Source organism: Haloferax sp. S2CR25, assembly GCF_031624535.1.
GTDB classification, from domain to species: Archaea; Halobacteriota; Halobacteria; order Halobacteriales; family Haloferacaceae; genus Haloferax; species Haloferax massiliensis.
On sequence record NZ_JAMQOO010000005.1, the window covers coordinates 1 to 57,671 of the forward strand.

At 66.5% G+C, this 57,671-nt stretch carries 47 protein-coding genes and 1 pseudogene (1 of these 48 running past the window's edge); 23 read left to right on the forward strand and 25 right to left on the reverse strand.

Annotated elements, in window-relative coordinates; all coding sequences use genetic code 11:
* Positions 1 to 406: pseudogene (locus tag NDI65_RS12935) on the forward strand (thioredoxin); the annotation flags it as partial.
* Positions 407 to 506: 100 nt separating this feature from the next.
* Complete coding sequence (glmU, locus tag NDI65_RS12940; protein WP_089780940.1) at positions 507 to 1,688, forward strand: bifunctional sugar-1-phosphate nucleotidylyltransferase/acetyltransferase; 1,182 nt, start codon at positions 507 to 509, stop codon at positions 1,686 to 1,688.
* Between the two features lie 208 nt (positions 1,689 to 1,896).
* On the opposite strand, the gene NDI65_RS12945 is transcribed toward glmU, so the two are convergent.
* On the reverse strand, positions 1,897 to 3,606 hold the full coding sequence (locus NDI65_RS12945; protein WP_042666559.1) for an asparagine synthase-related protein: 1,710 nt from the start codon (positions 3,604 to 3,606) through the stop codon (positions 1,897 to 1,899).
* Between the two features lie 24 nt (positions 3,607 to 3,630).
* The gene (gene glmS, locus NDI65_RS12950) at positions 3,631 to 5,439 is read right to left on the reverse strand and encodes a glutamine--fructose-6-phosphate transaminase (isomerizing) (RefSeq protein ID WP_089780942.1); all 1,809 of its coding nucleotides are present in this window, start codon (positions 5,437 to 5,439) and stop codon (positions 3,631 to 3,633) included.
* Positions 5,440 to 5,809: 370 nt separating this feature from the next.
* Here glmS and NDI65_RS12955 point away from each other — a divergent pair, with 370 nt between their 5' ends.
* The 3 genes from NDI65_RS12955 to NDI65_RS12965 all read left to right on the forward strand — a co-directional run bounded on the left by NDI65_RS12955 (position 5,810) and on the right by NDI65_RS12965 (position 8,154).
* On the forward strand, positions 5,810 to 6,841 hold the full coding sequence (locus NDI65_RS12955; RefSeq protein WP_089780944.1) for a thioredoxin domain-containing protein: 1,032 nt from the start codon (positions 5,810 to 5,812) through the stop codon (positions 6,839 to 6,841).
* Between the two features lie 137 nt (positions 6,842 to 6,978).
* Positions 6,979 to 7,356, forward strand: coding sequence for a hypothetical protein (locus NDI65_RS12960; RefSeq protein ID WP_310893720.1), 378 nt, complete (start codon positions 6,979 to 6,981; stop codon positions 7,354 to 7,356).
* Positions 7,357 to 7,380: 24 nt separating this feature from the next.
* The gene (locus NDI65_RS12965; RefSeq protein WP_089780948.1) at positions 7,381 to 8,154 is read left to right on the forward strand and encodes a methyltransferase domain-containing protein; all 774 of its coding nucleotides are present in this window, start codon (positions 7,381 to 7,383) and stop codon (positions 8,152 to 8,154) included.
* 75 nt (positions 8,155 to 8,229) lie between these two features.
* Here NDI65_RS12965 and NDI65_RS12970 read toward each other — a convergent pair whose 3' ends face one another.
* The 7 genes from NDI65_RS12970 to NDI65_RS13000 form a co-directional block, all read right to left on the reverse strand.
* Positions 8,230 to 10,167 carry a glycosyltransferase family 39 protein gene (locus tag NDI65_RS12970; protein WP_226908786.1) on the reverse strand — a complete coding sequence of 646 codons (1,938 nt, stop codon included), beginning with the start codon at positions 10,165 to 10,167 and terminating at the stop codon, positions 8,230 to 8,232.
* Positions 10,168 to 10,230: 63 nt separating this feature from the next.
* A complete protein-coding gene (locus NDI65_RS12975) occupies positions 10,231 to 11,277 on the reverse strand; it encodes an ATP-grasp domain-containing protein (RefSeq protein WP_226908787.1) in 1,047 nt (348 codons plus the stop codon).
* A gap of 183 nt (positions 11,278 to 11,460) precedes the next feature.
* Positions 11,461 to 12,486, reverse strand: coding sequence for a DUF354 domain-containing protein (locus NDI65_RS12980; protein WP_089780954.1), 1,026 nt, complete (start codon positions 12,484 to 12,486; stop codon positions 11,461 to 11,463).
* 10 nt (positions 12,487 to 12,496) lie between these two features.
* Positions 12,497 to 13,783, reverse strand: coding sequence for a nucleotide sugar dehydrogenase (locus tag NDI65_RS12985; protein WP_310893721.1), 1,287 nt, complete (start codon positions 13,781 to 13,783; stop codon positions 12,497 to 12,499).
* Positions 13,776 to 15,164 carry a nucleotide sugar dehydrogenase gene (locus NDI65_RS12990; protein WP_089780958.1) on the reverse strand — a complete coding sequence of 463 codons (1,389 nt, stop codon included), beginning with the start codon at positions 15,162 to 15,164 and terminating at the stop codon, positions 13,776 to 13,778. Before NDI65_RS12990 ends, NDI65_RS12985 begins: the two co-directional genes overlap by 8 nt.
* A complete protein-coding gene (locus NDI65_RS12995; protein WP_167344162.1) occupies positions 15,161 to 15,742 on the reverse strand; it encodes an acyltransferase in 582 nt (193 codons plus the stop codon). The genes NDI65_RS12990 and NDI65_RS12995 overlap by 4 nt, the downstream gene beginning before the upstream one ends.
* A complete protein-coding gene (locus NDI65_RS13000) occupies positions 15,739 to 15,867 on the reverse strand; it encodes a hypothetical protein (protein WP_264371817.1) in 129 nt (42 codons plus the stop codon). The genes NDI65_RS12995 and NDI65_RS13000 overlap by 4 nt, the downstream gene beginning before the upstream one ends.
* 304 nt (positions 15,868 to 16,171) lie before the next feature.
* Here NDI65_RS13000 and NDI65_RS13005 point away from each other — a divergent pair, with 304 nt between their 5' ends.
* The 3 genes from NDI65_RS13005 (at position 16,172) to NDI65_RS13015 (ending at position 19,497) form a co-directional block, all read left to right on the forward strand.
* Complete coding sequence (locus NDI65_RS13005; RefSeq protein WP_089780961.1) at positions 16,172 to 17,257, forward strand: DUF1616 domain-containing protein; 1,086 nt, start codon at positions 16,172 to 16,174, stop codon at positions 17,255 to 17,257.
* Positions 17,257 to 17,826 carry a metal-dependent hydrolase gene (locus NDI65_RS13010; RefSeq protein WP_042666542.1) on the forward strand — a complete coding sequence of 190 codons (570 nt, stop codon included), beginning with the start codon at positions 17,257 to 17,259 and terminating at the stop codon, positions 17,824 to 17,826. Before NDI65_RS13005 ends, NDI65_RS13010 begins: the two co-directional genes overlap by 1 nt.
* A gap of 213 nt (positions 17,827 to 18,039) precedes the next feature.
* Positions 18,040 to 19,497, forward strand: coding sequence for a hypothetical protein (locus tag NDI65_RS13015; RefSeq protein ID WP_226908788.1), 1,458 nt, complete (start codon positions 18,040 to 18,042; stop codon positions 19,495 to 19,497).
* Between the two features lie 54 nt (positions 19,498 to 19,551).
* On the opposite strand, the gene NDI65_RS13020 is transcribed toward NDI65_RS13015, so the two are convergent.
* Positions 19,552 to 20,223: a helix-turn-helix domain-containing protein gene (locus tag NDI65_RS13020; RefSeq protein WP_089780964.1), complete on the reverse strand. Its 672-nt coding sequence runs from the start codon at positions 20,221 to 20,223 to the stop codon at positions 19,552 to 19,554.
* Between the two features lie 157 nt (positions 20,224 to 20,380).
* On the opposite strand from NDI65_RS13020, the gene NDI65_RS13025 reads away from it, so the two are divergent.
* The 3 genes from NDI65_RS13025 (at position 20,381) to NDI65_RS13035 (ending at position 24,442) form a co-directional block, all read left to right on the forward strand.
* On the forward strand, positions 20,381 to 21,421 hold the full coding sequence (locus NDI65_RS13025; RefSeq protein ID WP_042666538.1) for a glycosyltransferase family 2 protein: 1,041 nt from the start codon (positions 20,381 to 20,383) through the stop codon (positions 21,419 to 21,421).
* Between the two features lie 105 nt (positions 21,422 to 21,526).
* Positions 21,527 to 23,155 carry a right-handed parallel beta-helix repeat-containing protein gene (locus NDI65_RS13030; RefSeq protein WP_089780966.1) on the forward strand — a complete coding sequence of 543 codons (1,629 nt, stop codon included), beginning with the start codon at positions 21,527 to 21,529 and terminating at the stop codon, positions 23,153 to 23,155.
* 60 nt (positions 23,156 to 23,215) lie between these two features.
* Positions 23,216 to 24,442 carry a glycosyltransferase gene (locus NDI65_RS13035; protein ID WP_089780968.1) on the forward strand — a complete coding sequence of 409 codons (1,227 nt, stop codon included), beginning with the start codon at positions 23,216 to 23,218 and terminating at the stop codon, positions 24,440 to 24,442.
* A gap of 108 nt (positions 24,443 to 24,550) precedes the next feature.
* Here the strand turns inward: NDI65_RS13035 and NDI65_RS13040 are convergent, their stop codons facing one another.
* Together NDI65_RS13040 and NDI65_RS13045 are read right to left on the reverse strand one after the other, a co-directional pair.
* On the reverse strand, positions 24,551 to 27,103 hold the full coding sequence (locus NDI65_RS13040; RefSeq protein ID WP_193310971.1) for a polysaccharide biosynthesis C-terminal domain-containing protein: 2,553 nt from the start codon (positions 27,101 to 27,103) through the stop codon (positions 24,551 to 24,553).
* A 130-nt stretch (positions 27,104 to 27,233) separates the two neighbouring features.
* On the reverse strand, positions 27,234 to 28,262 hold the full coding sequence (locus NDI65_RS13045; protein WP_089781276.1) for a hypothetical protein: 1,029 nt from the start codon (positions 28,260 to 28,262) through the stop codon (positions 27,234 to 27,236).
* Between the two features lie 141 nt (positions 28,263 to 28,403).
* Between NDI65_RS13045 and NDI65_RS13050 the strand changes: the two genes are divergently transcribed.
* From NDI65_RS13050 to NDI65_RS13065, 4 genes are read left to right on the forward strand one after another with little or no spacing between them, the layout of a single operon-like run.
* Entirely contained in the window at positions 28,404 to 29,228 is an 825-nt protein-coding gene (locus NDI65_RS13050) for a DUF4129 domain-containing protein (protein ID WP_089780970.1), read from the forward strand.
* Complete coding sequence (locus NDI65_RS13055; RefSeq protein WP_042666532.1) at positions 29,225 to 29,806, forward strand: hypothetical protein; 582 nt, start codon at positions 29,225 to 29,227, stop codon at positions 29,804 to 29,806. Before NDI65_RS13050 ends, NDI65_RS13055 begins: the two co-directional genes overlap by 4 nt.
* Positions 29,803 to 31,065, forward strand: a complete 1,263-nt coding sequence (locus tag NDI65_RS13060) for a DUF58 domain-containing protein (RefSeq protein WP_310893722.1) — start codon at positions 29,803 to 29,805, stop codon at positions 31,063 to 31,065. The genes NDI65_RS13055 and NDI65_RS13060 overlap by 4 nt, the downstream gene beginning before the upstream one ends.
* On the forward strand, positions 31,062 to 31,751 hold the full coding sequence (locus NDI65_RS13065; RefSeq protein ID WP_089780974.1) for a hypothetical protein: 690 nt from the start codon (positions 31,062 to 31,064) through the stop codon (positions 31,749 to 31,751). Before NDI65_RS13060 ends, NDI65_RS13065 begins: the two co-directional genes overlap by 4 nt.
* Here the strand turns inward: NDI65_RS13065 and NDI65_RS13070 are convergent.
* Positions 31,729 to 32,697 carry a MoxR family ATPase gene (locus tag NDI65_RS13070; RefSeq protein WP_089780976.1) on the reverse strand — a complete coding sequence of 323 codons (969 nt, stop codon included), beginning with the start codon at positions 32,695 to 32,697 and terminating at the stop codon, positions 31,729 to 31,731. The genes NDI65_RS13065 and NDI65_RS13070 overlap by 23 nt on opposite strands.
* A gap of 115 nt (positions 32,698 to 32,812) precedes the next feature.
* Here NDI65_RS13070 and NDI65_RS13075 point away from each other — a divergent pair, with 115 nt between their 5' ends.
* Positions 32,813 to 33,727 carry a glycosyltransferase family 2 protein gene (locus NDI65_RS13075; protein WP_089780977.1) on the forward strand — a complete coding sequence of 305 codons (915 nt, stop codon included), beginning with the start codon at positions 32,813 to 32,815 and terminating at the stop codon, positions 33,725 to 33,727.
* 42 nt (positions 33,728 to 33,769) lie between these two features.
* Here the strand turns inward: NDI65_RS13075 and NDI65_RS13080 are convergent, their stop codons facing one another.
* The 4 genes from NDI65_RS13080 to NDI65_RS13095 all read right to left on the reverse strand — a co-directional run bounded on the left by NDI65_RS13080 (position 33,770) and on the right by NDI65_RS13095 (position 38,389).
* On the reverse strand, positions 33,770 to 35,074 hold the full coding sequence (locus NDI65_RS13080) for a MarR family transcriptional regulator (protein ID WP_089780978.1): 1,305 nt from the start codon (positions 35,072 to 35,074) through the stop codon (positions 33,770 to 33,772).
* Positions 35,075 to 35,397: 323 nt separating this feature from the next.
* The gene (locus NDI65_RS13085; RefSeq protein WP_089780980.1) at positions 35,398 to 36,003 is read right to left on the reverse strand and encodes a hypothetical protein; all 606 of its coding nucleotides are present in this window, start codon (positions 36,001 to 36,003) and stop codon (positions 35,398 to 35,400) included.
* A gap of 261 nt (positions 36,004 to 36,264) precedes the next feature.
* The gene (locus NDI65_RS13090; protein WP_089780982.1) at positions 36,265 to 37,254 is read right to left on the reverse strand and encodes a Gfo/Idh/MocA family oxidoreductase; all 990 of its coding nucleotides are present in this window, start codon (positions 37,252 to 37,254) and stop codon (positions 36,265 to 36,267) included.
* Positions 37,247 to 38,389: a DegT/DnrJ/EryC1/StrS family aminotransferase gene (locus NDI65_RS13095; RefSeq protein ID WP_089780984.1), complete on the reverse strand. Its 1,143-nt coding sequence runs from the start codon at positions 38,387 to 38,389 to the stop codon at positions 37,247 to 37,249. The genes NDI65_RS13090 and NDI65_RS13095 overlap by 8 nt, the downstream gene beginning before the upstream one ends.
* Before the next feature lie 249 nt (positions 38,390 to 38,638).
* Here NDI65_RS13095 and NDI65_RS13100 point away from each other — a divergent pair, with 249 nt between their 5' ends.
* A complete protein-coding gene (locus tag NDI65_RS13100) occupies positions 38,639 to 39,247 on the forward strand; it encodes a hypothetical protein (protein WP_167344163.1) in 609 nt (202 codons plus the stop codon).
* 265 nt (positions 39,248 to 39,512) lie between these two features.
* Positions 39,513 to 39,674 carry a hypothetical protein gene (locus tag NDI65_RS13105; protein ID WP_167344164.1) on the forward strand — a complete coding sequence of 54 codons (162 nt, stop codon included), beginning with the start codon at positions 39,513 to 39,515 and terminating at the stop codon, positions 39,672 to 39,674.
* A 17-nt stretch (positions 39,675 to 39,691) separates the two neighbouring features.
* Here the strand turns inward: NDI65_RS13105 and NDI65_RS13110 are convergent, their stop codons facing one another.
* From NDI65_RS13110 to NDI65_RS13135, 6 genes are all read right to left on the reverse strand, one after another.
* Complete coding sequence (locus tag NDI65_RS13110; protein ID WP_310893723.1) at positions 39,692 to 42,913, reverse strand: PAS domain S-box protein; 3,222 nt, start codon at positions 42,911 to 42,913, stop codon at positions 39,692 to 39,694.
* Positions 42,914 to 43,116: 203 nt separating this feature from the next.
* On the reverse strand, positions 43,117 to 43,647 hold the full coding sequence (locus NDI65_RS13115) for a hypothetical protein (protein ID WP_226908789.1): 531 nt from the start codon (positions 43,645 to 43,647) through the stop codon (positions 43,117 to 43,119).
* A gap of 388 nt (positions 43,648 to 44,035) precedes the next feature.
* Positions 44,036 to 44,704, reverse strand: coding sequence for a helix-turn-helix domain-containing protein (locus NDI65_RS13120; protein WP_167344165.1), 669 nt, complete (start codon positions 44,702 to 44,704; stop codon positions 44,036 to 44,038).
* A gap of 51 nt (positions 44,705 to 44,755) precedes the next feature.
* Positions 44,756 to 45,589, reverse strand: coding sequence for a phosphatase PAP2 family protein (locus NDI65_RS13125; RefSeq protein WP_310893724.1), 834 nt, complete (start codon positions 45,587 to 45,589; stop codon positions 44,756 to 44,758).
* Complete coding sequence (locus NDI65_RS13130) at positions 45,586 to 47,418, reverse strand: ABC transporter substrate-binding protein (RefSeq protein WP_089780993.1); 1,833 nt, start codon at positions 47,416 to 47,418, stop codon at positions 45,586 to 45,588. The genes NDI65_RS13125 and NDI65_RS13130 overlap by 4 nt, the downstream gene beginning before the upstream one ends.
* Before the next feature lie 94 nt (positions 47,419 to 47,512).
* The gene (locus tag NDI65_RS13135; RefSeq protein ID WP_089780995.1) at positions 47,513 to 48,985 is read right to left on the reverse strand and encodes a hypothetical protein; all 1,473 of its coding nucleotides are present in this window, start codon (positions 48,983 to 48,985) and stop codon (positions 47,513 to 47,515) included.
* A 139-nt stretch (positions 48,986 to 49,124) separates the two neighbouring features.
* Between NDI65_RS13135 and NDI65_RS13140 the strand changes: the two genes are divergently transcribed.
* The 4 genes from NDI65_RS13140 to NDI65_RS13155 are packed head-to-tail and all read left to right on the forward strand — an operon-like array spanning position 49,125 to position 54,231.
* Entirely contained in the window at positions 49,125 to 50,474 is a 1,350-nt protein-coding gene (locus tag NDI65_RS13140) for an aryl-sulfate sulfotransferase (protein ID WP_089780996.1), read from the forward strand.
* 11 nt (positions 50,475 to 50,485) lie between these two features.
* Entirely contained in the window at positions 50,486 to 52,189 is a 1,704-nt protein-coding gene (locus NDI65_RS13145; protein WP_089780998.1) for a hypothetical protein, read from the forward strand.
* A gap of 28 nt (positions 52,190 to 52,217) precedes the next feature.
* Positions 52,218 to 53,552 (forward strand): phosphoglucosamine mutase, encoded by a 1,335-nt coding sequence (locus NDI65_RS13150; RefSeq protein WP_089781000.1) that lies wholly within the window; start codon positions 52,218 to 52,220, stop codon positions 53,550 to 53,552.
* A 49-nt stretch (positions 53,553 to 53,601) separates the two neighbouring features.
* Positions 53,602 to 54,231, forward strand: a complete 630-nt coding sequence (locus NDI65_RS13155) for a SprT-like domain-containing protein (RefSeq protein ID WP_089781001.1) — start codon at positions 53,602 to 53,604, stop codon at positions 54,229 to 54,231.
* A gap of 33 nt (positions 54,232 to 54,264) precedes the next feature.
* On the opposite strand, the gene NDI65_RS13160 is transcribed toward NDI65_RS13155, so the two are convergent.
* Positions 54,265 to 54,459, reverse strand: a complete 195-nt coding sequence (locus tag NDI65_RS13160) for a hypothetical protein (RefSeq protein WP_089781004.1) — start codon at positions 54,457 to 54,459, stop codon at positions 54,265 to 54,267.
* Between the two features lie 373 nt (positions 54,460 to 54,832).
* On the opposite strand from NDI65_RS13160, the gene NDI65_RS13165 reads away from it, so the two are divergent.
* Complete coding sequence (locus tag NDI65_RS13165) at positions 54,833 to 55,522, forward strand: DUF1028 domain-containing protein (RefSeq protein ID WP_089781005.1); 690 nt, start codon at positions 54,833 to 54,835, stop codon at positions 55,520 to 55,522.
* 44 nt (positions 55,523 to 55,566) lie between these two features.
* On the opposite strand, the gene NDI65_RS13170 is transcribed toward NDI65_RS13165, so the two are convergent.
* Positions 55,567 to 57,671, reverse strand: the 3' portion of a protein-coding gene (locus NDI65_RS13170) for an ABC transporter ATP-binding protein (protein ID WP_089781007.1). It continues 49 nt past the right edge of the window; the window shows 2,105 of its 2,154 coding nt (coding positions 50-2,154); the start codon falls outside the window, past its right edge; it ends in the stop codon at positions 55,567 to 55,569.

The window sequence follows — 57,671 nt, forward strand, 5'->3', positions numbered from 1 at the left end:
CCCCACGTCCCGGCTCGCGCGGGCGCTCTGGGACGAACTCCAGTCGCACGACCCCGACGTGGTCGTCGACCTCCACAGCTCCAGCGGCATCTACAAGTACGACGGGAAAGTCGGGCAGGCCGTCTTCCCGACCCGCGCGACCCCGATGAACGCGGTGAACGCCTGCGACTACGTCAACGAGCAGTACATCGACCTCTCGGAGTACCCGTCGCACTACGACTTCGACTGCGGCAACTCCCTCGACGGGTCTCGGCCGCTCTTTATCCACAAGGCGTACGGCGACCTGCACCTCCCCGGCTACCTCGTCGAGACGACCCGTAAGGGGACGACCCTCGAAGACGCCGTGACATGGGAAGTCGCCGTCGCCCGCGACCTGCTGTGGCAACACGGCGTCTATCACGGGTGAGCACTACGCCGCACCTAATCGCGTTGAACTCGCCGAAAAACGCCGACAACGACCCCTTATCTCGCGTATAATAAGGCCCGTCGTTCGACTACGGCGGGGTATGCAAGCTATCCTACTCGCGGCCGGGCGAGGCACACGCATGCGACCGCTGTCGAACGAAGTTCCCAAACCGATGCTGACCGTGGCCGGACAGCCGATCGTCGGTCACACCGCGGAGGCGGCGGTGGAGGCCGGTGCCGACGAACTCGTCATGGTCGTCGGCTACGGCCAAGAGACGGTGCGCGAGCACTTCGGCTCGTCGTACCGCGGCGTCCCGGTCTCCTACGTCGAACAGGACGAACAGCAGGGGACCGCGGACGCGGTCCGCGCCGCCGAAGAATACATCGACGGCGCGTTCGCCGTCCTCTACGGCGACAACCTCTACGACCCCGACGGCATCGACAGCCTGTTCGACGCGGCCCCGAGCATCGCGTCGATTCGCGTTCCGAACCCCGGCAACTACGGCGTGTTGAACGTCGCAGACGGCGCGGTGGCGGAAATCGTCGAGAAGCCCGATGCCCCCCGAAACGACCTCGTCAACGCCGGTGCGTACGTGTTCCCCGCGGAGGCCCGCGACATGTTGGACGTGCCGCTGAGCGAGCGCGGCGAGCGCGAACTCACCGACGTCCTCGACCGAGTCATCGACGAGTTCAACGTCTCGCCGGTGACGCTCGACCGCTGGATGGACGTGGGCCGGCCGTGGGAACTCCTCGAAGCGAACGAGTGGAAACTCAAGACGTTCGACCGCCGCATCGACGGCGACGTGAGCGACGACGCCACGGTGCAGGGCGACGTGGTCGTCGAAGCGGGCGCGACCGTCAGAGACGGCTCCGTCGTCGAGGGGCCCGCCTACGTCTCGAAGGGAGCGACGGTCGGGCCGAACGCGTACGTCCGCGGTTGCACGTTCGTCGGCCCCGGCGTTCACGTCGGCCACGCCGTCGAGATCAAAAACAGCGTGCTCCTCGCGGAGACGAACGTCGGCCACCTGTCGTACGTCGGCGACAGCGTCGTCGGCCGCCGCGTCAACTTCGGCGCGGGGACGAACGTCGCCAACCTCCGGCACGACGACGAAGACGTCTCCGTGACGGTCAAGGGCGACCGCGTCTCGACCGGCCGCCGAAAGTTCGGCGTGGTCGTCGGCGACGACGTGAAGACCGGGATCAACACGGCGCTCAACGCCGGTGTGACGCTCTCTGAAGGCGCTCAGACGGCTCCCGGAGAGACCGTGACGACCGACCGATAACGCGGCGACAGCGACGAGGCGACCTCCTTTTCGCACCTGTTGCGGCGTCTCGGTACAGTCCGAATCTCCCCGCACCGTCGCACGCTCTTGTCAGTCGTCGTCGGTGTCGAGGTGAGTCAGTACCGACAGCAGTCCGTGGCGGCGGAGAACGAGCGAGACGACATCGCGAGCACGAGCCGTCGGTCAGTCGGGGAGAAGAAGCGGAGACTCAGGAGTCGGTCAGCATCCGAACCGGCGGACACAACACGTCGTTGGGGGTGAGGATGCTGTCGTCGTCCGCGGCGTTCATCCACGTCGTGATGTCGTTGATTCGCAGCTTGACTCTGACCGGAAGCTCGTGGATGCTCGGGTAGCCGGGGAAGAGCTTGCGGTCGAGTTCGTTCCGGTCGTACTGCGCCTCCATGTCGGGCCACGGCGAACTGAACGGGGAGACGCCCGGCACTTTCCGCCGGAGGAACTTCTCGATTTGGTTCTTCCGGAACGAGTCGTGCGGTCTGTCCGGCGGGCGGTGGCGGAAGATGTCGGGGTTGAGTTTCCGCATCGCCGCCATCATCGTGTTCGTGTTGCGCTTTTCCGGCGGCGTCTTCAGGTGCCAGTCGATGAGTTCGGCGTCGGCGGCGACGAACGACTCGATGTAGTTGTCGGACAGCTCGAAGTGGAACGGGACCGACGGCTGGTTTTGGATGCCGATGAGTTCGATACTGTCGTAGACGTTGTCGTAGCGGTCCGACCACTTGTCGAGCTGCTCGTCGACGACGTCGTCGATGAACTCCATGCTCGTGTCGAACTCGTCGTAACACTCGGGGAAGACGTGATCGCACGCCGGGTGGTAGCCGAACTTCGACGACAGCACCTCGGCGGGGTCCGGGTCGGGGTCCAGCCCCTGCAACGGGAACCGATTACCGAACACGTCGACGACGTTCTGGGGGAGGAAGTGTCCGCGGAGGAACGTGTCGAAGAGCAGTCCGTGAAAGACGGTGTCGACGTCCATCTTTTCGTCACAGCCCGCGTGGTGGATGTGGACGGATTCGCGCGTTCCGAGGGAGTACTCGATGACGTCCTCGTCGACGTTGATGTAGTCGTCGTCGGGGACGAGGGTTTCGTGGTCAGCGCCGTACTGGTGGGCGATGTCTCGGGCGACTTCGACCTCCGGGTGGTCGGGCTCACCGAGCGTGTAACAGACGTCGATATCCGGATGCTGGGCCACGATCGCCCGCGAGTCGTAGCCGCCGCTCAAGAGGACCCCCTGCCTGCCCGGGAAGTTCGTCCGGCGGGCTATCGCCCGTTCGAGGCGCGCCGCGAGTTCGTCGACGTAGTCGAACTCGTCGGGGTCGGCGGGGTCGTAGACGAACCGAGAGAGCGACCCCGACTCGTCGGCGGTGAAGTAGCCGTCGAACGGGATGCAACTGAGTCGGCTGTACACCGTCCGGTCGTCGACGACGACGCCCATGTGGATGTATTCGAGGAGACCGCGGGTGTCGACTTCCAGATCGCGGGCCGCCGAGAGGACGCGTTGCGGGTTCGTACCGAACACCCGCCCGTCGGGCGTGTCGGTGTAGAAGCACTGCCACGTTCGGGCGGGGTCCGAGGCGACGATCGCGTCGCCGTCGAGTTCGACGAACACGAGGAACGACCCGTTGAGTTCGCCGAACGCGTCGGGCCCGACCTCGGCGTACCGCTCGAAGGCGTGCTCGGCCGCCGGGGCCGAAACGTCATCGGGCGAAAACGCCTCGCCCCAGACGATACAGCTCCCTCGTTCGTCTCGATACGTCGACGAGCGTCCCGGAAAGCCGAGCGCGGGGTCGCGGATGGCGACGGTTGCGCGCTCACCGTCGGCGACCCAGTCGAAGCTCGAACGAGACGCGAGCTCGTCGAAGGCTCCGTCGTCGTCGAGGACGCCAAACAGTTCTTTGTTCATTGTGGGTGGCTGGTTTCCGTGGGATTACTCGACCGTGACACTCTTGGCGAGGTTTCGAGGCTTGTCTATCTCGCGGTCCAACTCGGTCGCACAGTAGTACGAGAGGAGCTGTAACTGGACGTTCGCGAGGAGATTCGTACAGACGGGGTGCCTGTCGGGGACGTAGAGGTGCTCGTCCGCGGCGTCCATTATCTGGTGGTCCGACGGGCAGATGGCGACGATGGGCGCACCGCGGGTCTTCGCCTCCTTAGCGTTTGTCACCGTCTTGTCGCTGCCGTCGGTACAGACCGCGAAGACGGGAGTTCGGTCGGTGACGAGCGCCAGCGGGCCGTGTTTGAGTTCGCCGGAGGCGAACCCCTCAGCGTGCTCGTAGGTGATCTCCTTGAACTTGAGCGCGCCCTCCTTGGCAACCGAACAGCCGAGTCCGCGGCCGATGAAGAAGTACGCGTTCATGTCGAGGTACTCGCGGGCGAGTCGCTTGGCGTCGCTCGTCTGGAGCACCCGTTCGACGGCGTCGGGGAGGTCGGCCATGTCGGAGACGAGTCGGTCGAGGTTGTCCGCGGGGACGCCGGAATCGACGATATCCGAGAGGTGCTGGCTGAGGAGCGTGAGGACCGCGGCCTGCGACGAGAACGTCTTCGTGGCCGCGACGCCGATTTCGGGGCCGGCGCGGATGTAGACCGGTTCGTCCGCCTCGCGGGCGGCGGTCGACTGCACGACGTTCGTCACCGCGAGCGTCTCGACGCCCTCCTCGTTGACCTGTCGGAGCGCGCTGAGCGTGTCCGCCGTCTCGCCGCTCTGAGTGACCGCGATGAACAGCGTGTTGTCAGTCAGCGACCCCGTGGTCAGGTCGTACTCGCTCGCGCGAATCGCGCGCGCCGGAACGTCACAGCGGTTCAGGAGGCTCGCACCGAACAGCGCGGCGTGGTACGAGGTGCCGCATCCGACGAGTTGGACGGAGTCGACCTCCGAGAGGTCGGTCTCGATGTCGAGTTCGATTTCGCCCGACGCCGGGTCGAGACGCCCTTCGAGCGTCTTCTGGAGCGAGGTCGGCTGCGTGTGAATCTCCTTGAGCATGAAGTGGTCGAACTGCCCCTTGCCGGTCTCGTCGGGGTTCCAGTCGACCGTCTCGACTTCGCGCCGCACCGTCACGTCGTCCTCGTCGGTGATGTCGACGCCGTCGGCGCGGACCTCGACCGTGTCGCCGTCTTCGAGGTAGACGACGTTCTTCGTGTGGTCGAGGAACGCGGGCACGTCGCTCGCGAGGAAGTAGCTGTCCTCGTCGACGCCGAGGACGAGCGGCGACCCCTGTCGCGCGGCGTAGATGGAGTCGTTGCCGTCGATGACGACCGCGATGGCGTAGCTCCCTTCGAGCGTGTCGACCGCGTGCTGGAACGCCGCAAGCGGCTCGTTTCCGCGGTCGAGGTAGTAGCTGACGAGGTTCGGAATGACCTCGGTGTCGGTGTCGCTCGTGAACTCGTAGCCCTTCTCTTCGAGGGTGTCCTTGAGCGCCGCGTAGTTCTCGATGATGCCGTTGTGGACCGCGGCGACCTGGTTCGTCCGGTTCGTGTGCGGGTGCGCGTTCTCGTCGGTCGGCGGCCCGTGGGTGCTCCATCGCGTGTGTCCGATACCGAGCGTCGCGCTCGACTCGACCCCGTCGATGGTCTCTTTGAGGTCCGAAACCTGACCCGAGCACTTCCACACGTCCAGTCCCGAGCCGTTTTTCACCGCGATACCGGCGGAGTCGTAGCCGCGGTACTCCAGTTTTTCGAGCCCGGTGACGAGCGGGCTGATGGCCCGCCGTTCACCGACGTGAGCGATGATTCCGCACATGTTAGCGGTCCTCCGCGTGTCGGAAAACACGCGCCGTGCCGGTCGTCGTTGGCTGCGGACGGTTCAGAGCGGACGAGGTGGCGGCGTTCGGCTCCACCCGGTGTTGTTTGCTGTGTGTCATGGGTTGCGAGGTCGACAGCGAGTTGAGCTGCCCCTGGAACCATGATACGAAGAAGCGGCCATTACTATAGACGCGCTAAGGGACGGCTCCGATTTCGAAACCGACACAAACGCACCGTTGTCGTTCGGTTTTTCCGAAACGATGCGTTGACGGGCGAACGGCGGATTAGGCACCGAACAGTCCGCGGGACGGGCGGTGGCACGCTTTACACGGCCGATAATAATGCCGGTCACGTCCCGGGTGTACTGTATGGTTGACCGAGAGACAGACAGGCGAAGCATTCTCAAACTATCCGGCGTCGCGGCCATCGCCTCGCTGAGCGGTTGTGCGAGTTTCGCTCGGCAGGCGAACACCGGCGGGGAAACCACGACGGCGAGCCAATCGGGGGGACAGACGACCACGGCGCGGCCCGAGACGCAGACGGCGGAGGGCAACGAAACCGACGCGGACTCGTCCGACGAGATGAGTCCCTTGACGGTCTCCGACCCGTCGTTCGACCTTCCGACCGAGTCCCTCCCGTCGTTGCAGACCGACAACCGGTACCCGACTGTCGGGACGGCCGACACGACGGTGACGGTGTACGGGAACTGGAAGTGTCCGTACACCCAGGAGTTCGTCCAACAGCAGTTCGGCACGCTCATCGAAGACTACGTCGCGACCGGTGACCTCTCCGTCGAGTTCCGGAACGTGGCGTACATGGACGGCGAACCGTACCTCGGGCCGGACGCACCGCGCGCGAGCGAGGCCGGACTCGCCGTCTGGAACATCGACCCCGAGTCGTTCTGGACGTACTTCGCGTACGTCTTCGCCAACCAGCCGCAGGAGCGCTACGACTGGGCGACCACCGACAACCTCGTCCGAATCGCCGAGGAGGCGGACGTGAACGGCATCGACCAGATTCAGCGGGCGATTCGGTCGCGCGCGTACGCCCAGAGCGTCCAACTGTCCGCCGACAGCGCGGCCGAACTCGACATCACGACCGTGCCCCGAGTCGTCTCCGACGACGAGGTGACCGCGCCGACGGTCGACTTCGAAGCCACGAGAGAACAGCTGGAACGGGCCGCCGGCGGTTCGACGTTCGGTGAAACGACGACCGAGAGCGACGATTCGTTCGGCGGGAACTCGACGGAAAACGACACGTCGTTCGGAGAATCCACGACCGAAAGCGACACCGCCTTCGGGTCGTCGTCCGGCGGAAACGAGAGTGGCACGGCGAACAACAGTTCGACGACGTTCGGAAGCGACGAGACGACAGAATCGGACAGCGACGACGCGTTCTAGTTCTCCGCGACGCTGTCTGAGTGGTACTCTTCAGTTGTGGGCCGTCTGCACCGGCCGACTGCGGTGAGAGGTGCTGCTCACACCGCCACACGAGTCATTCGTCCAACATTTATTGTCCGTGCGACAATAGCATCGCTGTGGCCGAATTCAAACACGTCTCAATCGGTGTTCTCGTCGGTATACTCGCAGGCGGCAGTTACTACGCGGACGGTCAGTGGGACCCGCAACTGCTGTTCTGCCTTATCCTCACGTGGGGAGTCGCCGGTTGGCTACTGGTGCGAAATCGCCGTGCGCTCAGTAATATGCCAGCCCTCCACCAGATTCTGTTTGTCGGGTTGGTGTCTTTCGTACCCCTGTACAGCATTCACCCCGAACTACCGCTGGGAAGCCTTCGGACCGTTCTCGTACTCCACGCGACGGGGCTCATCGCTGCCGGCATCGGATTCGGCGCCGAGATAGGCGCGTCGTCTCGCAGAGAACAGCGTACGACGGCGACCAGCCCACTCGACGAGTAGGCATCACGGCCCGTCACGGAACCCATGACTAACCTCAACTACGACGAAGCGGCGGTCGCTCGTGAAGAGGCAAACTACCAGACGGGGACTGCTCGGGCACGTCGGGCGTTTGTCCACGAGCAGTTGAACCTGAAGTCCGGAGAATCGGTCCTCTCTATCGGCTGCGGCCCCGGGTTCGAACCGTCGGAACTTGCATCACAGACGAACGCATCCCGCGTTCTCGGAGTCGACTCCAACCCGACGATGCTCGCTGTTTCCCGGGATCGGTGTCCAGACGCTGTCTCACTCCTGCGCGGTGACGCGACGTCCATTCCGGTCGCAGACGGGTCCGTCGAGACGGCCGTGTCGGTACAGGTCTACGAGTACATCGACGATATCGATGCCGCCCTCTCCGAACTCCATCGCGTTCTCGATTCCGATGGGAGAGCGGTGATTTATGCAACCGACTGGGAATCGCTCGTCTGGCGCGTCCGGAACAGCGCGCGTTCGAACCGTGTCCTCTCCGCGTGGAACGAACACTGCTCACACCCACACTTGGGGTCGACCCTCGAACCGAAACTCCGAGCCGCCTCGTTCGACGTGACGGATATCGTTCCCTATACGCTCCTGCTTACGGAACTCGGACAGGATTCGTTTGCATACTATCTGCTGGCGTCTATCCGAGAGTTTGTCACACCTCGGCTCGGAGCGGAAGTCGCGCGTCAGTGGGCCGAAGACGTCCGAACTCGTGACCGGAGGAGTGAGTCGTTTTTCTCTCTCACGCAGTTCTGTTATCTCGTCGAGCCGGTGGACGAGTGACGCAACAGACGGGTCGGTCCGTAAGTCGCCTGCATCGACCACACAACGCAAAAAACAACGACCGCGGCAGAGCGGTCAGTTAGCGCCCGGGAGCGAACAGATGGTGACTTCGCCGTTCGCGTAGACGTAGTTGGTCGTCGGCGGACAGACCTCGGTCTTCGACGGGTCGAGGTTCGTGGCCGTGTCCTGTTCGTTCGGGAAGTACGAGGCGCTCTGTGACTGGTACTCCCGGTAGGCCGTTATCCCCTGTGGCACCGGTCTGCCGTCTTCCACCGGTAAGGGCTCGGCCGGATACGCGTCCGTTCGCTCCCACACCGTCCCGTACGGCAGGTCGGTGTAGAGTTCACCGCCCTGTTGGGACGAGCGGGCCGAGCCGTACGTGTCGATGGCGGCGAGTTCCTGTTCGGTGTACGAGAGCCGCTCGTGTTGGTTCGGGAACACCGGGCTGTCCATCGCGCCGTCGTTCGACATTATCATCACGTTCGGGTAGACGAGCACGAACAAAAGCAGGATGACGCCGACCACCTTGAAGGTGGTCCGGTTGGCGAGGTGTCGGAACCCGAGGACGCCGATGATGGCGAGGAGGGCGTAGAGGTACGCGAACCAGCGACCGGGGACGAAGCTCTCGATGCCGACGAGCGGCAGTCCGAGCACGACGAACAGCATCGCCACGATAGCGCCGACGAACGTGTACGTCGTCTGCGTCGCCCGCGAGCGGTTGAGCACGGTGAGACAGCCGATGAGACCCGCGAAGACGAGCAGGAGGAACCCGGCTTCGGTGACGTACGTCGAGAGTTGCGAGAGGAACGTCTGTCCGGCCGAACCGGCCGCACCGGACGCGCCGGCCGACCCGCCGCTTCCACCCACGCCTTGGAGGAAGCCGGCGTTGAACAGGTTCACGATGAGGTAGTTGATGACCGTTTCGAGGAAGGTGTCGCCCTGGTACGGCGTCAGCGACCAGGTGAACACGATGAGCCCGAGGTTGAACCCGACGAGCCCCGCGAGGTTCACGGGGTTGGACCCGCCGCTGGAAAACGAAAGCGGGTCCGGGTCCTCGGTGAAGAAGTCGAACCGGAGCAGCACCTGCGCGGCGAACCCCGCGAAGAGGACCACCAACATGATGAACGACGACACTTGGTGGGTGAGGATGACGGCGGTGCTGAACAGGACGAGGAGGCCGAAGTCGCGCCACCGCTCGCTCGCGTGCGTGATCCGCACGAGGCAGTACAGACACGCGAGGAAAAACAGCAGCCCGAGGCTCGTCGGGATGAGGTGGATGCCCCAGCGGATGACCTGGTCGCCCATCGCGTACAGCGCGCCGGCAGTGAGCGCCCAGCGAAGCGGCACGAGGAGTCGAGCCGTCCCGTAGACCAAAAGCGGCACGAGCGGCATCACGACGCCGACCGAGAGGTACAGCGCGTTCCGAAGCGACAGGCCGAGGAGGTGCGTCGACGCCGCCGTGAGGAGGTGGAAAAGCGGCGACGCGTAGTACTTGACCTCGCTGATTGCCGACAGCGAATCGGCCTGCAGGATCATCTGGACGAACGTCGTGTGCGACCAGATGTCGATGCCGATGTACCCCGGCGCAGTGTAGAGCGCGGCGAACCGAACGACAAACGAGTACACGATAATCTCCGCGAGGAAGACGCTCGGACGCAGTTCGCTGTCCGGCGCGAGCAGTATCTGCCCGAGCAGTAGCGTGCCGACGACGCCGCCGAGGTCCATGAAGAGGACGCTCCGTTCGCCCTGAATGACCGCGAGCACGACCATCCCCGCGAGGCCGAGGAAGACGCCGGCCGAGATGAGCCGAACGAGCGACGGCGCGAGCGTCGGGAGCCCCTCCGTGGTTCCCCTCCCGCGGGCGGCCGCGAGATAGAGGAGGCAACCGACGCCGAGGATAATCGGGAGCGTCACGATGAAGATCTGCGACGAGAGGAATCGCAGCGGGAACAACGCGAGCGCGAGCACGACTCCGAGACCCGCTGCGAGCACGTCGAGTTCGGCTCGTCGCAATCGGCCGTATATTGATGAGAGCATCGTTATGTATGGTGAGAGTTGAGTTTCGAACTGGGTCCGTCAGATCGTGGTCGGGTCTTTATCGGGGCCGTAAAACACGTCTTGCCAGTCGCGGGTCACGTGCGTTCCCCACTCGATGTCGAGTTCGGGGAGCTCCTGTCCCATCGCGTACTGCACGCTGAGCGCGGGGATGTTGGCACCCGCACCGACCGAAGCGGTGACGGACGGGGAGAGTCGCGGATGGATATCGACGAGTTTCGGCCTGCCGGCGGCGGTGTATTTGAACCGGAACGTGACGTTGTACTCCAACCCGAAGACCGAACAGAGCTCGCGGGTGTCTTGCAGGAGTTCCGGGTTCTCTTCGACGGTTCCGACGAACGAGGCGTCGTCGCAGGCCTCGTTGTGAGACCGGGAGACGAGAATCGGCGTCTCGTCGTCGCGGACGAGCGCGTCCACGGTGTACTCCTCGCCGGGTAGGAACTCCATCACGACGAGTTCGGGGAACTGGACCGTCTCTTGGAGGACGGGCAGCACGTCGCCCAACGTCGTGACGGTGCTGTTCGGTTTCTGGTTCAACAGCGCGTTGAACCGGTCCATGTCCGGGTCGAGGACGCGAAAGCAGCGCATGTCGGTGCTCACGGGGGGTTTGAAACAGACGCGGCGGTTGGGGTAGCCGAGCGCGTGCACCGCGTCGAGGAACTCGTCGTACGTGGAGACGCGGTAGAACTCGGGTGCCACCGGGTGGGCCTGCTTGACGAGTTCGTCGTACAGTCGCCCTTTGTCTCTGGCAACCGACAGCGCCTGCGGCGAGAGGGCCATCACTTCGATACCCTCGCTCTCGAAGACGGGCTTCGCTTCGGAGAGGGGGCCGACCTCCGCCGCGTTGAGTGGGAGGATTACGTCGGCGTCTTCGCGGCGAGCGACCGCCAGCAGGTCGGAGACGAACGCGTCGGTGTCGGCAGCGGGAACCGTCTCCGCCGTGTCGACGAGGGTGAAGCCGTAGGCGTCCGGGTCCGTGTCGACGCCGACGATGTGCGCGTCGAACGCGTCGGCCCGGCGAATCGCCTTGATGATACCCGAAGCGCCGACGGCACCGGCGCCGGTCACCAGCACGGTCACATCACCGTCTCGGCTTGACGGTCGGACTGTATCCAGCAGTGTCATCGAGACGAGACAGACACCAAGGGCCCCTTATTATATAGCAGATAAAAGGCGTGAAGCGCCGAAAATCGACGTGTCGCTCGGAGTCGACTCGGCCGGCGAACGGGCGTGAAACGCGCGTTCGAAAAACTATTTCTCGGTCGCCAGCACCCGCTCGACGATGACGTCCGTCGCGTCGACGTTCTCTTCGAGAAGTCGCCGTCGGCGCGCCTCCCAATCGGCGTCGGTCGACCGGAGGATGTCGACCGCCTGATTCGCGGCGCGTTCGTTCCGCCGCTCGCCGTGGTAGCCGAACAGCAGGTCGAAGGAGGCGAGGTCGCGCATGAGTCCGGGATTCGCGCTGTGGACGTAGACGGTCGGCGTCCCGAGCACGGCGCTTTCCGAGGCCATCGTCCCGCTCTCGCCGACGAAGAGGTCGGCGTACGCGAGCACGTGGTGGATGAGATGCGGGTCGATGGTGATGGCGTAGTCCGCCAACGCGGGCGGAAGGGAATCGCCCTCCGCGGAGATGAGGACGGTCGCGCCCGCGTCTTCGAGGCGACTGACGAGGCCGGTGAGTCCGTCGAGACCCTCGTCGCCGACGTCGTGTGCCGCGCCCCAACTGACCAGACGGACGACCGCGTACGTGTCGTCGGCGTCGACCGGGAGGCCGTCGAGCGCCGCCGGGTCGGGGTCGAACCGGTCGGGATGGAGGTACGCCAGTTCGTGGTAACTCGGGTATCGGTAGTGGTTCGACCCGGCGTCGTCGCGGTAGCATTTCGGCGTCGCCACCTCGTCGGCGAAGGGGAACGTCAGCGCGTTCGAGAGCGTCGCGTGCTCCGTGTCGGTGAAGACGACGCAGTCGGCACCGACGAGCTTCGCGACGTGTGCGGCCTCGAACCCCCCGATGGAGGCGACGACGTCCGGGTCGATGTCCCTCGCGGCGCGGAAGAGCCGATACTCGATGCCGAGCGTCGACAGCGCGACGCCGACCAGCGAGTCGCCGCGGGAGCCAACCACCTCGTAGTCGATTTCGTACTCGTCGAGGAGGTCCAAGGCGACGTCCTTGTCGAGGGCGCGGACGTACACCTCGTGGCCGCGAGCCTCGAACTCGTCGATGGCGTGTTTGAAGAAGTGGACGTGCGCGGGGTGCTGAATCGTGATGAGGATGTCCATCGTCGGTGTCTCAGAGCTGCGCGTAGTGGAAGCCGCGCTCGTCGGCCTCGTCGGCGTCGAACACGTCGGCCACGTCTATCATGACCGGGTCGGACCCGAGTTCGGCGGCCATCTCGCCGAGGTCGTAGTCGGTGAACTCCTCGTGGCCGGTCGCCACGACGACGCCGTCGTAGGCGTCGAAGTCGACCGACTCGACCACGTCGATGCCGAAGACCTCCCGCGACTCGTCGGGGTCGGCGTGGGGGTCGTAGCCCACGCAGTCGACGTGGAACTCGTCGAGTTTCTCTATCATCGTGCTCACGTCCGAGCTCCGGATGTCGCCGACGCCCGGCTTGTAGGCGAGTCCGAGGACGAGCAGCCGCGTGTCCTGGAGGACGCGGCCCGACTCGTTGATGGTCTTGACCGCCTTGCGGGCGGCGTGAACCGGGACGTACTCGTTGATTTCGCGCGCCTGCAACACGAGCTTCGGCGAGAAGCCCTCGCGCTTGGAGCGGTAGGTGAGGTAGAACGGGTCGACGGGGATGCAGTGGCCGCCGACGAAGCCCGGGGAGTAGCCGTCGTGGAAGTTCCACTTCGTCCCCGCGGCTTCGAGGACGTCCTTGGTCGTGAGTCCCATGTGGTCGCACGCGATGGCCAGTTCGTTGACGAGCGCGATGTTCATGTCGCGCTGGACGTTCTCGATGACCTTCGACGCCTCCGCCGTCTCGATGTCGGGCGCGCGGTGGATACCGGCGTCGACGATGCTCCCGTAGAGGTCGGCGAGGCGCTCGCGGACGTCCTCGGAGTTGGCTCCGACCACTTTGACCACGTCCTTGACGCTCCGCCCGGTGTCGCCGGGCGACGCGCGCTCGGGCGAGTAGCCGACGAACACGTCTTCGCCGACGGTGAAACCGGACTCGGCTTCGAGCGCGGGCACGAGGACGGACTCGGTCGCGCCGGGGTAGACGGTGGATTCGAGGACGACGGTCGTCCCCGGCGAGACGTGCCGGCCGATGGTCTCGGCCGCCGACTCGACGAACCGGAGGTCGGGGTTCTCCATGCTGTCGACCGGCGTGGGGACCGTCACGACGACGAAGTCCGCGTCCGAGATGTGCGTCGCGTCCGTCGTGAACAGCACGTCGGAGGCGGCGACGCCCTCGTCGGTCACGTCTCCGGTCGGGTCCGTCCCCGCCGAGAGCGTCGAGACCTTGTCGGGGTCGACGTCGTAGCCGATGACCGACTTCCCGGCGCGGTCGAACTCGATGGCCAACGGCAGGCCGACGTAGCCGAGGCCGACGACGCAGACGGTGTCAGTCATGGAGTCCGATTCCCTCGTAATCGACGCGTTCGTCGTCTCGATACTCCGTCGCGGCCTGTCGACCGTCGACGAAGACGACCGGGCGGTCGCCGTCAGAGAAGGCGGGCACGTCGAGATGTTCGAACGACTCGTGGGCCGTCACGAGCACGATGGCGTCCGGGGACAGGTCGTCGTTCGTGACGCCGCGGATGATAGTCGCACCCGCGGCCTCGAAGACGTCGGTGTCGTCGAGGATGGGGTCGGTGGCGACCACGTCGGCACCGGCGGCGTCGAGGTGTTCGATGACGGGGAGCGCCGGCGTCTTTCGAATCTCCTTGACGCCCGCTCGGTACGTGAGGCCGAGGACGAGAACGGTCGCGTCTTCGGGGGCGACGCCCCGTGCGTCCAGTCGGTCGAGCGCCGTCTGCGCGGTGACGTGCGGCATCTCGTCGTTGACGGCGCGAGCGGTCTCCATGAGCGGCGACGCCGTCTCGAACTCGTTGATGAGGAACTGCGGGTAGTACGGGATACAGTGGCCGCCGACGCCCGCGCCGGGCGTGTGTATTTCGCAGAACGGTTGGGTGTTGGCCACGTCGATTGCCTCGGTCACGTCGACTTCGAACTCGTCGGCGTGGGTCGCCAGTTCGTTGGCGAGCGCGATGTTCACGTCGCGGTAGACGCCCTCGAACACCTTGACCGCCTCCGCGGTCGTCGTGTCCGAGACGGTGATGACCTCGTTCGACGATATCTGGTCGTAGATGAGCGACGCGGCGCGGGCGCTCTCGTCGTCGGCCCCGCCGACGACCTTCGGGTAGGCCCCGCGGATGTCCTTCAGGGCCCGTCCCGAGGAGGTCCGCTCCGGGCAGAACGCGAGCCCGAACTCGCCGAGCGAGAGGCCGCTTTCGGATTCGAGAAGCGGGAGGAGCGCGTCTCGGCAGGAGCGCGGCGGGAGCGTCGACTCGAAGACGACGAGGTCGCCCTCGTCGAGACCCCGCCCGATGTCGCCCGCGACGGCCTCGATGACCGAGAGGTCCGGGCGACCCCCGTCGTCGACGAGCGTCGGGACGATGACCACGTGCACGCTCGCCTCGGCCGCGACTTCCCGCGGTTCCGTGTTCGCGACGAGCGCGCCGTCCTCGACGAGTCGTTCGACCAGTTCGTCGAGCCCGGGTTCGCCGACGATGTGGTTCCGCCCGGCGTTTATCTCGCGGACGACCTCGGTGTCGATGTCCGCGCCGGTGACGTTTCCGGTGGTCTCGGCGTAGACGGACGCGAGGGGTAGTCCCATCTTGCCGAGACCGTAGACGCCGACGGGCACGTCGCCGGAGGTGAACGCGTCTCTCTGTTCGTCTTCGGGACGGTCGGAGCCGTAGATGGTCGTGACTGAAGATTGTGTGCTCATATCGAGTTCGCTCCCTGTAGCTTCGCCGGGAGTGGGCGGTGTTCGGCGGGCGTTCCGACCGCGAGCGTCTCTGCGGGGACGTCCTCGGTGACGGTCGCGCCGGCGGCGACGAACGCGTTCTCGCCGACGGTCACGTCGGGGAGGATAGTCGCGTTCCCGCCGACCGAGACCCCGTCTTCGAGCGTCGGGCCGGTCATCTCGACGTCCTGCCGGACGGGGTACGGGTCGTTGGTGAGCACCGCGCCCGGTCCGACGAACACGTCGTCGCCGATGTGCGTGTGGGTCGGAACGTAGACGCGGGTCTGGAGGCTCACGTTGGACCCGATGGTGGAGGTGCCGTCGATGACGGTGTTGGTCCCGACGACGACGTTGTCGCCGATTCGGGTGTCCTCTCGGACGAGCGCGTCGTGGCCGGTGACGAAGCCGTCGCCGATAGTCACGTCGCTGTAGACGATGGTCCCCGAGCGGATTCGGGCGTCGTCGCCGACGATCGTCTGCCGGGAGTCCTCGCCGGCGGAGTACCCGAGGGTGACGTCGTCGTCTATCTCGCAGTTGGTGCCCGTGACGTACAAGTTCATGCCTGTGCCGAATCGCCAGACGTCTCGTCCTCTTCGGGGAGCGACCCGCCGCTTCCCGACCGGAGGGTGGTTACGAGCACGAACAGTGCGACGAGCGCCGCGAGGAGTTTGGTTTTGGTGCGCATTGTTGGTCACGCCGCGGGCCGTCGTGGCCCGCGATTCGAAACGGAGGTCACGCGAAGCGGCCATTATTATCGGGACGGTAAGCCCGTAGACGGCCGCAGACGGGCGAACGCGAGTCGGTCCCACCGTGCGAACCCTCACCAATCGAAGCCGCGATTCCTCGATTTTTCGGAGCATCACCCCGGAACGCTGCCGTCGGCGCGTTCGGTCATTCGCCCTTATCAGACCGCTAAGCCGCTCTTTCGCCCAATTTCGAGCGTGAACGGTCGCGGCCATTTTTCAACACGGACGGTCAAGGCGCGGGTGATGAAGTCGTCTACCCGTCACTGGACGCTCGACTTACTCCTCGTCGTCGCGGGCGCGATCGCCGCGCTCGCGGCGGTCATGCTCGGTCTCTCCGGGTCGGTCGTCCGGAGCCTGTTCGTCGTGCCGCTCATCGTTCTGTACCCGGGGTACGCGGTCCTCGCCGCCGTGTTCCCGGAGCGGCGGTCGGACGTCGAGTCCGACACCATGAGCGACGAGTCGGCGCTCACCCGACCGACGCGACACACCGCCGGACTGCTCTACTCCGTTCGGCTGGCCCTCTCGTCGGCGTTGAGCCTCGCGCTCGTCGCCGCGGTCGCGCTCGTCGCCAACGTCGCCGGGCGGGGGTTCGACGCGACCCTCGTCGCGCTCGGCGTGTTCGGCGTGACGATACTGTTCACCGCCGTCGCCATCGTCCGGCGCATGCTCCTCCCCTCGGACGCGCGGGCCGGTGCCCCGCCGCTGAGTACCGTTCTCGGGAGCGTGGCGTCGACCACCGGAGCGGTCACGTCCCCGCTTTCGTCCGAGTCGCGGAGTTCGCCAGTCTCGCTCGCCGTCAACCTCCTCGTCGTCGTGAGCGTCGTCGCGTTCCTCAGCAGCGTCGGGTTCGCGATGGTCGAGACGCAGACGCCCGAGTCGGACTTCACCGAGGCGTACCTCGTGACCCAGAACGAATCGGGGTACGCGGCCAGCGGCTACCCCCAGCAACTCAGTCGCGGAGAGCAGGTCCCGGTGACGCTGGCGCTGGAGAACCACGAGCACGAATCGACGACGTACACGGTCGTCACGAAGCTCCAACGGCTCGACAGAACGGCGAACGGGACGCGGGTGACCGAGGAACGCGAACTCGACCGAACGCGGCAGTCGGTCGAGGACAACCAGACCGCCTACGTCCAACAGGACGTGCGGCCGACGATGTCCGGTGAATCGCTGCGACTCGTCTACCACGTCTACAGAGGCGACGCCCCCGACGATGCGAACCGCGAGAACGCGTATCGGACCGTCCAACTGGTCGTTTCGGTCGGCGGTGGTGAAGACGCCACTGCGCAACTCAGCCGGCCCGATTCGACCGGAGGGGCGAGCGCCTGATGTGGCCGTGGGAGCATCTCGTCTTCGGCTACGTGCTGTTTTCCCTCGTGAACCGCGCCGCGTGGGACCCGCCGATCAGCGACGAGGCCGGCGTGGCCGTCGCGCTGATGACGCAGGTCCCGGACCTCGTCGACAAGCCGCTTTCGTGGTCGTTCGGCGTCGTCACGACGGGGTACGGCCCGGCGCACTCGGTCCTCGTCGGCGCACCGCTCGTCGCGCTGCTCGCGGGGGCGCTGTGGACGCGGAACAGGGCGAAACTCGCGCTCGCCGCGGTCGTCGGCTACGGGTCGCACCTCGTCGGCGACCTGCTCGCCCTCCGGGCGAACGGGCCGAACGCCGGGCGGTTGCTCTGGCCGCTCGCGCCGCGGGAACCCTACTCGAACGACCTCGGCTTCGTCCAGCGGTTCTCGGAGTACTTCCAGACGTTCCTCTATCAGGTGATGCGCCCCGAGAATACGGAGCTCGTCGTCGGCTACGTGGCCGTCTTCGGAGCGGTCGTCCTGCTGTGGGTGCTCGACGGGACGCCGGGGGTTCGGTGGGTTCGCCGCGCCGCCGACCGAGAACTCTGAGCGGGCCGCTCCGTCACTGGTCCAGCCCGCAGAGAATTTTAGAAACAACACCATAATTTAATTGATTGTCTGACATTCACCCATAGAACAGACATTCAGTTTGAATAATATGAAAAACGTTGAAAATACTCAATAGACAGAAGCAGAGACACTCTCGCGATGCGGAATCAAAGCGCAGAAGAGCGCAAAAGGACGGTATCTCGAAGGAACGTATTGAAGGGAATCGGCGGGGCGGCCGCGGCCGTCTCGTTCGCCGGGACGGCGTCGGCCGACGACGATTGGTACAACGTCGTCGACGAGGGAGCGGACCCGACGGGCCAGGAGTCTATCAATCCGATTTTGGACGATATTCGGTGCGACGACGGGACGGTGCTGTATTTCCCGGAGGGCGAGTATCTCATGGACGACGTCTTCCGGCACGTCGGTTTTCGAGGGTTCGAACTGCGGGGGGATAACGCGACTATCGTCCCGGCCGCCGACTACGACGGCAAGTGGCTGTTCAAGTTAGGAACGTTCGACCAACCGGGCGAGGACCTCGTCGTCGAGGGATTCGAGTTCGACTTCACGGCGGACAACACCGGCCTTCGCGTCGTCCAAGCGCAGGTCAGAGACGACCTTCTCGCGCGGAACCTCTCCGTCGTCGGGCAGCACGACAGCGGGAAGTACGGTCCGTTCGCGTTCGACGTCACCGACTCGTCGGGTATCGGGACCGTCCAGAACATCAGGATTCCCGACGGCGGCGAGTTCTCGGACAACACCCCGGGCGACATCGACGTGGGGCCGACGGGTATCATCGTCTCGCCGTACCACAACGGGAAGCTCTGGGTGCGCGACTGCGAGGTCTGTGCGTGGCCAGACAACGGTCTGTACTGTTCGACCGAGGGCGGCCGCGTCGTCGTCGACGGCGGCGTGTTCAAGAACAGCAACATCGCCAACATTCGGCTCTCGGGCGATTACAGCTCGATTCACGGCGCGACCGTCATCGTCGACGAGCGCCGGGACAACGACACGAACCAGCGGGGCATCCGACTCGACGGCGGCGCGTACAACTGGATAGACGACACCGTCGTCCGAATCGACGAGCCGAACGGACGGGCCATCAGCGTCCAGAACGACGTCGAATGGGCGCGGATTCAGAACGCCAGCGTCATCGTCAACGGGAGCGTGCCGACGAAGGCCGTCACCGTCTCGTCGGGCGCGGGGAAAGTCGACATCCTCAACACCGACATCGAGTTCAACACCAGCGGCCACGCGCTCGTCGTCAACGGGCCGAGCAGTGCCGACGCCGACCCGGTGTACGTCCTCAAGTCGAACGTCGGGGGCTCCGGCGATGGGTCGACCGGCCGACACGCGGTTCGACTCGAACGGGGCAACTGCACGCTCGACCGCTTCGACGTCGAACAGACCGGCGGCGACTACCGCCGCGCGGTCAAGGTGCTCGGCGACGGTAGCACGTTCATCTGGGGCGACTACGACACGGGTCACATCCCGCTCGTCAACGACGCCGACGGAACGACGTTCCACGGCGTCACCTCGCAGTCACACGACGGCTACGAGGGGATGAAGGTCATCGACGGGTCGAGCGGCGTCGAAGTCACCGAGTCTGCGATTCACAACGGCGTCTGGGAGTACGGCGACGTCGACGTCACGTACGACGGGAACTGGTTCTGAGCCGCGCCGGTCGGCACCCGCGTCGACTCCGCGACGCTCCGCACCCGGCCGGGGTTACTGCGACAGCGTCGCTTCGATGAGTCGGGAGATGGCTCGGCGAATCCGCTGTGAGACGCCCGACTTGGAGATGCCGAGGATGGTCGCCAACTCGCCCTGCGAGGACCCCCGCGGCACCTCGAAATAGCCGTTCTCGTGGGCGACGAGGAGCGCCTTGCGCTGTCCCGGGAGGAGCGCCGTCTCGGAGCCGACGTCGGTGTCGCGGGCGACGTGGAGGCGCTTGACGCGAAACGAGATATCGTTGTCGTGGTAGTGTTCTTGCACCCGGTGAAGCGTCGAGTGAGCGGGGAGGTGCATCTGGATGTACCACTTGCTGTTTTCGTGACGGACGGAGATGACCCGGACGCCCATCTCCGTCGAGGACGGGGGAATCAGTTGGACGCCGCTGCCGAAGAGGACGCGAAACCGGCGGTCGGAGCCGACGGAACCGAGGAAGTCCGCCTCTATCACGGTCGGGTCGACGACGAGAGACGCCGCGACCGAATCGACGGCACCCTGTTCGACGACGACGAACGCGCAGTCCCAGCCGAGCCCCTCGGTCGGTTGGAATTCGAGTTCGACCGGCCCCTGATGTCCCGCGACGAACGACGAGAGAATCAGTCTCGGGTCGTCGAGAGTAATCTCCAGATAGATCGGTCGAGCGTCGTCTCCACTACGGTCCTCGTGCATCGCCTGTTGTTCGACAATCGGTACGGGTTATTATGCAGGTGGTAAGCGCCCGTGGCCGCGTCTCGGCGGCTCCGCTCCCGTACCTGTCGGCGGGCTGTGAACAACTACGATGCCCATAATAACGACGCCGAGACGCCCACGGTTCGATAGGACTCCAATGTACAAAGACAACTCAATCGCCGTCGTCGTGCCGGCCTACAACGAAGAGGGCTACGTCGGGGAGGTAATCGACACGCTCCCCTCGTTCGTCGACGTGGCCTACGTCGTCGACGACGGGTCGACAGACGGGACGTGGGACGAAATCGTGACGCACGCCGACGCGTTCAACGAGGACCACACCCCCGAAGCGTCGGCGTACGACGACGTGGTCGTCCCGATTCAACACGACGAGAACCGCGGGGTCGGCGGCGCGCTCAAGACCGGCTACCTCCGCGCGCTCGAAGACGAAGTCGACATCACGGCCGTCCTCGGCGGCGACGGGCAGATGAACCCCAACGAGCTGGCGAAGTATCTCGACCCCATCGCGGAGGGCGACGCGGACTACGCGAAGGGCAACCGATTCATGGAGCAGGCGGACCTCGACGCCATGCCGGGGTACCGCCTCGTCGGCAACTCCATCCTGTCGTACCTGACGAAGTTCGCCAGCGGCTACTGGAAGACGATGGACCCGCAGAACGGCTACACCGCGATTTCCCACGAGGCGTTGAAGCAGGCCGACATCGAGAACATGTACGAGTACTACGGCTACTGCAACGACCTGCTCGTCAAACTCAACGCCGAGAACCTCCGCGTCGCGGACATCGCCTGCTCCGCGGAGTACCTCTACGACGACGACTGGAAGAGCCACATCGACTACGGCGAGTACGTCCCGCGCGTCTCGGGCATGCTCCTCCGGAACTACTTCTGGCGGCTGAAAAACAAGTACATGCTCCGCGACTTCCACCCGCTCGCGGCGTTCTACTACCTTGGAACCGCTATCGCGGGCGTCGCAGCCATCGGTCTCATCGGCTCGGGGCTGGCGCGAAACGGCGACGGCGACGACGACGGCGACGCGCCCGGCCTCGGGAGTTGGGCGATCGGTCTCCTCTTCGGCATCACGTTTCTGCTGTTCGGCACGGTCCTCGACCACAACGACAACGAAGCGCTCGAAATTCGGGTCGACGACGACACCTACGACACCGAGATTCCGAGCGAATAAGCGGGTCGACGCGGGAACCGGAGGCCGACGAGGTTCGCGGAACGAACTTAAAGGCTGGACATGTGAAGCCGAGGACGTTCGGTAAGATACAACGTTCTCGGTTGTATGAGATTCACGAAATCTGACGATACCGACGCGAATGACTCCCGTGGTCCGAAGTTCACGCGGCGCTCGTATCTCCTCGGAGCCGTCGGAACCCTCGCGGCCGGAAGCTACCTGTCACACCCCGTCAACAGCGTCGAGGCGAACGCGATGAGCGTCGACGTCCCGCAGGCGTATCTCGACCGGTTCTCGAACGTCGTCAACGTCGTCGACGCGGGGGCCGACCCGAAGGGCACAGAACCCATCGACGACGTGCTCTCGCGGAACGTGGCGGACGACACGCTCCTCGTCTTCCCGTCGGGGCGGTACCTGATGAACAGGCAACTCCGGAAGACGTCGTTCGACAACCTCGGGTTCTACGGGCCGGACGCGACGCTCACCCACGGCCGAATCGACGCCATCGACAACAACGTCGTCACCGAAGGGGAGTTCACCGGTGCGGCCCGGTTCTTCCGTCTCGGCGTCATCTACGCCCCCGGGAAGGACCTGCTCTTCGAGGGGTTCACGTTCGACTTCACCGCCCCGCAGACCGGGATTCGGGCGGTCGAGGCCTACGTCACCGACGGCCTCGAAGTCCGCGACATCACCGTCGCGGGCGAACACGACACCGGCACCTTCGGGCCGGCGCTGTTCAGCGTGACTACGGCCAACGGAACCGGCACCGTCGAGCGGTTCAGCGCCCCCGACGGCGCGGCCTTCACCGAAGACACCATCGGCGACATCAACCTCGGACCCACCGGGATGCTCATCGACCCGAACAGCGCGGGGACGCTCCGCATCGTCGACTGCGAACTCGGTCGGTTCCCGGACAACGGACTCTACGTCTCGGGCGCGAAGGGCGTCGTCCACGTGGAGGGCGGGACGTACAAGAACAGCACCGTCTCCTCGATTCGGCTCAAGGGGTACGGCAGCAGCGTCCGCGACGCGACGGTCGTCATCGACGACCTCGTCCCCGGCATCAGCCAGCGCGGAATCCGCCTCGACGACGGGGCCGACCTCCGAATCGAGAACACGAGGATCGAAGTCACCGGCTCCGCGGAGAACGCGATTCGCGTCCTCGACAACGCACAGACCGCGGTCATCGAGAACTGTAGCATCGTCCTCTACGACGACGAGGGCTGTGCGCGCGGCATTCAGGTGACTCCCGGCGCGGGCCGCGTCGAGGTCCTCGACACGACAATCGACATCCAGGGGTCGAACTTCGCGATCTACCTGCAGGGCGAAAACGCCCCGGAGGACCCGATGACGCTCGTCAAGAACGTCACCATCACCGGTTCGGCACCGGGCGACGGCCAGCGCGAGGCGATTCGCGTCGAGCGCGCGAACGCCCGGTTCGAGAACCTGACCGTCCACCAACCCGGCGAGAGCTACCGGCGCTGCGCCGAGATTCTCGCGGACGACGCCCTGTTCGTCGGCGGGACCTACGAGTCGACGCACCACCCCTTCATCAACAAGGGCAACCGGACGCGCTTCGACGAGATCACCGCGCGGTCCCTCGGCGGCCGACAGGCCCTGAAGCTGTACTCTCAGGGGACCGACGTGGTCGTGACGGACTCGGTGCTCCACGGCGGCTACATCGACGGCGGCGCGGAGGGCTTCGTCGTCGACAACACCGAGCTGCCGCCCGTCTGAGACGAGGTGGGCTTACCGACCCGATAATCATGGGGGTCGGTACGCAACGGAGGGTAACGCATGGACCACGACCGACTGGCCGACAAGGACCTCCTCGTCGTCTCACACGGCTACAAACACTTCGTCAAGTCGCAGGTCGACGTACTCGCGGCGTACTTCAACTCTGTCACCGTCTGCGTCAGGTACAACTGGTTCGCCGACGCGGCGTCTCGCCTCCCCGTGAGCGGCGGCGAAGGGTTCGGAAAAGACGCGAAAATCGCCCAGACGAACGTCCCCGAGAACGTTCGCGTCGTCGAGACCCCGCTTTTCTATCTCCCGGTCGACGTCCAGCGCGAACACCTCCTCGGACAGCAGCACGTCCGGAAAGTCAAGAAGAAACTGGCCGACCACCCCGTCTCGTTCGACCTGATTCACTGCCACATGACGTGGACCTCGGGCTACGTGGGCGCGCGCCTGAAAGAGGAACTCGGAATCCCGTACGTCCTCACCGTCCACGCCAACCGCAACTGGTTCGAAAAACAGCTCGACTCCGACAACGACCGCCTGAAGCGGGCGTGGACCGACGCCGACCGACTCGTCCGCGTTAACCGCCGCGACCGCTCGAAACTGGAACCGTACAACGACGACGTGGTCCACGTACCGAACGGTTACAACACGGACGTGTTCGAGCGTCTGTCCACCGCCGCGGCCCGCGAGCGACTCGGCATCGACGACGACACGCCCGTCGTCTTTGCACTCGGGACGCTGAAACCCCGGAAGGGCTTCCAACACCTGATGCGGGCGATGACGCGAGTTCACGAGACCGAACCCGACGCGCGGCTCGTCATCGGCGGACAGGGCGGCATGCGCGACGAACTCGAATCGCTCGCCGGGGAACTCGGCATCGACGACCGGACCGACCTGCTCGGCTACGTCGAATCGGAGACGCTCAACGACTGGATGAACGCGGCCGACGTGTTCGTCCTGCCGAGTTACAGCGAGAGTTTCGGCGTCGTCCAACTGGAGGCGATGGCCTGTGGAACGCCCGTCGTCGCCACGAAAAACGGCGGGAGCGAGGAAGTCGTCACGAGCGACGACTACGGCCTCCTCGTCGAGGGACCGGAGTCGCACGACGAACTCGCCGACGCCGTCGTCGACGCGCTCCACAAGCGATGGGACGCGGACGCGATTCAGTCGTACGCGAACGAGTTCACGTGGGAGAACGTCTGCGAGGAAATCGCCGACCTCTACGTCGAGGTCCTCGACGAAACGACGGAATCCGAGCGACAGCCCGCCACGACCGCGTAGTAAGTTCTCCGGCGCGACACGAGCGCCGCGCTATCTCGTTTCTGATCGGCAGACGGTCCACATAGCACGCGGTCCCGACAGTCGGCGTCAAAAAAGCGAGACGACTCGTCAGAGCGCGCTTCGACCGGCGAGCGCCGCGACTCCCACGGCCAAGACCGAGTGGAACCACGTCGACCCGCCGAGCGGCGACGGAGCCGAAGCGAACCACTGGGTCACCGGAATCGGTTGAGCCATCAGGAGCGTCGACCCGCCGTCGGTCGTATTCGACGTCGTCGTCTCCGTCGAGGTGTCTGTCGAAGTCGTCGTGTCGGTCGTCGAATCCGCGGTCGCGGTGTCCGTGGAGGTTGTCGTCGTCTCTGTGGATGTCGTCGTTTCGGTCGTTGTCGTCTCTGTGGTCGTGGTGTCAGTCGCCGTGGTCGTTGTTTCGGTCGTTGTCGTCTCCGCGGTCGTGGTGTCCGTCGATGTCGTCGTCGTGTCTGTCGGTGTCTCGGTAGTCGTCGTCGCGGTATCCGTCGGCGTGTCAGTCGCCGTGGTTGTGGTGTTGTCCGTCGGCGTATCAGTCGTCGCGGTGGACGTCGTGTTGTTCGATGGCGTGTCTGTCGTCGTCGTCGTGTTGTCCGAGGGCGTATCCGTCGTCGTGGTCGTGGTGTTGTTCGATGGCGTGTCCGTCGCCGTCGTCGTGTTGTTCGACGGCGTATCCGTCGCCGTCGCCGTCGACGTCGACGTCGCGGTGGTCGTCTGGTCGTCGTCACCGCCGCCGCCCCAGAACCACCCGCCGTCGTCGTCCGACTCGGTCGTCGTCGTCGTTGTCTCCGACGGCGGACTGGTCGTGTTCGTCGCCGTCGGCGTGCCGTTTGTCGGCGTCTCCGTCTCGGTCGACGAAGTCGTTGGGTCGGGCGTGTCAGTCGTTGTGACCGGCGCATCGGTCGTCGGCATCGGCGTGTCGGTCACGGGAGTCGTGTTGTTCACTTGCGGCACCGGCGAGTCGCCGTCGACCGAGGGAGCGATGCCGACGCTGGGGACGCCGACGGCGAGGGCGACGCCGGAGACCGAAAGCAGGACTCCGGCGACGAGGAGGACGCGCTGAAGCGTGTTCTTGTGCCGGTCGGTCCACGATTCGTTGCCCCACGAGGGACCGCCGGCGTTGATGCCGCCGCGGCGGCCCTGTATCGCGGTGGCGCGGGGACCGACGGGGGCAGGGAGCGAACTCAGCAGGTCCAGCGCCTCGTCGGCGTCCACGGCCCCGACCATGAACGCCACGGTCACGAAGACGAGGAGGCCGACGACCGGAACGACCACCAACGCGAGGAGGCTGCTCTCGATGGTCATCGAGAGCAGGAAGATGGGCACCCCGGAGATGAACCCCGTCGCGAGCACGCGCACGATGCGGGCGTCGGAGAACGGCTTGAATCCGAGGTAGCGCGCGCTCGCGAGGTTGAACACCGGGAGCGAGGCGTACCCCGTCGTCGTCGCCACGGCGGCCCCGAGGATGCCGTACCGCGGGATGAGGACGACGTTCAGGACGATGTTCAACGTCGCCGCGGCCCCGGTCGCCGCGATGAGCGGCTTCATGTCGGCCTTCGCGTGGCTGATGGCGAGGATGGGCCGGACGACCGCGAAGCCGATTGTTCCCGGGAGGAGGATGAGAAGCGGCGTGACGACCGGCATCGACCCGGAACCGAGGTAGAGCGGGACGAAGTCCCTCGCGAGCGCCGCCAATCCGAGCGACAGGAGGATGATGACGAGCATCCCGTAACGGGTGACGCGGGAGGCGATCTCGTTTATCTGGTCGATTCGCTCGTCCGCCCAGAGGTCAGAGACGGACTGCACGAGCATCGACTGAATCGAGCGGGGGATGACCCAGAGGAACTGGCTGATGACCAGCGCGGACTTGTAGTAGCCGACGCGCGTCTCGGTGACGAACGACGCGAGCATCAGCACGTCGACGTGGTACATCGACGTGAGAAACAGCATGTAGACCACCGAGAGATGGTTGAAGCTGAACAGCTCTTTGGTCGGAAAGCCCCGCGGCGTCGTGGTGAAGACGCCGCGAAGCGAGATGTTCTTGCGGACCCACCACAGCGCGAGCAGCGCGACGAGGCTGTTGACGACGATGAGACCGACCATCAGCCCCCCGATTTCGTACCCGAGATAGGCGATGCCGATGAGCGCGAGTCGGGTTCCGACCTTGTTGAGCACGCGAAGCGGTTCCGAGAGGTGCTCCTGTTTGAGACCCATCAGGGACCGGCGGGCGTACTCGCGGAACTGCGTGGCGATGGTGAGGCCGGCGAGGCCGTAGAAGCCGACGACGTACTCGGGACCGAGGAACCGCGTGACGATACCGAACCGCGCGACGGCGGCGAACGCCAGCGCGGTCAGCACCGCGAGAACCGTCCCGAGACGGAAGTAGTACCCGAACACGTGGGTCTGCCAGTCCGAAATCGAGCGGTCTTCGGCGAGGAACTTCCGGGCACCGCTGTTGATGCCGGAACTCATCAAAATCGTCGAGATGCCGAAGACGGCGGTGAGCGTGCCGTAGCGACCGTACAGTTCGAATCCGAGCGTCGTGATGAGAAGCGGCGTGAGGACCACCGAGGACAGCACGATGAAGATGCGCCCCCCGAAGATAGAGAGGAACGCGGTGACCATGTTCCGTTTCATTCACACCACCCGCCCGCGCCGCTCTCGCGGAGTCCGCCCGCGGGGGCGACGCGCGGAGACGAACGTCGTATCGGTCGGAGACCGCTTGCTGTTCGGTGATTCGTGTACATAAATAAACGAGCGCGGAAGCTTAGTCGGCGGACTCTATCTCGATAGAGACCGAGTCGCCGTTCTTGAGGTAGTAGTCGGTTGGGTCGACGGACTCGCCGTTCACGGTGACGGTCACGGTCCCGTTTTCACCGTCGTAGGGGTAGGTCGTTCCGTTGTAGGTGACGCTCTCGTCGGTCATGTTGATGCCGTCGAGCGTCGACATGCCGTAGGCGAGCGTGACGTGCGCGGAGTGCGCGTGCCACGGGTTCGAGTGGCCGCCCTCGAAGTGGAAGTGGTCGTTGTGACCCGCCTGCTGGTACTTGTCGCGGCTGAAGTCGAGTTGCTCGCCGTCGACGGTGAAGTCGATAGTGCCGTGGACGTGGAGCTGTTCCGGCGGGATGTACTCGCCGGGGGCGGTGACGTTCGAGTCGTCGGTCACGACCAGCACCCACACCTTGTCGTCCGATTCGAGCGTGTACTCCTCGGGGTCGACCTCGTGGCTATCGACGCGGTAGATGAGTTTCGTCCCGTCTTCGGACTCCTCGTAGGTCTCGCCGTCGTAGGTCAGCGACGACTCGGTGGCGTCGACGTCCGCCGCGTCGAGCGCCTCCGCGAGCGTCGTGCTCTCGTTCGTGTGCCACGAGTCGACGTCGCTCATGTGAATCGGCGCGTCCTCGTCGAGGTCCTCTGTGAGGCTCACGCGCTCGCCGCCGACCATGACGGCCATCTGCCCGGTGTACGCCGCGTCGACGGTCGACTCGTCGCTGGCGTTCGTCGGCGAGTCGTGGCTGTGTGAGTCGGAGTCTGCGTCGGAGGCGGAATCCGACGACTCGTTCGTCTCGTTCGCGGACGTCGTCTCCGCGGCCGTCGCGTCGTCCGTAGACGTCGTTTCGTTCGCGGCCCCCTCGACGTCGGACGCGGTCATCTCCGTCGTGTCCGCGGTGTCAGTCGCCGCTGTCGTGCCTCCCGCGTCGCCGCCCGCGAACGACGAACAGCCGGCCGTCGTCATCAAGAGCGCGACGAGGAGAGCGATACTCGCACGTTTCAGTGTCTTGGATGGAATCTCCATCTCGAACTCGAACGAGACATCACAGTCACCCACCGTTATTATCGACTACGTAGCGGCGGCTTATCGGCCCGATAATTAGTATGGCCGGGAGCGGCCCTACACGTATCGTGATACGCCTAGACACCCGCGGAGGTTGGTCGGATGGACAGTGACGTGCTCGTCACGCTCGGACTGGCTCTCGTGTGTCTGTTCGTCGTCGCTTCGGCGGCCGGGTCCCTCGAATCGGCGGTCGATTCCTCCCCGAGCGAGGCGATTGACCTCGACTACGCATCGCTCCCGCTCGACAGAGGCGACGCCAGCGACATCAAACGCGAATACCAGACGCTGACGGACGGCCCGAGTCAGCAGGAACACAGCGGTCAGCGGTCGTCACAGTCGGACCAGTCCAGTTCCAGCGGTCCCGACGACAGCGACAGCGACTCCGCGTCGGAGCGTTCGAACGCGCAGCGCGACCAGTCGGACGGGCCGGGAGAGACCCCGGACGAGACGAACCCGCTGGAGCGCCTCATCGACGCCCTGCTCGCGCTCCTCTCGCGCCTCGTCGAACTGCTCGTCGCGCTGGCCGGCGTCGTCGCCCTCGCAGTCGTCGTCCGATACCGGCGACGACTCGCCGAACACCTGCGCCCGCTCGTCGCTCGGTTCGGGAGCGACGACTCCGGAACGGGGCCGACCGCCGGCGACGACAACCGTGCCGCCGACCTGCCGCCCGCCCCGGAAAACGAGGTCACCGAAGCGTGGTACGAGATGGTCGAACGCCTTCGACTCGACGACCGTCAGTTGCTCACGCCCCGAGAGCGAGCGGCGGTCGCCCGCGAAAACGGGGCCGACGCGAACACGGTGTGGTCGCTCACGGAACTGTTCGAGGAGGTCAGATACGGCGGCGCGCCGGTGACCGAAGACCGACGCCGTCGGGCGCGGGAGTACCTCGAACGCCTCGACTCGTCCGGGGGGAGGGACCAGTCGTGAACCGCCGACGGATACTGTTCGGTCTCCTCGGTCTCGGGTGTCTCGCCGTCGGAACGGTCGCGCGGGGAATCGGCCCCCGAACGACGGCGCTCGTCTCCGAACTGGGCGGTGACTACGTCCTCGTGGCCGCGCTCTCCGGCATCGCGCTGCTCGCGGCGCTCCCGGTCGTCGTCTCCGGCCGCGAGAGCGAACTGCAGCAGGTGGAAACGCCGGACCCGGAAGTCCCCGTTCGGGCCCCGCCCGCGGGTCGCGACTTCGACGAGACGGTTCGTGGATGGGAGTATCGAACGCCTGTCTTCGGGGACAGCACCCGAAAGCGCGTGAAAACGCGGCTCCGGACGGCGGCCGTCGAGGCGGTGATGCGCGAGCGGAACTGCGGTCGAAGCCGCGCGCGGCGACTCGTTCGACGCGGCGAGTGGACCGACGACGCCGAGGCGGCGTCGTTCCTCGGGAGTCCGAACCGGTCGACGCTCGTCACCGCGCTCAGCGCGCTTCCGCGACGGCGGACGCCCGCTGAGTTCCGCGCCCGGCGGGCCGCCGAGGCCGTCTACGCGGTCGATGGAGGTGCGGACCGATGACGACGCCGCAGGAGACGAACCGCTGGCGCGGCGTCGTCGCCGTCTCGCTCGTCGTCGCGGCCGGCGGGCTCCTGGCGCAGCGACAGGAGCTCCTCTTTCTGTCGACGGTCGGCATCGTCTTCGCGGCGTACCACCGAGTCGTCCCGACGCCCACGCCGGAGCTGACTCTCGAACGCCGCGTCGACACCAGTTCACCGGCGGAGGGCGACGAGGTCGAAATCGAGGTCGCGGTGACGAACGAGGGCGACGCGACGCTGTACGACTGCCGAATCGTCGACGGCGTCCCCCCGGCGCTCTCCGTCACGGACGGCCCGGCGAGGAGCGGGATGGTGCTTCGACCCGGCGACACGCGGACGTTCTCGTACGCCGTCGAAGCCGAACACGGGCGGCACGCGTTCGACGACGCCACCGCGGTCGTTCGGGACGCCAGCGGCGACAGGGAGGTCGAAGTCGACGTTCGGGCCGCAGACGAGACGGAACTCGACTGCACGGCGGAGATTACGGAACCGCCGCTCCGGTCGCAGACCCTCGACACCGTCGGCGGCGTCACCGCGAACGGGATGGGGTCGGGCATCGAGTTCCAGCAGACGCGGTCGTACCGCCGCGGCGACCCGGTCAGTCAGATCGACTGGAAGCGGTACGCCTCCTCCGGCGAGTTGACGACCATCGACTTCAGGGAAGAGCAGGCGGCGTCGATCCTCGTCCTCGTCGACGCGCGAGCGGTCGCCTACAGGGGGCCGCCCGGGGAGACCCACGCCGTCGACGCGGGGGTGTCCGCCGCGGCGCAGTTGACGGCCTCCCTGCTGAAAGGCCGCAACCGCGTCGGTCTCGCCGCGCTCGCGGCCGAAGACTGCTTCCAACTGCCGGGCGCGGGTCGGGAACACCGACTCCGGTTGCGGAAGCTGCTTTCGAGGCACTCGGCGTTCTCCGCGAAGCCGACCGACGCCGACCAGTCGGTCGACGCGCAGGTCGAGTCGTACCTCGGTCGGCTCGGCGAGCAGACGCAGTTGCTCTTCGTCTCGCCCGTCTGTGACGACCTCGCCGTCGAGGTCGCGCGTCGGTTCGACAGCCACGGCCACCCGGTCACGGTCGTCTCGCCGGACGTGACGGCGGACGAGACGCCCGGCGAGCGACTGGCGGTCGCCGAGCGACGCAACCGACTGCGGTCGCTCCGTCAGGTCGGTATCCCCGCCATCGAATGGTCGCTCGACGACCCGCTCGCGCTCGCAATCGACACGCAACGGGGGGTTCGAATATGAGCGGAGCGGGAGCGGTCACCAGACGGCCGGCGCGACTCAGCGCGGCGCTGTCGCTGTTCGCCGCCGCGCTCTCTGTATCCGTCGTGGTCTCCGGCGCGTCCGCGGGGTTGTTCGCGGCCGTAGCCGGACTCGTCATCACGAGCGAGGGCGCACACCGCTTCAGAACGGGACGGCAACTGCTCGGCGTGCTCGGCCTGCTCGTCGGTGTCCTCGTCGCCGTCGGCGGTGCCGGCGCGGCCGCGGCGAGCGCCGCCGGCCGACCGCAACTCATCGAGACCGGGCTCGGTATCCTCGGCGTGTTCTGCCTCGGACTCGGGGTGCTTCCGCTCCGCGGAGCCGGGTCGCGCGGACTGTGTAAACTCGGGTGCGCGTCGGTTCTCCTGACGGTCGTCGCCGGCGGTCTGTTCCAGACGGCCGGCTTGCTCGCCCTGCTCGTCTCGTGTGCGGCGCTCGTCGTGTCGTGGGACGCCGCGGAGAACTCCATCTCGGTGGGCGAACAGTTGGGCCGCGAGTCGAGGACGTGGACCATCGAGGCGGCCCACTTCGGCGGAAGCGCGCTCGTCGGGGGCGTCGCGGTCGGGGCCGGACTCGTCGTCCGCGACCTCGGGACGCCCGGACTACCGCTTCACGCGGTCGCGTTCATGCTCGTCGCCCTCGTCTTCCTCACGCTCGCCCTCCACGATTGACCGTGGGGACGGAGACTTCGGCGAGCACGTCGTCGACGAGTTGGCTCCGCTCGACGTTGTCGACGGTCGCCTCGGCGGTCGGGACGATTCGGTGGGCGACCGTCGCGTGGACGACGGCCTTCACGTCGTCCGGGATGACGAACCCCCGACCGTGGACGGCGGCCGTCGCGCGGACGACCTCGAACAGCCGTTGACAGCCGCGCGGCGAGACGCCGACCGCGACGCGCGGGTCCGCTCTGCTCGCGCGAACGATGTCGACGATGTACTGTTTTATCTCGTCGTCGACGCGGACCGTCTCGGGGACGCGCTGCATCTCCCGGACGAGGTCCGTCGAGAGGACCCGCGACACCGTCGGCGTGGGTTCGTCGCGCGCGTCGCGGCGGTCGAGCAGTTCCAGTTCGCCCGCTTCGTCGGGATAGCCGAGACTGTCTTTGATGAGAAACCGGTCTTTCTGCGCTTCGGGCAGGGGGAACGTCCCATCGCCCTGTTCGACCGGATTCTGCGTGGCGATGACGAAAAACGGGTCGGGAAGCGGGTGCGTCTCGCCGTCGACCGTCACCTGCTCTTCGGCCATCGCTTCGAGGAGCGCGGCCTGCGTCTTCGGCGACGCGCGGTTGATCTCGTCCGCGAGGACGACGTTCGCGAACAGCGGGCCCTCGCTGAACTCGAACGACCGGTCTCGCTCGTCGAACACGTACGTCCCGGTCACGTCCGCGGGAAGGAGGTCGGGCGTGAACTGGATTCGACTAAACGAGAGGCCGAGCGCCGTGGCGAAGCTCTGTGCGGTCAGGGTCTTTCCGGTGCCGGGAACGTCTTCGAGGAGGACGTGTCCCTGCGAGAGCGCTCCGGTGAGGACGCGCCGGAGAACGGTGCGGTCCACGACGACCGAGCGAGCGATTTCGTCGAGAACGCGCGTGCTGTGGCCGTGGAGGTCGTTGATGTCCATACACCCGAGTCGGCATAGCCAGCCATTATTATCCGATAGGTAAGCACGCCGCCGCCCCGCCCGTTACCGGCTCGATAATAATGCGCCCCCGACGGAGAGTAACAGTCGATACCCGATGCCGACAGTGAGCGTTATCATTCCCACGTACAACCGCGCGGACGCGCTCCCCCGCGCCATCGACAGCGCGCTCGACCAGACGCTGTCCGACGTCGAGGTTATCGTCGTCGACGACGCCTCCACGGACGACACCGCGTCGGTCGTCACCGCCTACGACGACCCGAGAGTGAACTACCTCGTCCACGAGACGAATCGGGGGGGAAGCGCCGCCCGAAACACCGGAATCGCGGACGCGAGCGGCGACTACATCGCGCTCCTCGACTCCGACGACGAGTGGGCGCAGACGAAGCTCGAACGACAGGTCGAGACGCTCGAACGGCGGTCCGACGAGTGGGTCGCCGCCTACTGCGGGACGGAGATTCTCGACGACGGGGACGCCAACCCGCTCGTGGAGCGCGCCAAGACCCTCCTCGGGGACCACGGCTCCCGAGAGGGCGCGGAGGGCGGCGAGGAGCTAGTCAAGGAGATTCTCATGGAGAACCTCCACACCAGCGCGGGGTCGACGCTCGTCGTCGAGTCCGAGGTGGTCGACCGAATCGACGGTTTCGACGAGTCGTTCGACCGCTATCAGGACACGGAGTTCCTCATCCGCGTCCTGAAGCAGGGGAAACTCGCCTACGTGGACGAACCGCTGTTGCGACGGTACCCCTCCGGCGGGCCGAGCGCGGACACCGTCCGGCGGGCCAACGCGCACTTCCTCAAGACCTTCGCCGAGGAGGTAGTCGAGTTAGAGACGCGCGGGTACGACGTCACGGGGACCCACCAGTACGCGCTCGCCGCGCAGTACCTCCGCGAGGGGCGGTTCGACACGGGGCTGTCGTACCTCCGGGCGGGGGCGACGCCCGCGCCGGCGCAGCTCCCCGGGCTCGTGTACAGCGTCGCCAGAGGCGTTCAGAGCCGGATGAGTACCTAACGCGGGTCGGAACCGAGTCGACGCGACGGGAGCGACCGCGCGTCACTCGTCGAACGGCGACTCCGCGCCCTTCGGCATCGACCCCTCTTCGGCGACGACGTTCTGCCGGCCCACCGATATCTTCTCGATGTCCTCGTTTTCGTCCATGCTCGACAGCAGTCGGCTGACCTTCGACTTCGACCACCCCGTCTGGTCGACGATTTTGCTCTGGTAGACCCAGCCGCCGTTGTCGCGGAGCAGTTGGATGACCTTGTCCTCGTCGGTCAGGACGGGCTGGGACGACTGCTGGAGTTCGTCTCGGTCGAACTCCGGCGGCTCCGACTGGGAGTCCGGTGTGTCGCCTCCCTCGTCCGTCTCGGTTCCGAGGGGGTCGAACAGCCGAGACGCGGACAGCGACGAGCCGAGCTGATACCTCGACGAGGCGAGGAACCAGCGACCGCCGACGGCGACGACTCCGAGCAGCGTCCCGGCCGTGAACAGGAGCATCGGGGTCGTGCTGCCGTCGGTGGCGTCAGTCCCGAGCCGCTGCTCTAGCCCGTCGTTCAGTCCGTCGCCGTCGGTGTCGGGGTCGACGGGGTTGGTGCCGTGTTCGTACTCGTACCCGTCGTCCAGCCCGTCGCCGTCGGTGTCGACGGTGGCGTTGTTCGGCGGCGTTCCCAGTCGCATCTCGACGCCGTCCGGAATGCCGTCGCCGTCGGTGTCGGGGTTCGTCGGGTTCAACGAGTTCGACAGTTCGACCGCGTCGTTCAGTCCGTCGCCGTCGGTGTCGGGTGCCGTCGGAGACGTCCCGTGCTTCTTCACCTCGGCCCCGTCTTCGAGGCTGTCCCTGTCGGTGTCCTTGAGAAACATAGAGGTGTTGTTGGTCCGCTCGTTCACGTTGCTGAGATTGTCGCCGTCGACGTCGCCTTGCTTCTCAAGTATCGTGACGTTGATCCTGTCGGTGGCGATTCGCTCCGCCTGCCCCGGGAAGCTCTTCCAGAGGACGACAGAGACGTTGCTCGACCCCTCGAACTCGGAGAGGGACTCGTACTCGAACTCGACGGTCTGGTTGCCGGACGTGCCACTGGCCTCGGTGCAGCCGACCTGCTCGCCGCCGCCGTCCCTCACGCACACCTCGTACGTGTTGGACTCGCTCGGGGAGTCGAACTCGACGGCGAGCGTATTCGGCTCTGAGGCCCAGAGATACGTCGAGCCACTCGTCCGGTCGGTGGAAATCGTGTTCGTGAACGTCCCCTCGACGGACGTCTCGTCGGCCGCCAAATCGGCCGTCGCCAGCACCGGGGCGGGGACGACTGCGCCGGAGAGAACGAGCACGACCAGAACGAACGTCGCACGAGCGTACGACATAGTTATCGAAGCACCACCTCGATGCGGGTGTCCCGATTCGACGGTGCCGAGACGGCCGCTCGGCTCGCGGTAGGCCGATGGGAGGCACCACCAAGCGCTCGCGACCGAGGGAGACACGCGTCTGAAATCATTAGCTCCGATTTACGTTATATCGAGGATTCTAGTTCAGCAATATGAATCCTGCGGCCCAACATGACAATTGAGTTACTACTTTGTATCTGGAGAATCCGCGCCGGACGGCGTATAAATCCCCAGTAATATATCGGGTATTCACACCGGGACCAGACGAACGGTGTGCGTCACGCGACAGAACTCCAAGAGCGTTATTCTTCGTCGGTCGCCTCGAAATTGTCGAGGACTTGCCAGAACGTGAGTACCGTGTAGATACTCATGACCGCGAGCGCGACGACGAGGTGAGGAATCGAGTCGAAGCCGGCGAGACCGAGCCCGGACGCACCGACGAAGACCGTGCTCAGGCCCGAGACGCTGAGGTAGTACGCGCCCCACGGTCGCTCGGATTCGGCGTCCGTCTCGTCGTCGTCGCCGTCCTCGGGGAGTTCGAGGTGGGCGATGAGTTCGTTTGCGAGGGGCTTTTTCTCGACGATACCTCTGCTCTGGTTGTAGTCGATGACGCCCTCTTCGTCGAGCTTGGGGAGATGTGCCTGATAGAGGGCGATGTAGACGCGCTGACGCTGGTCGGACATCAACGCCTGCACGGTCGTGTCGTGCTCCCACGCGGCGACCTGCTCCGCGATGTCTCGCATCTGGACCGGTCCCTCGCAGTCACGCAGGTATTCGAGGACCTTCCGACGGCGTTCGTTCTGGAGCAGGTGATATATCTCGTCTTTCCCAAGTTCCGTTTTCTGCTCGCCCGCGTCCGTGTGCTGGTCGATGAGCGCGTTTTCGGTGCCGTTTACTTGAGTGGTCATGCTCGCTCCAACCGTTATTGTGACCCCCAATAAAGAGGGGACACCGTTCCGGATTCTCCGAACTGTTGTGAAAACCGGACCGTGATCAACGCGTATTGCAGCAGTTTAGTGACCGTTGCAGACCGTTTCATGGACCGCTAATCGCATGACAGCGGCCTTGTTCTTCGATTGACATACGGGTCTCGCGGCCGGATCGAAATTCGGCGAAAACGTGATTGTTGCACCGTTCAAGAGAGGTGCTAAGCTCGATTTGACCGCGACTCAGTCCGCGTTGGGGGTTAATGGGCCATCTTTGCCGCCTTCCGCCTGTGCCGCTTCGTCGAGCGCCTTCGTCAGCTTCAACACCCGGAGACCCTGCTCGCCGTCGACCACGGGGTCCGAACCGGTTCGAGCGGCGTTCGCGAACGAGCGGAGTTCGCTTTTCAGCGGTTCGACCTGCTCGACCGCGAGCGTCTCCACGAAGTTCTCGTGGCGGTGGCGGACCAGCGACTCGTCGTCGATGTACGAGGGGACCGACGAGCGGTGTATCTCGATGCTCTGGTCGATGTAGTCGACTTTCACGCGGCAGTCGGCCGCCGAGATGGTGAGGCCGCGGACTTTCTCCTGTGTGACGCGACTCGTCGTGAGCGACGCGGCCACGCCGGAGTCGAACGTGAGGTTCGCGTTCGCGTAGCGACAGTCCGGCGTCCCCGCGGCGTCGTACGAGTCGACCGCGCCGTCGACGATGTCGAGGACGATGTCGAGGTCGTGAATCATCAGGTCCATCACGACCGTGTCGTCGATGGCGCGGTCGATGGGCGGCCCGAGTCGCTCGGTCGAAACCGCGTGGATATCGAGGTCGTCGACGAGGTCGCGGAGGGTGCGAACCGCCGGGTTGAACCGCTCGATGTGACCGACCTGCAAGGCGAGGTCGCGCTCGTCGGCGATGTCGATGAGTTCCTGTCCGTTCTCCGGGTCCTCGACGAACGGTTTCTCGACGAGGACGTGAACGTCCGATTCGAGGGCGCGCTTCGCGTTCTCGTAGTGGAACTGCGTCGGCACGACGACGGAGACGACGTCGGCCTCGTCGAGGAGGCCGTCCATCGTCCGGGCGGTCGTCCCGTAGTCGTCCGCGACGGACGCGGCCCGGTCGTCGTCGACGTCGTAGACGCCGACGAGTTCCGTGTCGCCCAGTTCGTCGTACACCCGGACGTGGTTCTGTCCCATGCTCCCGACGCCGATGACGCCGGCGCTCACGGGCTCGTCAGTCATCGGAGACCCCCATGGCGGACGGCCGAGTTCCGGACGGCGGGTCGATGGTGACCTCGTCCCGAAGGACGGTCCCGACGCGTTCGACCTCCGCGTCGGTGAGGCTGGGGTGGACCGGGATGGAGAGAGCCTGCTCGGCGACCTGCTCGGCGGCGGGGACGCTCACGCGGAAGAACTCGTAGGCAGGCTGGTCGTGAATGCAACGCGGGTAGTACACCCCGCTTCCGATGCCGCGTTCGTCCAGTTGGTCGATGACCGAGTCGCGGTTGCCGACCCGAATCGTGTACTGGTGGTACGAGTGGTCGTACCCCTCGGGGACCGTCGGCGTCACCGCGTCCGTGTCGGCCAGCAGTTCGTCGAGTCGCGCCGCGTTCGAGCGTCGGTCCGCGACGAATCCGGGGAGGCGTTCGAGCTGGACCCGACCCATCGCGGCGGCGATGCTCGTCATCCGGAAGTTGTGACCGAGCGAGACGTGACGGTAGCCGTCGGCCTCCCGACCGTGGTTGACGAAGCTCTCGGCGTTCTGGGCGACGGTTTCGTCGTCGGTGACGACCATCCCGCCCTCGCCCGTCGTCATGTTCTTCGTCGGGTAAAACGAGAAGCTCGCGGCGTCGCCGAGCGACCCGACCGGCGTGTCGAAGTACTCGGCACCGTGCGCCTGCGCCGCGTCTTCGACGATGGCCACGCCGTGCTCGTCGGCGATGTCCCGGAGTTCCGCCATCGGCGCGGGGAGGCCGTAGAGGTGGACGACGACCATGGCCTTCACGTCCTCTTCGAGCGATTCGAGCGTCGCTTCGACGTTCGCCGGGTCGAGGTTGAACGTCTCGGGGTCGATGTCGGCGAACACCGGCTCGGCACCGGCGAAGCGAATCGCGTTCGCCGTCGCGACGAACGAAAACGGCGTCGTCAGCACGCGGTCGCCGGGACCGACGCCGACCGCTTCGAGCGCGGTGTGCAGCGCGGTGGTCCCGTTCGACGTGGCCACGCCGTAGTCGGCGTCGCAGTAGTCCGCGAATTCGGATTCGAACGTGCGTACCTCGGGGCCGTCGGCGATCATTCCCGACTCGACGACGGACTCGATGCGTTCGAGTTCTTCGTCTCCGAGAACCGGGTCGGCGATGTTGATGTCTCCGGTCATCGGCTCGGCCCCTCGTCCGTCGGACTCAGCGCGCCGCGAAGCGCCGAACAGTCGCGTCGATAGTCAATCGGATGTGTGTGTCTCATAGCGTGTCCTGCGGTCCTGCTACCGCTGTCGAGTGCCAGACACCAGTAGCCCATTATTATGGTTTAGATAAGCCGACAGGGCCACTGAAACGTCGATTTTGCCGATTCCGTAGGCGAAAACACCGTGGTTTTATTTTTATAGATTACGTAGCACCTGACGTCAATGGCACCATCGTGGGCACCGACCGGCCCCGACGATGCCGGTGAAAATACCGGCCCGAAGCTCGACGATAGACCCGGACTCGGAGGCGTCTCCGAAACCCGGCGACGGAACACCGTGGTCTCGCTCGTGAACGAACGTTCTGAGACGCCGTACACCGTCGGCGAACTAACCGTCGCGCTCTCGGCGTGGTTCCAAGACGAGACGGACGGAATGGTTCCGACCGACGAGGAGATACACAGCGTACTCTACGACTTCGACCTCCCACAACTCGACGACGACGGTCGCGTGGTCTTCGACCGCGAGACCGGACGCGTGTTCTCGCCGAGCAACGACGGTGCCCACACGGTTCACAGGTCCGCGAGGGGAGGCCCGGATTCGACGGTCGGTGACGCGGGAGAGTCGGTGGTCGGGTCGGCCGCGTCTGAGTCAACGCGCGACCGAGTGACGGTCTCTCGGACGCAGGTAGTGAACATCGCCGTCGTGTTACTCGGCGTCGCCGGCGTCGCCGTCACCGCGTCGAGCGTGAGTCCGCTGGGGACTGCGTACGCGCTCGTCCCCGCCGTGGTCGTCGTTCTCTTTTTCGTCTATCGCGCCCTCGCTGGGGAGTGACGCGACCGATATGTGGAGATATCGAACGGTTCGACTCGCGGCACTATTTCGCTCCGCTTACGGCCACTGTAACGCCGGCCGGCGCTGAATCGACCGCCGAAAAGACGGAATCGTGTCAGGGACGAACCACGAGATAGCGCGACGGTCCCGTTTCAGTTACACCCTGAATAAGGATATGTCGACGCGCGCAATCCACAGTCATGCCTCGTGGAAACGTGACAAGGTGGACAGAGACGCCGACCGCTTCGCCCGAGGAGGGCCAGTGATGCTCACGGGAGAATTCGCCGTGGTGAGCGCGGTGTTCGTTGGCGCTGCGGTCGTCACGTCGGGACTCGGGCACGTCAACCGCGTCGGGCCGTCGTACGTTCGAGCGCGCCAACTCGTGTTCCTGTTCATGCTGTTCGGGACGATTACGCTCGCGCTCTGAGACCGACCGCCGGGGAGTCACTGCCCGCCGCGCTCCACGACGGTTCTGACGACCTTTCTGTGCGCCGCCCGGAGATGCTGTGAGACCGTCGCCGGCGAGAGGTCCAACTGCTCGGAGAGGTTCGTCCCGTCGGTGTCGCGGGGCCACTCGTAGTAGCCGGCGTGGAACGCGGTTCGAAGCACCTCCGTCTGTCGGTCCGTCAGTTCCTCGTCGACCATCGAGGCGAGGCGTTGGGACTCGTCTTCGGTCGAGACCGTCCGTTTGGCAACCACTTCGAGGTCGGGGAAGGCGTCGCCGAGTTGCTCGGTGACGGCGCGGACGTTCGCCCGCTTGGGGAACCGAATCGTGGCGGTGGCCTCCCCGTCTTCGGCGACGAGCGATTCGACCCGTCCGCCGTAGGCGCTCACGACCTGTGTGAGGGGCGCTTCGTCGAGATAGACCGAAAGCGACCCGCTCGTCTCCCGGTTCCAGAGCACGTCGTACGACTGGACCCGGTCGACGTCGTCGAGAACCGCCCCGACCTCGTGGGGGTCGACCGATTCGGTACGAACGTACTGCAGGAACGTTCCGGAGGCGGTCTCGGCCGTGCTCGTGACGAAGATTCGCTCGTCCGTTCCCTCGGTGAGTTCGGTGAGGCGGGGAAGCGTATCGGAGAGCGTCACCTCAAGTTCGGTCATCGAGTCCTCGACGAGCGCCTGCTTTCGGTCGACGGCGTTGAACGCGTAGCCGATCATCTCGGCGAGTTCGGCGAGGACCGTCCGTTCGCGCTCGTCGAACGCTTCCGATTCGCCGCTGTAGAGGCACAAGACGCCGTAGGGAATCCCGTCGTACTCGATGGGGACGGACGCCGACGAGTAGAACCCGCGGTCGAGCGCGGCCTCTCGCCACGGTTCGAACTGGGGGTCGGAATCGATCCGCTGGGTGACCGCGACCGACTGGTTGCGAACCGACCGCCCGACCGGGCCGTCGCCCAACTCGCCGTCGAGCGTCACGTCGAGGTCTTCCACGTAGGAGCCGTGCTCGCCCGCCCATTCGATCGGCGTGACGGCGTTTCGCGCGGGGTCGCTCTCGCCGATCCAAGCCAGTTCGTACCGGTCGTCGCTGGTGAGTCGCTCGCAGATGGCGGTACAGATCTCCTGTCGCGTGTTCGCGCGGACGAGCTCGCGGTCGATGTCACGGATGACCCCGTTGATTCGGTTCAGGGTGACGAGTTCGTCGCGCTGATGTTCGAGTTCGCGCCGCCGGCGTCGCTGCTCCGTCATGTCGCGGACGACCGCGACGAACCCGTGTACGTCGCCGTCGGCGTCGGTGAGCGACCGCAGAGCGACGCGGGCCCAGAACTCGCTTCCGTCTTTGGAGCGCATCCAGCCCTCCTCCGAGGACTCGCCGTCCAGCATCGCTTCGGCCATGCCCGAGTCCGGGCGATACCGCTCGTCGCCGTCGTCCGGGACGAACGCGGAGAGACGCATGCCGACGGCCTCGTCCGCATCGTAACCGGTGATGCACCTCGCGCCGTCGTTCCAGTTTTCGATGCAGCCGTCGCGGTCGATAGAGAAGATGGCGTACTCCGAGACGTGTTCGACGAGCGAGTGAAAGCGGTCTTCTATCCACTGGAGTTGGTCTTTGACCTCGCGGCGCTCCGTGATGTCGCTGATGAACCCCGCGATTCGCTCGCCGTCGGCCGTTTCGAGCCGCCGGCCGTACTCCCAGACCCAGCGAATCCCGCCGTCGCGGTGGACGAGTCGATAGGTCAGTTCGAACGACTCGCCGTCCGCGAGCTGCGACCGGCTGGACTCCCGAACCTCCTGCCTGTCGTTCGGGTGGACGACCGTCGTCTCCCACGCCACGTTCGACTTGAGTTCGTCCGCGTCGTAGCCGGTGAGCGACGCGACCCGTCCCGAGACGTGGTCGAAGGTCCACGTGTCGGCGTCCCGCCGCCGGTATATCATCCCGGGGAAGTCGTCGAGAAGCGAGTCTCGAACCCACTCGATTTCGGCGAGCGACTCCTCGGCGTCGACCCGGTCCGAGACGTCCTCGAAGGCGTGGGCGGTCCCGCCGTCGAACCGACCCACTTCGACCGAGTGGGCGGTGTGTTCGAGGACGCGCTCGTCGCGGTCGTAGCTCTCGCTGACGCGCGCCAAGCGCGCCTCCGAACCGTCCGTAGCCCCCCGGTCGGAGGCCAACAGCGCGTCCGCCAACCGGTCCGTGTCTTCGAGGACCGCGTCGAGCTGCTCGTCGACGAACCGCTCGTGGTCGCGCCCGACCGCGTCCGCCCGGTCGATGCCGACGTACTCGGCGAACGTCTGGTTCGCCCACGCGAGGTCGTCGGTCTCGTCGACGAGGTACATACCCACGTCCGCCCGGTCGAACGCGTCCGCGATAGAGCGACACCGCTCTCGTCGGGCGACGTTCTCGACGACGCTGCCGACCGCCGCTCCGAGGCGTTCGAAGAGGGTCGCGGCGGCGTGCTCGTGAACGGACTCGTCGACGGCGAGCGTGAGCACGCCGTGGAACCGATCGGCGAGGGCGACGGGAACGAACACGAGCGTCGCGCTCAGCGCGTCGTACCGCTCGACGCCCGTCTCGGCGATGGGGACGCGCGTCACCGTCCGCTGTTCGGCGGCCTCGTCGAACGCGGCGGGCGTCCCGGAGTCGAACGCCAGCGTCCCGGCGCACCGGGTCGCGCGTTCGGTCCCGTCGCCGGCGGCGAACCTGTCGAACCGAGCCGAGTGAATCCCGTCGACCCGCTGGACTCGGTCGACGAGTCGAGCCTCGAAGTCGCCGACGTTCGACGCCTTCGAACCGAGGGCCGGCACCGCTGTGAACACCGCGTCGAAGCGTTCCCGGACGCCGAGCCGTTCGCGCTCGCGTTCGAGTTCGACGCGGCGGTCGCGCTCTTCTGTCACGTCCCGGAAGTAGACGGTGAGACCCGTCTCAGACGGGAACGCCCGCACCGAGAACCACGTCTCTAGCGGCTCGTAGTACTCCTCGAACGAGACCGGTTCCTGCTCCGAGACGGCGCGGTGGTACTCCCGGTAGAACGTCGAGTCGCGGGCCTCGGGAAAGGCGTCCCACACCCGTTCGCCGACGAGTTCCGACGCGTCGGCGCCGAGAACGTCCTCCGCGCGGACGTTCAGATAGGTGAACCGCCAGTCGTTGTCGAGTGCGAACACCGCGTCTGTCATCCTCCCCAGCACGGACTCTTTCGAATCTTGGGGTGCGGTCGTCTGGGTTGTCATCGTTGCGAAATCGTCGAACTCGAAGACCGAGGCGTCCCGCCGCCCGCGCGGGCGGCCGAAGCGCCGTCGAGTCACCGAGTGACGCTGTGGTTGCCCATACACTCTCGAAGGAGTATGTCTACTTTGTGGCCGTTACGAACCGGGAGTCAAGAAACGAGACGAGCGGCAGTCCGGCGAGGCGACCGACAGACGGACGCGAGCGGTTACTCGTCGTCCTGCGGGAGGACGACGCACTTCCCGGAACCGAGTTGGAAGCGCCTGATTCGCCCCTGCGTCTCCATCCGACACAGCGTTCGGCTGATAGTCGAATCGGACCAGCGCGTTCGCTCGACCACCTGCGACTGCGGAAGCCGTCCGCCCTCGACGATGAGCAGTTGCAGGATTCGACGCTCGGAGTTGAGCAGTTCGGGGTCGACGCCGAGAAGCGGGTGACCAGCGTCGAGGTCGGGCGCGTGCGCGGCGTGGCCGGGCGTGTCAATCTCGCGCCGCGCCGGGGAAGCAACGTCTTCGGGCGACCGACGGATTCCGGAGTGCGTCGCCGCTCCGGCCGGTTCCCCGGCGCTGCTGAAACCGAGTTGATTCGAGAGGGCGACGGTGAGGCCGATGAACACGGCCCACCAGGATGCGACGCGCGAGGCGACCACTCGTCGATAGTTGGTCGACCCACCGTCCGCACCGATCGCGTCCTCGCCGGTACCTGTCAAGTGGGTGTCGTCGTTACTACAGTCCGCCATGGGAGGATTATCTTTCCCTCATCATATTGTACGTTTTACCAACGTGTTTTGGAGTGGTTCGTGCTATCATTGTCGGGGAGGCGGTGAGTTCGTCCCCCCTGTTCACCGGAGAACCGACGACCGACCGACGGTGAGGCGGGGAAACGAGAACGAGCACTCGGGGCGCAGCGAGTCCGAACGGCGTCGGAGCCGACGGGGCGCGGTACGCAAGCGGGAGGCGTCCGCGACGACTTCCGACCCGACCAGAGCGCGCGGAGCCTATTCGACGGGCTGAAAGCCCTCAGCGAGGGAACCGCGGCGTTCGGATTCGTCACCCGTCCCGAGCAGTCATTCTGATAGTCGGTACGGTCGTGACGTTCGTCGTGTTGTTGGTTGCAAGTGCAAGGAGCTAATACTGGAGACTCAGCGAGGGTCGCTGGATGAGCGCCCGCCGAATCAGCTGTTCGTGTCCGCGTCGAAGCCGCTGGGAGATCGCCTGGTGGGAGATACCAAATATGTTTGATAGCTCCGTGATGGTCGAATCGCGGGGGACGCCGTAGTAGCCGTGCCGGAAGGCGGTGACGAGCGTGTGGTACTGCGAGTCGGTGAGTCCGAACCGCATCGGGTTCGCAAGGTTCTCGGGCGAGACGATTCGTTCGACGTCGAACCGCTGGCCGGCGCGTCGCCACTGGTCGACGAGCGAACTGAGCGCGTTGCGGTCGGAGGCGAGGACGCGGACGACCCACTCGCCGTCGCGGCCGTACGCGCCGAGGACGGTGAGGCTGTCGTCGGCGAACAGTCGCATGAACTCGTCGGTGAGCGGGTCGAGACCGAGACGGTAGATACCGCCGTCAGTCGAGGGCGCGACGGGAGAGATTTCGCGGACGCTCGGGTCGTCACGGAGCGACGGTTCGACCGGAGTCGAGTCGTCGCTTCGAAGCCACAGCAACGGGGAGAGCGTGGCCCCATCGAGTTGCACAGAGCGAACCGGTTGCGCCTCGACGATGGGGTTGCGCGAGAGAACATCGTCGAGCGCGAACGCGGACGCTGGAACGCGAAGTGTAATGATGGTGCTCACGACCGGCCGATGGAACCGGCCGACCCTTATTATCCGGGCGGTAAACCGCCGTCACGAATCCGCCGACCGGCGTTCGACGAACCGGTCGCCGAGCGCGACGCTTCCGAGGCCGAGGGCGACCCCGGCGACCACGTCGGTCCCCCAGTGAATCCCGAGGTACATCGTCGAGAACGCGATTGCGGACGCGAGGAGCGACGCGACGACGGCCCACGCGGGGTACGTCTCTCGCGTCCGAATCGCAATCGCCGCCGCCGACACCGAAAGCGACGTGTGAAGCGACGGGAACACGTTCGTGTTTACGTTCACCTCGCCGGTGAGAATCTGCGTCTGCGGATAGCTGCTGTAGAGGAGCGACTCGACCTGCCCCGGCAGGAGGTTACGCGGGCCGTAGGAGATAAACAGGATATAGCAGGTCAGACCGATGGCGTAGTTCGCCGCGTACGTGACAGCGGTGAGTTTCAGCGGGCGGTCGTCGGCCGCCACGAAGTACGCGATGAACGGGAACACGAGCAAGAAGACGTATCCCGAGAGATACACCGTCGAGAGGACGGCGGTGAGCGCCGGCGTGGCGAGCGACTGAACGGACCCGACGAAGTTCCCCTCGACGGCGTAGATGACGCCGGTGGCGTTCCAGCCCAGCGCCCACGAGAGCTCCGGACCCACGCCGCGGGCGACCTTGTTCACGAGGAGGACGACCGTCAGCAGGCCGAGGTACGGGGCCGCCTCGCGGAATCGACCCCTCCCCGAGCCGTACGCCCCCGCGAGGCGCGACGGGCCGACGATAGTGAGCGTCGCGACCGCCAACGCGATGGCGGCACCGCCGACGACGCGGAGGAGAACCGCGACGAGCGGCGAGACGTTAACCAGAGACTGTGTGGGATTCATTCTTGAATGAGGAGGGTGCCGTCGGTCGAGTAGGCGTACCCGGCGTCTTCGAACACCGACCGCGCTCGCTCCGCGTCGAGCGTGCCGGTCCCCGCGTCGCCGACGAAATCGAGTTCGGAGACGGTCTCGCGCCACGCGTCGTCGTCCGGGACGTACTGGGTGGTTTCGAGCGGCGAGGACGCGGGCCGGGCCTCGCTGCCGAACAGCGACTCCACGAGGAACTCGCGGTCGACGAGTCGGGCGACCGCCCGGCGGAACCGGGGGTTCATAAACGGCGGCCGCCGGTGGTTGTAGCCGATGTGGTAACACCACTCGGGTCGGCTGGAGCGGACGGAGATGCCGGGTTCCTCCTCCGCGGCTTCCCTCGCGTCGGCCGACAGCGAGTTCGCCGTCGCGTCCGCCGCGTCGGCCGCGAGAAGCTCGACGGCGGCACCGTCGGACGGAACGACGTCGAACCGCAGCGAGTCGAACGAGAGGCCGCCGTCGAACCGGGACAGCCAGCCGTCGAGCGCGTCGTCGGTGGCGAGGAAGTGGTCCGCGAACGGCTCCATCGAAATCGACTCTCTGGCCGTCGTTCCCGTCACGCGAAGCGGGCCGCTCCCGACCGGAGAGAGGTTGTTCCGGACGAGCGCCTCAGTGACGTTGCCCCCGTCGAGCCACGACGCGCTCGTCGGGCGGGCGAACGGCTCCCAGACGTGCTCGGGGAGCACCGGAATCGTCAGCGCGCGCGCCGCGACCGACCGGCTCACGTCGCCGAACCGAATCGTCGCCTCGCGGTCGGACGCGGCGTCGACCGAGTCGACGAGCGAGGCGCGGCCCCGGTACCGCGGCGACGGCACCGACTGGTCGAGCGACCCGAGCGCCGTGTCGGAGATGAACCGGAAGGTGAACGCCACGTCCGACGCCGTTATCGGCTCGCCGTCGTGCCACACGAGGTCGTCGCGGAGCCGGAGCGAAAGCGTCGTCGCGTCCCCGTCGGACCACTCCCACGACGCCGCCATCCACGGTCGCATCCGGTCGTAAATCGGACGGCCCAACGAGTCGTAGACGAGGTCGAGGAGCGTCCCGTCCGAGCGAAACGGCGTCGAAAGCGGGTTGAGGTTCTCCGTCGGGCGCGAGTCGTCAAGCGTCATGCGGAGCTCGTTAGCGGGGGTCGGCCCGTCGGTCGTCGTCGCGGACGTCGGCCGCTCGGTCGGTGTCGGGGTCGCGGACGGCGCGGCCGTCGACTCGGTCGGCGAGGCGGTCGCCGCCGTGGGGACTGTCCTCGCACCGAGATACCCCGTGAGGCTGTGGATTCCGACGCCGTCGGGCCAGTTGGCTCGCTCCGGCCGGGTCGCCTGCGCCGGCCGCGGGGCCGCGACGGGCGTGAACGGTTGGGCCTCCGCGACGCGCCGCTGAATCTCCGCGAGCGTCGCGGCGCGAACGGAGCCGGTCTCCGTCCGCTGTCGCTCCAGAAGCGAGTCCAACGACAGGTCGCCGTATCCGAACGGGTTTTGCCACCCGCGGCCCGGGCCGTAGCGAGAGTGGAGCAGGGGGCGGAGGAAGTCCGGGTCGCGCCGGAGCAGCAGGCGGGAGACGTAGATATCGAAGTCGTGGTTCGAGAGCACGTCGCGGAGGAGCTCCTCCCGGCTCATCGGAACCACGGTCGCCGCGATGCCGACCGTCTGGAGGCGCGTGGCGAGATAGCGGGCGAGCCTCGTCGCCATCGCGTCGGTGTCCGCGGGGACCGTTTTGACAGAGAGCGAAAGCGGCGTCCGTTCGTCGCGCGCGACCGTCGATTCCAGCTGTCGGACACACCCGCCGGTCAGGCCCGCGCCTGCGAGCGCCAAAACCGACCGTCTGGTTAGCCGTGTTGATGACATGTAGGGGAGGGCAGGTAACTGTCTTGGCGTGTGTCGCCGTTATTATCCGGGGACTAAGTAGTCAGACTCCCAGAAAGAGCGGCCACGCGAGCAGGAGAACCCACAGGCAGACGGCCGCCGAAAGCGCGGTTCGACGGGGGGAAGACGACTCGAAGCGACGCTGTCCGACGACGGCGAGCGCCCCGAGCGCGACGAGCACGGCGAACCGATGGAGGACGATTTCGACCGGGACGACCGCGACCTGTATCGACGCGAAGTCGGCGACCAGCCCGACCCCGTAGCCGACGAACGCGACGCCGAACCACAGTTCCGGCCGGTAACCCCGTGGGAGCCGAACTGCGAGGACGACCGGAGCCGCGGCAAACACCGGGTAGAGCAGTCCGGCGACGACTTTCGGGTGGTTGGGGACGACGCTCTCGAAACCGAGCGCGGCCGACCGGACCAAAAGCGGGAGGGCGGCGAGCGCGACGAAGAGCGCGACGCCGCGCTGGAATCGGTAGTCGGCGAGGCGGGACCAGCGGAGGCGCTCGACGACCACGCCCATATCCATCCCGTCGCGTCGGGTGAACAGGGCGGCGAGACCCCCGACACCGACGAAGACGACGGCGAGTATCGAAAGGGCGTTTCCGACGCCAGCCGCCGTCGTCGTCGGGGGACCGAGCGCGGAGGCGGCGGCGTCGCGTTCGGGGTCGGCGCGCGCCGCGGCATCGCCCCGGTCAGTCGCCGATTCGACGGTCGCTGGACGGCGCAGGTCCTCCTTCGGGAGCGTCGAGAGTTGGGGCGGGCCGAGTTCGACGACCGACACCCAGCCGTCGGCGTCGATGATGCCGCCGTTGGCGAACCGCTCGCGGCGAACGTCGACGACGGTCGGCTGCCGCAGCAGGTCGCGCTCGACGACGTGCTGCGGGCCGGCCAGACTGGTCACCGTGTGTCGGAGCCGAAACCAGTCCCAGTAGTCACGGTGGGCCTGAATCGCCGTCCACGAGTCGTCCGGTGCCCCGCCGCCGTACAGGCGGAGGTGGATTCGGCTCCCGAAGTACGTCCCGTCGTGGAGCTGCATCGACTCCGCGATCCACAGCCCGCCCGAGTCTGCGGTGTCGACGAAGGTGAACCGGTCCGCGCCCGTGGCGGCCCCCCACGGGGCGTCAACCTCGTCGGTCGGTGCCTGTTCGGCGGACGCCTGTTGCCACGATTCGTTCGTCTCGTCCCACGTCGCGTCGCGCGAGTAGAGGAGAAGCGAGCGGACCCGCGCGGGGTTCCCCTCGACGACGAGGTTCACCGGGAGCGTCAGCGAGTCGAACGAGCGGTCGCGGCTGGTGAACGGCCAGAGCCTGTCGCCCCGTTCGCCGACGGCGACCAGTCGAACGTCGTCGACGGACTTCGGACCGTTCGGTGCCGACGCCGCCGCGACCGTCGACCCGCCCCCGCGGGCGTCGAAGTCGACGACGCTCGCAGTCGGCACCGCTGTCGTCGCCACAAGGAGGACGAGGCCGAGGACGACGAGGCCCTCGACCGCTCCGAGACGAGACGCCATTGCGTCGTGTTCCCGGCCTCGGAACCCTAATTATTCCGTGCGTAAGGTCCGTTCGGGAACAGGTCGCGGCGGCAGGGCCCGACTCGCCCGCAGTTTAGCACCCCGATAGTAAGACCGTCCACCGACCGAGGGGTATGCAATGGTCAAGCGGACGCATCTGCGAGTCGCCGCGGCAGTCGCCCTCCTCGTCTGCGCGGGCATCGTCGGGGCCGCGTACCTGAGCCGGCCGACCTCGGCGGTGGCGGACGCGACCGGCGAGAGCGCACGGGTCGCGCCCGCGAACGGGACGACGGTCATCGCGACCGATTCGAACACGTGGCTCGGCCGAGAGAGCGACGGGGCGCGAGCGAACGCCGAACTCGTCGCCTTCGGGGCCGACGGAGAGCGGCGCTACTACGACGACTCCCACACCCGTTACTGGGACGTCGACCCCGTCGAGGGGACGAACGCGACGGTCGAGTACCTCTATGCGGACCACCTCACCGCCGACGAGTGCGGCGGCGAGAGCGTGTGTACGCGGAACGGCATCGAGCGCGTGAACCTCACTACCGGCGAGGTCGAAGGGATTTACAGCAGAGTGACCGCCGGGAAGCACTCGACGCGGTGGCACGACGCCGACAGGCTGAGCGATTCGACGTACGTCGTCGCCGACATCGCCGCGGACCGCGTGTTCGTCGTGAACACGACGACGGAACTGGTCGAGTGGTCGTGGGACGCACAGGCGGCGTTCGACCCCGCGACGACCGGCGGGCCGTACCCGTCCGACTGGACGCACCTCAACGACGTCGAGGTGCTCGAAAACGGGCTCGTTCAGGTCAGCCTCCGCAACCACGACAGGGTCGTGTACCTCGACCGCGACACCGGCCTCGTCGAGAACCGGACGCTCGGAGACGGCTCCCACGACGTCCTCTACGAGCAGCACAACCCCGATTACATCGCGAACCCGGACGGCGACGACGCCGTGCTCGTCGCCGACTCCGAGAACAACCGTCTCGTCGAATACCGCGACGACGACGGCGAGTGGGTCCGCTCGTGGGACTGGCAGGACGAACAGCTCCAGTGGCCGCGGGACGCGGACAGGCTCCCGAACGGGCACACGCTCGTGACGGACTCGAACGGGAACCGCGTGTTCGAACTGGACGAGACCGGCGACGTCGTCTGGAGCGTCCCCGTCGCGTTCCCCTACGAGGCCGAACGGCTCGGAACCGGCGACGAGAGCGCCGGCGGCCCGCCCGCGCACGAACTCGACCTCCGGAATCGGACGGCCGGAGGTCCGAGCGCCGGGGCCGGCGGCACGCCCCGGTCGGTTCTCCCGAACCCCGTGGTGAACGCCGTCTACTACGTCCTCCCGCGGTGGATGGGGGTCTCCGAACTGCTGGTCGCCGGCCTCGCGCTCGGAATCGGACTCGCGTGGGCCGTCGCCGAACTGCGGTGGTTACCGTACCGCGTCTCGCTTACGAACCCGGTCTCCCTCCGAAAGCGGAACTGAGAGTCAACGATATGAGTTCAACGACCGACGACACGTCGAACGGTCTCGACCCCGCGGCCCCGAACCGAGAGAACGCGTTCACCGACGGCGTTCCCGGCCTCGGCCGCGAGAGCCACGCGTGGTTCGCCATCGCCATCGTCGCCGGACTCGTCGTCTCGGCGGCGTACGTGACGACCCACGACTACCCGGCCTACGGGTCCGGGCTGTATCTCGAAATCGCGGCGCAGATTCGGGCCGGCGGCTACGCGCTCCCGACTTCGATTCCGTACTACGACGGCGGGATTCCGTTCGCGTACCCGCCGCTCCAGTTCTACGTGGTCGCGTTCCTGACCGACCTCGGCGTCTCGGGGATGACGCTCAGTCTCGTCCTCCCGGCTATCGTGACGGTCCTCTACCTCGTGCCGTACTACGGAACCGCCCTCGAACTCCTCCCGACGCGGCGACAGGCGGGGGTCGCGACGGCGGTTCTCGCGGTCAGCCCCCCGGTCCTGCAGTGGCACCTCTCGGCCGGCGGCATCGTCCGCGCGTCCGCGTTCTTCCTGTCGCTCTGCGGGGTCTACGTCGGGGCGAGGCTGTTCCGCCGCGGCACTCGCCGCCCGCTGTGGGTCGGGTCCGGTATCATCTTTTTCGGGCTGACCGTCCTCTCGCATCCGACGTACACCGTCTTCTTCGGGGTCAGTTGGCTCGTCCTCTACGCGATGCTCGACCGGACGCTCCCCGGTCTCGTCAGCGGAGCTCTCGTGGCGCTGGGCGGCCTCGTCCTCGCCGCGCCGTGGTGGGTCAACGTCGTCTCCGTCCACGGCGTGGGGGCGTTTGCGGGGGCGGCGGGCAGTCACAGCGGCATCGCCGGCGGCGTCAGTCGACTCCTCGACCAGTTCGTCTACCCGCTGGAACCGACCGTCGTCACGGTGTTCTTCCTCGCGAGTTTCGCCGCCGCGGGCGTGCTCGTCTCCCAGCGGAAGTTCACGCTTCCGCTGTGGCTCTTCGTCTGCGCGTACGCCATCGGGAAGGAGCGCTTCCAGTTCGTCGCCGGGGCGATGATGATATCGACGGTGCTGTTCGGCGTCGTCGTACCGCGGCTGACGGACGGCGTTCGGGGGTCGTTCGATAACCGGCAGGTGATGGCCTCGACGCTGGTCGTGGTCCTCGTCGTCGGGACGTGCCTCGGCGGGTTCTACGCCGCGAGCGGCCTCGGTGCAGCACACCACGGCAGTCCGAGCCTCCCCCCGTTCATCGACGCCGACGACCGGGAGGCGATGGAGTGGGCGAGCAACAACACCGACGAGGACGCGTCGTTCGTCGTGCTCTCGGACGCCGCCGAACTGTTCCCCCACTACGCCGAGCGGAGCATCCTCGTGGGACCGTGGGGCGTCGAATGGAAGAGCCCGGACAGGTACTACGACCAGATTTCGGCGTTCAAAACGGCGAGCACCTGCGGGAACGCGACCTGCGTCACCGAGTCGATGGAGTCCGTCGACGCCTCCCCCGACTACCTCTACGTCCCCCGCGGGACGTACACCGTCCGGGGGCTCCAAGAAGACGGGACCGAACGGCTCCGCAGGTCGCTCGCCGACAGTCACCGATACGAGCGAGTCTACGGAAACGACGGGGTCGTGGTGTACGCGGTCGAGCCGAGCGACACCGACAGTCCGACCGCCGAAACGGCCGGTTTGTCAGACGCTAAGCGCCGTCGACCGGGATTATCCGGCCGATAGTAAACACCCCTCGGGGAGAGCGTGAGGTATGTTCGCACCATCACGAATCCGCGGCTCGTACGGGACCCACGTGACCGCGAAACTCGCCCTCAAGGCCGGTCGCGCCCTCGCGGGGACGGGCGACGAAATCGTCGTGGGCCACGACCCGAGCGACAGCGCTCGGCTCCTCGCGGACGCCGTCGCACTCGGGGTCTGTGAGTGCGGTGGCACCGTCCATCGACTCGGCCCGGTTGCGAGTCCGACCGTCTCCCACGGCGTGAGGCGACTCGGCGGCGACGCCGGCGTGGCGGTGACGACCGTCAGCGACCCCGACGACGACACCGCGCTGAAACTGTTCGACGACGACGGCTCGCGCCTCTCGTGGGAGCGACAGAGCAGGGTCGTCCGCCGGGTCAACGGCTCGTCCGCCGAAGTCGCCTCGTGGGACGAAATCGGGGCGGAGCGTCGCTGGGACGACGCCACGACGCGTCATCTCGACCATCTCTGCGACTCTCGACCGTCGTTTTCCGACACGCGCGCCGTGGTCGCCGTCGGCGAGCGGGGCGACGGCATCGTGGCCGAGGCGCTCGAACGCCTCGGCTGCGACGTCGAGCGCCTCACTGACGCCGCGGACGACTCGTTCCCGCGACGCCGAGTGGCCGACGGCGACGACGTCTGCCGGACGCTCCGGCGGACCGTCGCGACCACGGACGCCGATATCGGTCTCGCCCACGACGCCGACGCCGACCGCCTCGTCGCCGTCGACGAGACCGGCGAGGTCGTCGGCGGGGACACGCTCTTGGGGCTGTTCGCGCGGGAAGCGGTCCGCGATGCCGACGGCGACGCGCGCGTCGCCGTCCCGCTGGAGGCGAGTCGACGCATCGAGGAGGTCGTCTCCGACGCGGGCGGGAGCATCGTGCGAGTCGAGATGGACGGAATCCCGGGGTCCGGACCGGCGTCGAGCGCGGACGTCGTCTTCGGCGGCGAGCCGAGCGGCGTCTATCAGTGGCCGGACGAGTCGCCCTGCCCGGACGCGGCGCTGTCGGCGGTTCGGCTCGCGCGCCTCGTCGACGAGGGAGCGCCGCTCTCCGAACAGGCGGGCGACGTCGCGGCGTACCCGCTGTTTTTCGACTCGGTCGCGGTCGACAACTGCGCCCGCGAGATGACGCGGCTCGCGACCGAGAGCCAAGCGCGGTTCGACGACGTTCGAACCGACGACGGCATCTTCGTCGAACGAGACGACGCGTGGTTCGTCGTCAGGGCGAGCCGAACCGAGCGCGTCCTTCGCGTGACCGTCGAAGGAACGTCCCGAAACAGTGCGAAACAGTTGTTCGAAGCGGTGTGGGCGCTCGTGGCCGACGAGCGAGCGACGCTCGTCGCCTGACCGCGCCCGGCCGGCGCATCGGCGAGCGCCGCGGGCGAGCAAAACACACATGCCGGCGCGCTCCGAATCGCGGCTCGAAATCGTGGGACACGAAGACGGGAGCCAAAGCGCGTACGACGCGGTCGAGACCGGCGACGAGCTGGTGAGCTGGTCGCGGGCGTACTGCCGCCGCGCGGCGAGCGACTACGACTTCAGCGTGGACCTACACCGCGTCGAGTGGGAAGTGTCCACCCGCGCGAAGCGCCGAGCGGCCGCGGTGAAAACCCCGACCGTCGACGACGCCGCGGTCGGCGAACCCAAGCAGTGGGAGAGCACGTCGGCGCGCGCGGACCGACTCGGCGGCGCGCCGACGTGTACCATGTCGCTGTCGTGGCGGGCGTTCGAGTCGTTCGACCGCGCGGAGTGGTCGGCGACGCTCCGACACGAACTCGTCCACGTCGAGCAGTTTCAGGCGTTCGGCGCGACCGACCACGGGCCGGCGTTCAAGCGCCGCGCCGAGGCGGTCGACGCGCCGGTTCGCGTCCGCCGGTTCGCGGAGCCGAAGTACACCCTCACCTGCGAGGACTGCAGCGCGGACGTGGCCTACCGCTACCGCGAGTGCAAACTGGTTCGCAGGTCGTCGGCCTATCGCTCCGCATGCTGCGATGCGCCGCTGGACTGTCGAAAACGAGAGGGATAGCGGGCGAACGCGAGCGCCCGCCGCCCGGAGCGACTACCGACTCGGCGGGTGCGCCCGCGCCTCCCGAATCGCCACGAAAGCGATGACGAGGACGAACACGAGCGCCAAGAAGAACTCGATGCCGGGAACGGTCCCGGAGACGGCCCAGACGTACGCGTCCTCCGCGCCGAGGATGACGAACAGTCCGACGAGAATCGCCACGCCGGTTCGACCGATGCCGAGTCTCATACCCCGATTTTACCGCCGCGACGACATAAGCGTTGGAGGCGGCTGTCGTCGCGTGAGACGCGGCGGTATTGCTCGCTACCACGAATACTACACCGACGGAGACCGCCGACCGAGTTAGATTGTGGTCTCGTACTTCCTCAGAGAGGAGAATGAAATCATTCACGCCCGATTCGAAAAGATCCGAAGAAGATACTCAGTCAAATAAGAGAGATGGGCAGACAATAATGTCTATTTTTTGCACTACTATTGGGATATTTGGAGTGGGAATCGGACGCGAAACACGCGCGTCGAGACACCGCGCCACGTTCACGCCACGCCCCCCGAGAGGGGAGTATTTATCACGCGAGCGCGACCCAAACCCAGTATCGAACCCATGCGACACGTCCCAGGAACCTTCTCGATAGCGGCGCGCGACCCCGAGGCGAACGTCTACGGCGCGGCGGTGACGACCGGCACCGTCGCCGTCGGCGCGACCTGTCCCTACGTGAGCGCCGGCGGCGCGGCGGTCACGCAGTCGTACACGAAGCCCGAACACGGCCGCGACGCGGTCGCCCGCGCCGAAGGCGGCGAGCGCATCGACGACGCCTTCGAGGCGCTCCTCGCCGCCGACGACCACGCCGCCTACCGGCAGGTCCACGGCGTCGGCGCGGGCGGCGAGTTCGCCTTCACCGGCGACGAGTGCGTCTCGTGGGCCGGCCACCGCGTCGGCGACGACTACACCGTCGCGGGCAACATGCTCGCCGGCGAGGCGGTCGTCGAGGCGACCGCCGAAGCCTACGAATCCGCCGACGGCGACATGGCCGAGCGACTCGTCTCGGCGCTCGAAGCCGGCGAGGCGGCGGGCGGCGACGACCGCGGCGAGCTGAGCGCCGCGCTGCTCGTCCACGCGCCGACGCCGGAGTTCTACCACAACCTCCGGGTCGACCTCTCCGCCGAACCGGTGGCCGACCTGCGCGACCTGCTCGCGGAGGCGCGGCGCGCGAAAGACCAGATTCGCCGCGAGACGGACGCGCAGTTCGGCGACTACCCCGACGAGATTCTCGACTTCGGCGTCAAGTACTGACCCGACTTCGCGTCAAATACTGAAAAGAGGCCGCGCGGGCGGCGTCAGTCCGAGTCGGCCGGACTGGTCTCCGCGCGCTTCGACGGCGTGATAAACGAGTCGCGCTGGCTCATCTCCTCATCCGATAGGTGACAGGAGATGTAGTGGTCGCCGCCGTCGACCGCTTCGAGTTCCGGGAGGTCCCGCTCGCAGACGTCGCCGATTTTCTTCGGGCAGCGCGTCTGGAACGGACAGCCCGACGGCGGGTTGATGGGGCTCGGAACGCTCCCTTCGAGGAGGATGCGGTCCGTCTCGCGGTCCGGGTTCGCGTGGGGGACCGCGGACAGGAGGCTCTCCGTGTAGGGGTGGAACGGCGGCGAGAACACCTGTTCGATGCTCCCGAACTCCGCTATCTTCCCGAGGTACATCACGGCCACGCGGTCGCAGATGTGCCGGATGACGCCGATGTTGTGCGAGATGAACAGGAACGAGATGTTCTCGTCGTCCTGAATCTCGTTCAGGAGGTTGAGAATCTGCGCCTGCACGCTCACGTCGAGCGCCGACACGGGCTCGTCGCAGACGATGAGCTTCGGTTCGACCGCGAGCGCGTGCGCGATGGCGACGCGCTGTTGTTGGCCGCCGGAGAACTCGTGGGGGTACTTGCTCGCGGCGGCCCGCGAGAGGCCGACGCGTTCGAGCAGGTCGCCCACGCGTTCGCGCTTTTCCTCGCCGGTGGCGATGCCGTGTTTCTCCATCGCGCGACCGACGATTTGGCCGACGGTCTTCCGCGGGTTGAGCGAGCTCTGGGGGTCCTGGAAGATCATCTGCATCTCGCGGCGCAGACTCCGAATCTCCGAGGAGCCGAGCTCGTGGAGCGGCTGGCCCTCGAAGTACACCTCGCCGTCGGTCGGTTCGAGGAGGCGGAGCGCGGTGCGAGCGACCGTGGACTTCCCGCAGCCGGACTCGCCGACGAGCCCGACGGTCTCGCCGGGGTAGACGTCGAAGCTCACGTCGTCGACGGCCTTGACGTGCCGCCGCTCGACGGTCGGCAGGCCGCCGCCCTCCCACGAGAGGTGGACGTTGCCGAAGACGCCCTCGCCGGCGTCGAAGTACTTCTTCAGGTTCCGCACCTCGAACAGCGGCTCGCCGGTGCGGTCGATGTCGCGGCGGCCGGTCCCCGCTTCGGGGACCGTGCTCTCCGAGAGGTCGAGGTCGTCGGCGTGGAGACACGCCGCGCGAGAGGAGTCGTCGCCGACGGCGTCGAGCGACGGGTCGCCGCCGGTCCGGCACGCTTCGGTGGCGTGGGGACACCGCGGCGCGAAGTTACAACCGCTCGGGAGGTTCCCGAGGTCGGGCATCGCGCCGTCGAGCGTCGGCAGTTCGTCGTAGTCGGTGTCGACCTCCGGGATGGAGTCGATGAGCGCGCGGGTGTAGGGGTGTCGCGGGCGGTCGAACAGGTCGCCGAGCTCGGCCGTCTCCACGAGGTTGCCGGCGTACATGACGCCGACGTGGTCGCACGTCTGGGCGACGACGCCGAGGTTGTGGGTGATCATCAGCACGGCCGTCCCCTCGCGCTCCTGCATCTCGTTGAGCAGGTCGAGAATCTTCGCCTGCGTCGTCACGTCGAGCGCGGTGGTCGGCTCGTCGGCGATGATGAGGTCCGGCTCGCAGGAGAAGCCGATGGCGACGAGGACGCGCTGGCGCATCCCCCCGGAGAACTCGTGGGGGTAGTCGTCGACGCGCTCTTCGGCGTCGGGGATACCGACGTCGTCCATCGATTCGACGGCGAGCCGGCGTGCCTCTGACTTGGAGACGTCCTGGTGGCGGCGAATCGTCTCCGTGATTTGCTCGCCGACGGTCATCACCGGGTTGAGCGACGACATCGGGTCCTGCGGAATCATGGCGATGCGGTTGCCGCGGATGTCGCGCATCTCGGCGTCAGTCTTCTGCAGGAGATCTTCCCCATCGAAGACGACCTGCCCGCCGGTAATCTCGCCGGGCGAGTCGATGAGGCGCATGAGCGACCGCGCCGTCACGGACTTGCCCGCGCCCGACTCGCCGACGAGACCCATCGTCTCGCCGCGGTCGAGTGAGAACGACACCTCGTTTGAGGCGACGACGGGGCCGCCCTCGGTGCGGAACTCGGTTCTGAGTCCGCGCACGTCGAGCA

Coding starts and splice junctions, on each gene's coding strand:
- glmU (WP_089780940.1), top strand. CDS start 507: ATGCAAGCTATCCTACTCGCGGCCGGGCGAGGCACACGCATGCGACCG.
- NDI65_RS12945 (WP_042666559.1), bottom strand. CDS start 3,606: ATGAACAAAGAACTGTTTGGCGTCCTCGACGACGACGGAGCCTTCGAC.
- glmS (WP_089780942.1), bottom strand. CDS start 5,439: ATGTGCGGAATCATCGCTCACGTCGGTGAACGGCGGGCCATCAGCCCG.
- NDI65_RS12955 (WP_089780944.1), top strand. CDS start 5,810: ATGGTTGACCGAGAGACAGACAGGCGAAGCATTCTCAAACTATCCGGC.
- NDI65_RS12965 (WP_089780948.1), top strand. CDS start 7,381: ATGACTAACCTCAACTACGACGAAGCGGCGGTCGCTCGTGAAGAGGCA.
- NDI65_RS12980 (WP_089780954.1), bottom strand. CDS start 12,486: ATGGACATCCTCATCACGATTCAGCACCCCGCGCACGTCCACTTCTTC.
- NDI65_RS12985 (WP_310893721.1), bottom strand. CDS start 13,783: ATGACTGACACCGTCTGCGTCGTCGGCCTCGGCTACGTCGGCCTGCCG.
- NDI65_RS12990 (WP_089780958.1), bottom strand. CDS start 15,164: ATGAGCACACAATCTTCAGTCACGACCATCTACGGCTCCGACCGTCCC.
- NDI65_RS12995 (WP_167344162.1), bottom strand. CDS start 15,742: ATGAACTTGTACGTCACGGGCACCAACTGCGAGATAGACGACGACGTC.
- NDI65_RS13000 (WP_264371817.1), bottom strand. CDS start 15,867: ATGCGCACCAAAACCAAACTCCTCGCGGCGCTCGTCGCACTGTTCGTG.
- NDI65_RS13005 (WP_089780961.1), top strand. CDS start 16,172: ATGAAGTCGTCTACCCGTCACTGGACGCTCGACTTACTCCTCGTCGTC.
- NDI65_RS13010 (WP_042666542.1), top strand. CDS start 17,257: ATGTGGCCGTGGGAGCATCTCGTCTTCGGCTACGTGCTGTTTTCCCTC.
- NDI65_RS13020 (WP_089780964.1), bottom strand. CDS start 20,223: ATGCACGAGGACCGTAGTGGAGACGACGCTCGACCGATCTATCTGGAG.
- NDI65_RS13025 (WP_042666538.1), top strand. CDS start 20,381: ATGTACAAAGACAACTCAATCGCCGTCGTCGTGCCGGCCTACAACGAA.
- NDI65_RS13030 (WP_089780966.1), top strand. CDS start 21,527: ATGAGATTCACGAAATCTGACGATACCGACGCGAATGACTCCCGTGGT.
- NDI65_RS13035 (WP_089780968.1), top strand. CDS start 23,216: ATGGACCACGACCGACTGGCCGACAAGGACCTCCTCGTCGTCTCACAC.
- NDI65_RS13040 (WP_193310971.1), bottom strand. CDS start 27,103: ATGAAACGGAACATGGTCACCGCGTTCCTCTCTATCTTCGGGGGGCGC.
- NDI65_RS13045 (WP_089781276.1), bottom strand. CDS start 28,262: ATGGAGATTCCATCCAAGACACTGAAACGTGCGAGTATCGCTCTCCTC.
- NDI65_RS13050 (WP_089780970.1), top strand. CDS start 28,404: ATGGACAGTGACGTGCTCGTCACGCTCGGACTGGCTCTCGTGTGTCTG.
- NDI65_RS13060 (WP_310893722.1), top strand. CDS start 29,803: ATGACGACGCCGCAGGAGACGAACCGCTGGCGCGGCGTCGTCGCCGTC.
- NDI65_RS13065 (WP_089780974.1), top strand. CDS start 31,062: ATGAGCGGAGCGGGAGCGGTCACCAGACGGCCGGCGCGACTCAGCGCG.
- NDI65_RS13070 (WP_089780976.1), bottom strand. CDS start 32,697: ATGGACATCAACGACCTCCACGGCCACAGCACGCGCGTTCTCGACGAA.
- NDI65_RS13075 (WP_089780977.1), top strand. CDS start 32,813: ATGCCGACAGTGAGCGTTATCATTCCCACGTACAACCGCGCGGACGCG.
- NDI65_RS13080 (WP_089780978.1), bottom strand. CDS start 35,074: ATGTCGTACGCTCGTGCGACGTTCGTTCTGGTCGTGCTCGTTCTCTCC.
- NDI65_RS13085 (WP_089780980.1), bottom strand. CDS start 36,003: ATGACCACTCAAGTAAACGGCACCGAAAACGCGCTCATCGACCAGCAC.
- NDI65_RS13090 (WP_089780982.1), bottom strand. CDS start 37,254: ATGACTGACGAGCCCGTGAGCGCCGGCGTCATCGGCGTCGGGAGCATG.
- NDI65_RS13095 (WP_089780984.1), bottom strand. CDS start 38,389: ATGACCGGAGACATCAACATCGCCGACCCGGTTCTCGGAGACGAAGAA.
- NDI65_RS13100 (WP_167344163.1), top strand. CDS start 38,639: ATGGCACCATCGTGGGCACCGACCGGCCCCGACGATGCCGGTGAAAAT.
- NDI65_RS13105 (WP_167344164.1), top strand. CDS start 39,513: ATGCTCACGGGAGAATTCGCCGTGGTGAGCGCGGTGTTCGTTGGCGCT.
- NDI65_RS13110 (WP_310893723.1), bottom strand. CDS start 42,913: ATGACAACCCAGACGACCGCACCCCAAGATTCGAAAGAGTCCGTGCTG.
- NDI65_RS13115 (WP_226908789.1), bottom strand. CDS start 43,647: ATGGCGGACTGTAGTAACGACGACACCCACTTGACAGGTACCGGCGAG.
- NDI65_RS13125 (WP_310893724.1), bottom strand. CDS start 45,589: ATGAATCCCACACAGTCTCTGGTTAACGTCTCGCCGCTCGTCGCGGTT.
- NDI65_RS13135 (WP_089780995.1), bottom strand. CDS start 48,985: ATGGCGTCTCGTCTCGGAGCGGTCGAGGGCCTCGTCGTCCTCGGCCTC.
- NDI65_RS13140 (WP_089780996.1), top strand. CDS start 49,125: ATGGTCAAGCGGACGCATCTGCGAGTCGCCGCGGCAGTCGCCCTCCTC.
- NDI65_RS13145 (WP_089780998.1), top strand. CDS start 50,486: ATGAGTTCAACGACCGACGACACGTCGAACGGTCTCGACCCCGCGGCC.
- NDI65_RS13150 (WP_089781000.1), top strand. CDS start 52,218: ATGTTCGCACCATCACGAATCCGCGGCTCGTACGGGACCCACGTGACC.
- NDI65_RS13155 (WP_089781001.1), top strand. CDS start 53,602: ATGCCGGCGCGCTCCGAATCGCGGCTCGAAATCGTGGGACACGAAGAC.
- NDI65_RS13160 (WP_089781004.1), bottom strand. CDS start 54,459: ATGAGACTCGGCATCGGTCGAACCGGCGTGGCGATTCTCGTCGGACTG.
- NDI65_RS13165 (WP_089781005.1), top strand. CDS start 54,833: ATGCGACACGTCCCAGGAACCTTCTCGATAGCGGCGCGCGACCCCGAG.